Consider the following 55,423-nt stretch of genomic DNA (forward strand, 5'->3'; position numbering starts at 1 on the left):
CCGTTTCCAGATAGGTCAGCAACGCCACCTGCGGTTCCGGCGCGCGCAGCCGTCCTGCTTCGGTCCTGATCCGCTGGCGCGCATCTGCCGTCAAATGCGCAAAGGGCCGCATCCGTCGGCCCGATTGGGTCCCCTGCGCATAGTCTTGCAGGATTGCCAGCACCTCAGCACGCGGAAATGTACCACCGGCCCGAAACGACAACAGCGTGAGATCCGGTGGCGTCTTGCTCAGCCCGATGATCCCCGCACCACCGCCGCCGCGCTTGTCCGCGCCGTGGCAGACCGCGCAGTGATCTGCGTAAAGGGCAGCCCCGCGCGTGACGGCGCGGTCCTCGCTACAGGCAGCCAGGGCAAGGCTAATCAAAACCAGAATGCGCCAACGGGATCGCATGGCATCGTCCTCCCTCAGGTTCGATAGCCCCATGTTACCCGAATAGTCTTGCTGATCTCGTAACAGCCCGCCATGGTGCGCAAGATGCTCACCCAGACAGGAAACGGACATGGCACAATACGCACTCATCATGTTGCTGGCGGGCATCGGCATACCGGTCCTGGCGGCCCTCAACGCGGCCCTCGGCGTGCGGATCGGATCACCGGCCGCGGCCGCCACTGTGCTCTTTGTCGTGGCCTTCCTGTGTTGTGCCGCCGTCCTGCTGGTGACGGGGCCATCTGCGCTTACCCGTCTGGCAGGGACACCGAAATACCTCTTTCTTGCCGGGGCGCTGATCGCCTTTTACGTCCTGACAATCACCTTTGTCGCCCCGACGTTCGGCGTCGGGAATGCGGTATTCTTTGTGCTGTTAGGACAGCTTATCAGTGCCGCTGCGATCGATCACTTTGGCCTTTTTGGCGCACGTATCAGCCCGCTGAGTACAACCCGTGCCCTTGGTATCGCCGTCATGGCAACAGGTGTCTTTATCACGCAGAAGGCCTAGGCCCCTGCGCCAACGCCTCAAGGCGTGCCCATACCTTTGGGGCGACCTCTACCGCATCGGCCATCCGGCGCGACTGGCCCGGTATTCTGACCCCCTCGTCAACAGTCGCATATCCGGCCAGAGCCGACACCCGGTTGGCAAAGGCCTCTGACGTGGCGGGATCAATCAGAATATAGAACTGCCCAAGATCATGCGGGCCGCCCTGGGGCGACTTCAGAGGTTTGACGTCATGCGACAAAGCCGACCCGGTCATGCCAGCGGCCAGAATCTCCGCCATCAGGCCAAAGCCCCACCCTTTGTAGCCCCCCATCGACACCAGCGAGCCCTGCAGTGCCGCCTCCGGGTCGGTGGTGGGGTCCCCGGCGGCATCCAGCGCCCAGCCCAGGGGAATGTCCTGCCCCGTCGCCTTGGCCATCGTGATCTTGCCAAGAGCCACGGTGGTGGTGGATTGATCAAGGTGCATCGCCACGCCGCCCCTGCCATCAGGCACGGTCAAGGCGATCGGATTTGTGCCGATCACCCGCGTCTTGCCGCCCGGTGCCGCCACAATCGGCGAGGCGTTGGTAAACCCGATGCCGATCAACCCCTCTGCCACGATCTGCTCTGTAAAATATCCCAGCGAGGTGCAGGTATGCGCATGCCCGACAGCCAGTGTGGCCGTCCCCAGACGGCGGGCCGCGTCCAAGGCTGGAACCAGCCCATGCGTGAAGGCAGGCTGGGCAAAGCCATAGCCCGCATCAACGTGGATCGCCCCCGGACGCGGCACGCTCACAACCGGGTTGACGGTTCCGTTCACACGACCGGTCTCAAGTTGCAGGCAATAGCTCTCGACATAATAAAGACCGCAGATCTTGTTGCCATGCCCCTCCGCGATCCGCACCGCGCGGGCGACCTCTGCCGCCACAAAGGGTGCTGCCCCATAGGCAACCAATGCCTGGCGCGTCAGGGCTTCGATCTGATCCAGACTGTAAAGCGGCATGGCCGTCCTTTCGTCAAAAGGCTTGCCGCATATCTTGGTCGCCTGCCCGCCCGTCGTCTCATTGTCATACGGGAACAATCAGCCCCGCGTCGAGTCGGATTTGACGGTCCATACGCGCGGCAAGATCGAGGTTATGAGTGGCAATCAACGCCGAAAGCCCGGTGGATCTTACCAGCGCCATCAACGCCTCAAAAACCTGATCGGATGTCGCCGGATCAAGATTGCCTGTCGGCTCATCGGCCAGAAGAAGCTTGGGCGCATTGGCCAGTGCCCGGCAGAATGCCACACGCTGCTGCTCTCCCCCCGACAGCGCTGCAGGGCGGTGAGACGCCCGTTCCGCAATGCCGACCTCTGCCAGCAAGGCCTGTGCGCGGGTCTCGGCAGCAGCGCGAGCCGTCCCCTTGGCCAGTTGTGGCAGCACGATGTTCTCTGCAGCCGTGAACTCCGGCAAGAGATGGTGGAACTGGTAGATGAAGCCCACATCTTCCCGGCGCGCGGCAGTGCGGCGCGCATCGCTCAGACCGGTCATGTCTTCGCCCGCAATGACAACGGCCCCGGCATCCGGCAGATCGAGCAGGCCCGCAATGTGCAACAAGGTGGATTTTCCAGCCCCTGAGGGCGCCACAAGGGCCACGACCTCGCCCACGGCCAGCGTGACATCAATGCCGCGCAGGACGCTCACCTCGTTCGGCTGGCCTGCGTTGTAGGATTTGGTAACCCCTTTAAGGTTCAGAACCGGATCACTCATATCGCAGGGCCTCGACAGGGTTCATCCGGGCCGCGCGCCGGGCCGGAAAAATCGTGACCACAAAGGAGAGCCCCAGCGACAGGGCCACCGCCGACAGCACATCGCGCAGATGGAGTTCCGCCGGCAGCGCATAGATGCCCCGGATCGACGGGTCCCAAACCCCGCCGCCCATCATGACATTGACGAAGGAGAAAATCGGATCGATGTAGATTGCAAAGAGCGCGCCCAGAATGACGCCCGCCGCTGTCCCGATCACGCCGGTGAAGGCGCCACAGATAAAGAAGACCCGCAGCACCGACCCTTCGCTCAATCCCATTGTGCGCAGGATGCCGATGTCACGCCCCTTGTTCTTGACCAGCATGATAAGGCCTGAAACGATGTTCATCGCCGCGATCAGCACAAGGATCGACAGGATGATGAACATCACGTTATCCTCTACTTCGAGCGCTCGCAGAAATCCGCCCGAGGCGTCCTGCCAAGTCCAGATCTGCCCCCGGTCGCCCGCCGCGCGCAAGAGCTCAGGTCGCAGCTGGTCAATGCGTTCGGGGGCCTCAACCATCACTTCAAGTTCGTCTGCTATGCCCTCTCTGTTAAAGAATATTTGCGCCTCTTCAAAAGGAAGATACGCGCGAACACGGTCGATATCGTAGCGTCCGGCGGTAAAGATATAGGTGACCTCATAGGCGTTGACCCGCGGCGAGGTGCCGAAGGCCGTTCTGACGCCGTCGGGTGAGATCAGCCGCACCCGGTCGCCCACGCGCACGCCAAGCTCGCGGGCCACCCCGGACCCAAGGGCGATGCCCTCGCTGAAACGTGCGATGTCGCCCCGCGACGTGTCGGGATCAGCGATCCGCGGCAATGTGGCGAGGTCCTGCGGCGCGATGCCAAAGACCTCGACGCCCGCGTTGCGCCCCTGATGGGCTGTCATGACCTGTCCTCGGATCAAGGGTGCCACACGTGTCACGCCCGGCACCTGCGCCACCTCGGCGGCCATCTCAGCGTAGTTGGGGATTGTGCGGTCGATACGGCCGGTTTCGGAGACCGTACCGATCGAATAGACCGTCACATGCGCATTCGCCCCCAGGATCGTATCGACAAATTCGGCCCGAAACCCCGACCGGACAGACAGCGTGGCGATCAGCGCAAAAACCGCCAGCGTGATCCCGATGAGGCTGATCCATGTCATCGTACTCACCCCGCCTTCGGAGCGGCGCGCGCGCAGATAGCGCCAGGCGATCATCCATTCGAAAGCGGCAAACGGGGGGGGAGATTTGGCCATTCAGCCTCCTTTGGCTCACAGTCCGCGCAACCTGCGGCACCCAGCCCAGAGGGTCAAGCAGCCATTGGACGCTTGCGGCGGCCCGGCCGCAGCATGCCCAAAAGCGCGCCACCGCCCAGGGCTGAAACACAAAACCCGAAAGCCGCAAAAGCCAGACTTGCAAAGCTCATCGGCAAGGCGGGCTCAAACGCCTCCCAAGCCCCTTGCGCCACCTCCCGGTCGGTCAGACGCGTTGCGTGATAGGCACGCATGAAAGGCCCCAGATCCTGCAAAACCTCCAGATCTTCTCTCAGGACGTCGAAACGGGTGAAGGTCTGCTCCATGTCGTGACGGCGCGCCTCGACAAAGGCCGTGCCCTGCATCTGCGCCAGCGCCTGATGCCGGGTCAGCCCGAGGGCCGCAGCAGAGGCGTCAAAATCCGCAACCACCTGCGCCAGCGCATCCACAGCGCCCCCAAGGCGTTGCATGTACTGTTGCGAATAGGCGGGAAACTGGGCGGCCCCGAGGCCACCCGCCAGCCCAAGGGCCAGCACAACACTGCGAAGGATCATGTCCTGCTCCTGCTCTCCCCCAGGAGGCGGGTGCAGGATAGCAGAGTGAGCGGGCAAGGCAAAGCCTCAGATATAGGTGTGAAACGACCGGGTTTTCATCATTTCCACATGTTCGGCCGGGTGAGCGCCGCGATAAATCTCGGCAATCTTTTTCACCGCCGCCTCGGGGGGCAGCTCCTCGCTCTCGCCGGTGCGGCGGCTGGTCAGTTCGACCACACCGTTTTTGAGGCCCCGCGGGCCCACAGTGATCCGCCAGGGCAGGCCAATCAGGTCCATGGTGGCAAATTTACCCCCGGCCCGTTCATTGCGGTCATCATAAAGCGGCTCCAGTCCCAGCGCGGTCAGCGATGTGTAGAGCGTATCACAGGCCGCATCTGCCGCTGCATCGCCTTGCTTGAGGTTGACGATCCCACAGTGGAAGGGTGCCACGCCTTCGGGCCAGATGATCCCCTTGTCGTCGTGGCTGGCCTCGATGATGGCCCCCACCAATCGGCTGACACCAATCCCGTGGCTGCCCATGTGAACGGGTGTGGGTTTGCCGTCCGGCCCCTGCACGGTGGCCCCCATGGCCTCGGAATACTTGGTGCCGAAATAGAATATCTGTCCCACCTCGATGCCCCGCGCCACTTTGCGACGCTCTTCGGGGATCTGGTTGAAAAGCGCTTCGTCGTGGGTCTCATCCGTACGGGCGTATTTCGAGGTGAACTCCTCCAGCACACCGGCGCATTGCGCGACATTGTCGTAGTCGATCGCGCGGTCGCCAAAGGTCAGATCGGTGACTGCACTGTCGTAAAAAACCTCGGATTCGCCGGTCTCGGCCAGGACCAGAAACTCATGTGTGTCATCGCCGCCGATGGGGCCTGAATCCGCCCGCATCGGGATCGCCTGCAGACCCATCCGCTCATAGGTGCGCAGGTAGCTGACCAGGTGGCGGTTGTAGGCGTGCAGCGCGTCTTCCTTTGTCAGATCAAAGTTGTAGCCGTCTTTCATATAGAACTCCCGGCCCCGCATTACCCCAAACCGAGGCCGAATCTCGTCGCGGAATTTCCACTGGATATGATAGAGCGTCAGCGGCAGATCCTTGTAGCTGCCCACGTGGCTGCGAAAGATGTCGGTGATCATTTCCTCATTGGTGGGACCATAGAGCATATCGCGGTCCTGCCGGTCGCGCACGCGCAGCATCTCGGGTCCGTAGGCGTCATAGCGCCCGCTCTCGCGCCACAGATCGGCAGGTTGCAGCGTCGGCATCAGCATGGGGATGTGGCCCGCCCGCATCTGTTCTTCATGCACGATTCTTTCGATCTTGCGCAGCACCTTGAACCCCAGCGGCAACCAAGAATAGATCCCCGCCGCGTTTTGCTTGATCATGCCCGCCCGCAGCATCAACCGGTGGCTGACGATCTGCGCCTCGGCAGGGTTTTCGCGCAGCACTGGCATAAAATATCGGGTCAGGCGCATTGGGGATCCTCTCAGCTCAGATATTTCCATTGATTAGGCGAAAGCGCCCTGCCCCGCAATCGCGAAACAGGCCTCCCCGGGCAGGCGCAAGGCGCTGGCGGAGCCGGAAAACATCGCAAAGACCGGTCTATACCCCATCTTCTGGGCAAATGCTGCCGCACGCCGCATGGCATGCCCTTCACCGGGCGGATTTGACCCCGAAAAAGCATGAGCGCGGGGGCGAGGCCTTTTGTCTTGCAAACCGCGATGCGCGGAGCCCGGACGGGTTTTTCGCCGCTGCCCCTTGCAACGCGCTGCCCGATGCGCGATGTGAACGCCAGTCAGAACCGGAGAGCGTGAATGGCCCTGCCCGTGCGCGAACAAGTGACCTACTGGGGGATCGCGACAGCGGTCTTTCTTGTGGCGCTCTGGTCTCTGGGTCATGTGCTTTTGCCGTTTGTGCTGGGCGGCGCCATCGCCTATTTTCTCGACCCGGTTGCCGACCGGATGGAGCGGATGGGGTTGAGTCGCGTCGCCGCGACTGCCATGATCACGCTGGCAGGTGTCTTGTTGTTTGTGGTTCTGGCCCTGCTGGTCATCCCCACCTTGGTGGATCAGGCCTTGCAACTGGTCAATGTGGCGCCCGAATACGCCAGAAACATCGCCAACTTTCTGACGGAGCGCTTCCCCACCCTGCTCGACGAAGGCTCGGCCCTGCGTCAATCGATCCAGTCCATCGGCGAGACGATCCAGAGCCGCGGAGCGGCGCTGCTTGAAACCGCGCTGACCTCGGCGCTGTCGCTGGTGAACGTGCTGGTCCTGCTGGTGATCGCCCCCGTCGTGGCAGTCTATCTACTGCTCGACTGGGACAATATGATCGCCAAGATCGACACGCTGCTGCCGCGCGACCATGCCCCGACGATCCGTCAGCTTGCCCGCGAAGTGGACGAAACCCTGGCCTCGTTCATCCGCGGGATGGGCACCGTCTGTCTGATCCTGGGCTCGTATTACGCCATCGCCCTGATGATTGCAGGCCTTCAATTCGGGCTGGTCGTGGGGTTTGTCGCAGGTCTAGTCACCTTCATCCCATATCTCGGGGCGCTGATCGGCGGCGCCTTGGCCATTGGTCTGGCGCTCTTTCAATTCTGGGGCGATTGGGTGTCCATCGGCATCGTGGCCGGTATTTTTGCGGTGGGACAGGTGCTGGAAGGCAATGTCATCACCCCCAAGCTTGTCGGCAACTCCGTGGGTCTGCATCCGGTCTGGCTCTTGCTGGCGCTGTCGGTCTTCGGAGCGCTCTTTGGGTTCGTGGGCATGTTGGTGGCTGTGCCTGTTGCGGCCGCACTCGGTGTGATAACCCGCTTTGCGGTGTCGCAATACAAGAGCTCTCTGCTCTACCGGGGACGCGGCGACGGCGAGGACGCGCCTTAACATGCCGCGACAGCTGGGGTTGGATCTGCCAGGCATCACTGCCCTGGGGCGCGCCGATTTTCTGGTGGCTGCGTCCAATGCGCTGGCCGTGACGCTGATCGAAGACTGGCAGACCTGGGCCGGGCGCAAGCTGGTGCTGACAGGGCCCGAAGGATCAGGCAAAACCCATCTGACCCATGTATGGGCCAGCCTCAGCGGCGCGCAAATCTGTGCCGCTGCCGACCTGTCCGACCTGGATATCCCAACGCTGGCCCAAGGTCAGGTCGCTGTCGAGGACGTCCCGCAGATCGCAGGCGACGCAGAGGCGCAAACCGCCCTCTTTCATCTGCACAATCTGGTGCTGGCAGAAGGCCACGCGCTCCTTCTGACCGGTGAAGGCGCCGCCACCCATTGGGCGCTGGATCTGCCGGATCTGGCCAGCCGCATTGCCGGAACACATGCTGTCGCCCTGAAAACGCCCGACGATGCGCTGCTGTCGGCGGTTCTGGCCAAGCTCTTTTCCGATCGGCAGATCACGCCCAAACCAGATCTGATCCCCTATCTGATCCGGCGGATTGATCGTTCCTTTGCGGCGGCGCGTGACATCGTGGCGGCACTCGATGCGGCGTCTCTCGCCGAAAAACGGCCTATTACCCGCAGCTTCGCGGCGGCAGTGCTGGACAACCGCGTGCCGCCTGCGCGATAACTGTCATTCAGCCGTTACACTCTCCGCCAAAAAGGCCGCCATGACACAATCAGATTTCCTGTCCGCCGATTTCCCGGACGCCGTCGACATTCCTGATCTTGATATCTCGGGCCCGGAGCGGTTTTTCAACCGCGAACTGAGCTGGCTTGGCTTTAACTGGCGCGTGCTGGAAGAAGCCGAAAACCCGCGCGTCCCCCTACTGGAACGTCTGCGCTTTTTGTCGATCTCCGCCACCAACCTTGACGAATTCTACACCGTGCGCGTGGCGGGCCTGCGTGAACTGGCGATGGCCGGCAACACCACGCCGGCGGCCGACGGGCTCAGCCCGACAGAGCAACTGGTCCTGATCGACAACAACGCCCGCAAACTGATGGAAACGCAGCAACGGGTGCTGATGGCGCTCCTGTCCGAACTGGAAGACCAGAACATTGCGGTGCTGCGCCGCGACAACCTGACGGCGGCGGATAAGAAACACCTAGACGAAGTTTTTCTGACCCAGGTCTTTGCGGTGCTGTCGCCGCTTGCGATTGACCCGGCACACCCGTTTCCCTTCATCCCCAACACGGGCTACGCACTGGCGTTGCAGTTGGAACGCACCCAAGACAAGCGCCCGCTGCAAGCGCTTTTGCCGATCCCGGCGCAGATCGACCGCTTTGTGCCGCTGCCCGCCGAGAGCGGAACCCACAGGTTCTTGCCGCTTGAAGAACTGCTGGTGATAAACATCACGCAGCTTTTCCCAGGCTATAAACTGAAGGACTATTTCGAGTTTCGCGTTCTGCGCGACAGCGATCTGGAGGTCGAAGAAGAAGCTGAAGACCTCGTGCGCGAATTCGAAGTGGCGCTGAAACGACGCCGGCGCGGTGAAGTTGTCCGGCTCACCCACTCCGCCGGAGCTCCGGCCAAGCTGAAATCGGTCATCATGGAGGAGCTGGGCGTTGATCAGAATGAGGTGATCGAACTGAATGGCATGGTCGGCATGTCCGACCTCAAGGAACTCGTGCTGGATGCCCGACCCGATCTGCTCTGGCCCAATTTCACGCCCCGGGTGCCTGAAAGGGTGAGCGATCACGATGGCGATATGCTGGCGGCGATCCATAACAAGGACATGTTGCTGCACCACCCCTACGAGACTTTCGACATGGTGGTGCGCTTCCTCCAGCAGGCAGCACGTGACCCGAATGTCGTGGCGATCAAACAGACGCTCTACCGCACATCGCGCGACAGCCCCATTGTCGAAGCACTCTGCGAGGCCGCGGAAGACGGCAAATCCGTGACAGCCCTCGTTGAGCTCAAGGCCCGCTTTGACGAAGCCGCCAACATCCGCCAGTCGCGGCGCCTGGAACGGGCGGGCGCCCATGTGGTCTACGGCTTTCTGGATCTCAAAACGCACGCCAAGATTTCGACCATCGTGCGGCGCGAGGGCGATCAGCTGGTGACCTATACGCATTATGGCACCGGCAACTACCATCCGATTACAGCGCGGGTCTACACGGACCTGTCCTTTTTTACCTGCGATACGGCCCTTGGACGCGATGCAACCAAGGTGTTCAATTACCTGTCGGGCTATGCACAGCCCGAAAAGCTCGACAATCTGGCAATCTCGCCCACCACGCTCAAGCCACGCCTGCTGGAGCTGATTGCAGCCGAAGCCGGGCATGCCCATGCGGGCAAGCCTGCCGTGATCTGGGCCAAGATGAACTCGCTCATCGACAGCGAAGTGATCGATGCGCTTTATGCGGCCAGTCAGGCAGGCGTCAAAATCAGTCTGGTTATTCGCGGGATCTGCGGTCTGCGCCCCGGCGTCAAAGGGCTCAGCGACAATATTCGCGTGAAATCCATCGTCGGTCGGTTTCTGGAACACTCCCGCATCGTGTGCTTTGGCAATGGCGCCGGGCTGCCGCATAAGAAGGCCCGTGTGTTTATTTCTTCGGCGGATTGGATGGGGCGCAACCTCAACCGTCGCGTTGAAACTCTGGTGGAGATCGAGAACCCCACTGTCAAAGCGCAAATCGTCAGTCAGATCCTCGCCGCCAATCTGGCCGATGTGGCGCAAAGCTGGGTCATGGGACCCGATGGTGTCTTTGAACGCCCGCCCCTGCCTGAGGGGACTTTTGCCTTTAACTGTCACCGCTTTTTCATGGAGAATCCGTCGCTGTCGGGGCGCGGATCGGCGGGTGCCTCGGATGTCCCGAAGCTGACCCATACCGAAGACTGACCCCCTTCGGGGTCAAAATCGGACGAACCGCATCAACTATCTTGCCATCTGTGCATTGACCCGGCAGTGTTTTTTGAACAGGCTGCACCGGAACAATATCCGAATGCCTATGAACCAGACGCTGCAAAAGCCCCGACCCGCAGACATCGGCCATCCGGACGCTGGTCTTTTCGGGCAGGCTTTGTTTCAGGATCCGAGCGCACGCGCCCTGTCGCGAGTGGGTGTTGTGGATGTGGGCTCGAACTCGGTCCGGCTGGTGGTTTTTGACGGGGCTGCGCGCAGCCCGGCATATTTCTACAACGAAAAGATCATGTGCGCCCTCGGCGCCGGGCTGTCGCAATCCGGTGTGCTGAACCCCGAAGGCCGGGTGCGCGCGCTCAATGCGCTGCGGCGCTTTCAGCATCTGGCGCAGGGCATGGGATTGCCGACCCTGACCGTCGTGGCGACAGCGGCGATACGTGATGCCAGCGATGGCGCGGACTTCTGCGAAGAGGTCCGGCGCACAACGGGGCTGCGCATCTGGGTCATTGACGGCGAGGAGGAGGCGCGCCTCTCTGCGCAGGGGGTCCTGCTGGGTTGGCCGGGATCTTACGGCCTGGTCTGCGATATCGGCGGCTCTTCGATGGAGCTGGCCGAAATCGCCGAAGGCCGCGTCGGGCGGCGCGTGACCTCGTCTCTCGGGCCGCTGAAGCTGCGCGAGATCAAGGGCGGCAAGAAAGGCCGCGCCATCCATATCAAGGACACAATGGCAAAGCTCGAAGAGGCCATGGGCCTCCAGCGCGACAGGTTGTTTCTGGTGGGGGGGTCTTGGCGTGCCATTGCGCGGATCGATATGCACCGGCGCGGCTACCCGCTACAGGTGTTGCATGAATACCGGATGACGGCCCGCTCGGTCAGCGCCACGGTGAAATACATCGACGCCTCCGATCTGGATGCGCTGCGCAGCGCCTGCGGGATCTCTAACGCGCGCATGAACCTTGTTCCGCTGGCGGCGGAGGTGCTCAGCCGTCTGATCACAACGTTCAAACCCAAGGATATCGCAATCTCCTCTTACGGCATCCGTGAGGGGATGCTTTATGAGCAGATGCCCCAGCGTCTGCGCGACCGGGACCCGCTGATCGAGTCCTGTCGCTTTGCCGAGGCCAAAGACGCGCGTATGCCGGGGTTTGGCAAATCGCTCTACGGCTTCATCCACCCGCTGTTCAAGTCCGCACCGCCTGCACGGCGCAGACTTATCAAAGCCGCCTGCCTTTTGCATGACGTCAGTTGGCGCGCCCATCCCGACTACCGCGCAGAGACCTGTTTTGACAACGCGACCCGCGCCAATCTGGGCGGGCTGAAGCATTCAGAGCGGGTGTTTCTCGGGCTTGCCCTCTTGCATCGCTACTCCAACAAACGCGAGGGCACCCGCTTTGCCGAGCTTTACGACCTGATCGATGAACGCGATCAGCGCGATGCGGAAATCCTGGGAAAAGCCATGCGCTTTGGGTCAATGCTGTGGATGACCCAAGATGCAGAACGCGGTACATTCCGCTGGTTTCCAAAGAAAAAACATCTGCAACTGCGCCTGACACAGGATATGGTCCCGCTCTTTGGTGAGGTCGCCGAGGCCCGGCTGATGTCGCTCGCGGCCTCGATGGAAGCCAGCGTCGAGGTCAAGCAAGTCCGTTAGAGCTCGATTTGCGGCGTAAGCTCAGGCGCGGGGTCGCGTTCAGGATCAGGTATGGGGCGGTTTTCGGGATCGGGTTTGCGACGGATGATGATATCGCCATTGTCTAGTATCTCGGGCGGGTCGTAGACGGACCAGTCCTTGACCTCTTCCATCAGCTCGATCATCGCCGGACCCATCGCATCCATGAACCCCTGCATTTCGGTCCAGGCGGGTTCTATCTCTTGCAAAAGCCCCTCGAGAAACTGTTGCGCGCCGCGCTCCATCAAGGAGGTGCCGTCGTCGTCCTGCGCGGCCAGCGGGCCGAGCGGCAAGGTCAGCGCAACAAAAATGGCAAAAATCTTTTTCATAGCCAATATGATACCGCAGGTTTTGCGATTCTGACAGGTCAGACGGCCAAGTCAATCGAGACTGGAAAATGGTCCGATGCGGTGACCAATGCCTGCCGCAGCGCCTCATCCGCCCAGCAGGCCGGATCGTCTAGCGGGTGCCAGATGCGCCAACTTGGCCCCAGACTGCGCAGATCAGGGGAGACCATGATGTAATCCAAGAGCGCCTGGAGATAGCTTTTTTCGGTCTTGATCCAGAACCGCGCGGTGGTCGGCGCCGGCCCGAACCGATGCGTCAGCGCGCGTTCGGCATGCGGATCATAGAGCTGGCGGCCCGCCCCGCGCCCCAAGACGATTTCAACGGAGGAGTGGCCAAAAAGATCCTCAAAGATATCGAGCCCCGGCCCGTCGTTCATGTCCCCCATCACGATCAGCGGCAGCGCTTCGTCCAGCACTTGGTCGATGCGGGCGCGCAGCCATATCGCCTGCGCCAACTGTTTGCGGCGATTGGCGATTGCCACAGGTTTAATGTCATCGGGGGATTTGGCGGCGTGGGGTGCTTTGGATTTCAGATGCACACCGATCATGTGAAATTCAAACCCCGATGCCGTCAGAGCCGAGAGTTCCAGCGGTGGTTTGGAGAAGCGCACAGCGTCCTTGGTCGCATCCACGTCCAGATCAATGGAAAACACCCCATCAAAACGGGGGATGTCCAGATGGCCCGCCCGGGGCGTATGCTGCAACGTCAGCACATCCGGGTCATAGAGCATTGCAATCTCCTGATGGGTATCATTGGCAAATCCCAGAATGGCCGCGCGGGTGCGCAGGCCATAGACTTGCGCAAAATCTTCAAGCGCGCTGATTGTGTCCCGCTTGCTGCCCGAATCCGGGGCCTCGATCACCATGACCGCATCGGCATCCATCGCCGCAAAGACATGACCCAAAGCATCGGCCTGTGCCTGCCGCGTGACCTTGTAGCGCGCCGACCACGTCTGGTCGCGCTGCAGCCTGTTGTCATCGTCAAAGAGCGTATTGAACCACTCAACATTGTAAGTGGCCAGCCGCATCAGGCGTCTTGTGCCTCGATCTCGTCCCAGGCGCGGTTGATATCTGCGATCCGTTTTTGCGCCAGTTGCAGCGCCTCTTCGGGCACGCCGCGCGCGATCATCGCATCAGGATGATTCTCGCGCACCAACCGCCGATAAGCCCGGCGGATCTGCTCGCCCGACATGTCGGGGGTCACCCCCAGAACCGTGTAGGGATCCTTTGGCGCATTCGGTGCAAAACGCATCCGCAACGCCTTGAATTCAGCCTCGGGCAGACCGAAGATCCGGGTTACCTCCTCCAAAAACGCATTCTCGTTTGGGTGATAGAACCCGTCCGCCATCGCGATGTGAAACAACCCCTCCAGCAAGTCGCGCAGCGTCCCTGTTTCGCCCTGAAACATCACGCTGATCCGCTGGGCATATTCCTCAAAGCCCGCCGCATCCTGCCGCGCAAGATTAAAGACCTTGGCGGCCCCGGCCTCATCCTGTGCCGCGATGTGAAACACCTCGCGAAAGGCGGTCACCTCATCGCGGGTCACCTGGCCGTCCGCCTTGGCCATCTTTGCCCCGAGCGCGATGACAGCAATGGTAAAGGCGACGGAGCGTTCGGGCGGGCTGCGCAACCGATCAAAAACAGCCGACAGCCCTTCGCCCGCCGCCAGGGCGGACAGGGCGTCAGATATGCGGGACCAAATGGACATGGTCAAGATCATAGCCGCTGCCCGTCAGCATGTCAGGCCATCATCGGTCTGTCATTAGGTTTTTCTGCATCAGGATCAGATCAAGCCGCTGACCTGCTTTCTGGCCCACCTCGGGCAGATGCCCGACCGTGGTGAACCCATGCGCAGTGTGAAAATCAACCGCCTGCAGGTTCGCACCGCTGATTGCCGCCACCATCACGTGATAGCCGCCCGCACGCGCGGCGGTCTCGGCCTGATGCATCAACCGGCGACCGATCTGCTGACCTTGGGCGGCAGGTGCGACCACAATGCTGTGTTCGCAGGTCTCAGCGTAACCGGGTCCGGACCTGAAGGGGCCAAAGGTCACAAACCCGGTCAGGGCATTGCCCGCCGTGGCCACAAGAAACTGGCCCTCACGTTCCGCAATCAGATCTTCGATCTCCTTTGCAGACTTTTCCTGGGTTGTGAAGGTTGCCAGAGTGTCCCGGATCATCCAGTTCCACAACTCTGCGATCTGAAGCGCATCGTTGACGGTCGCCGCGCGGATCACCCCTCAATCACCCGCACGCCATGGGGCGTTGCAAACGCCGCCTGCAGGCCAGCGGGGCCGGTTTCAAAACGGATCCTGTCATCGGACAAAAGCCCCGACAGCGCAGCGTGCAGCTCGGACACCTCTGGATGCCGCACAACAAGCTGGCGGAGCCGCACGCCAGAGGCGTTCAACATATCACAGGGATGGGTTTCCGTCCGCCATTCGATCAACGCCGGGGCACAGTTGTCATAGGGCAGTATCCCGCTTTCCGGCACGCCCATCCGCCACCGCATCGCGCCGCGTTGCAGGTCAACCGGCACGCCGAGATCGTCCGGCAGCTGCGCAAGCGTTTGCTCCAGGTCATCGGTCCGGCAAATCCAGTTCGTCAACCGTGCGGGGCCGGAAAACCGGTCCAGATCAAACCAGCGCGGACGGGTAGGCGTGGGCGCCTCCGGATTGATGGCAATCGCCTCCAGATAGAGCCCGTCTTCCAACCCCAACAGCGCGTTATGCGTGAAAAACACATCATGCGTGCCCCCCGGTTGCAGGGCGACAGCCAGCGCCTCTTCGACATGGGCTTGCGCTGCCGCAAGAGTTTCACCCGCAACCGCGATATGATCGAAAGCGATCACGCCCGTGCTGCTGCGATCAGCTTGAGGATGTCCTGCGCAGCCTCGGGAATATTGGTGCCCGGACCAAAGATCGCCTTGACGCCGGCATCATAGAGGAACTGGTAGTCCTGCTGCGGGATCACCCCGCCGCAGATGACCAGAATGTCCTCGGCCCCTGCCTCTTTCAGCGTCGCAACCAACTGGGGTGCGAGGGTCTTGTGCCCGGCGGCCTGCGAGCTGATCCCAATCACATGGACATCGTTGTCCACTGCATCCTGGGCCGCCTCCGCCGGGGTCTGGAACAGCGGGCCGACATCGACATCAAACCCGATATCGGCAAAGGCCGTCGCGATAACCTTGGCCCCCCGATCATGCCCGTCCTGTCCCATCTTGACGACCAGCATCCGGGGGCGGCGCCCCTCGGCCTCGGCAAAATCCTCAACCGATTTCTGGATGGCCGCAAAGCCCGCGTCGCCCTCATAGGCCGCCCCGTAGACACCGGCGAGGGTTTTGACCTCGGCGCGGTGCCTGCCGAATATCTTTTCCATCGCCATGCTGATCTCTCCTACTGTGGCCCGGGCGCGGGCCGCTTCAACCGCCGCTTCGAGCAGATTTCCACCCTCTTCCGCGCGGCGGCTCACTTCGGCCAGAGCCGCGTCGCAGGCCTCGGCGTCGCGTGTGCTGCGCACGGCCTCAAGCCGCGCAATCTGGCTTTGGCGCACGGCGGCATTGTCAATATCGAGGATATCAATGGGGTCTTCTTTGTCGCGACGGTACTTATTCACCCCCACGATGACTTCGGTGCCGCGGTCGATGTTCGCCTGCCGGGTTGCCGCGGCCTCTTCGATCCGCAGCTTGGGCATGCCGGTGGCCACGGCCTTGGTCATGCCGCCCATCTCTTCAACCTCTTCGATCAGCGCCCAGGCGGCCTCTGCCAGATCGGCGGTCAGCTTTTCGACATAGTAGGAGCCCGCCAGTGGATCAACCACATTGGTCACACCGGTTTCTTCCTGCAGGATCAGCTGCGTATTGCGCGCGATGCGGCTGGAGAACTCGGTGGGCAAAGCAATCGCCTCGTCCAGCGCATTGGTGTGCAGCGACTGCGTGCCGCCCAGCACCGCACTCATCGCCTCATAGGCGGTGCGGACGACATTGTTATAGGGGTCTTGCTCCTGAAGGCTGACACCGGATGTCTGACAATGGGTCCGCAACATGGAGGATTTGGGATTCTTGGGCTCAAACTCCGCCATGATCCGCGACCAGAGCAGACGGGCGGCGCGCAGTTTCGCGGCCTCCATGAAGAAGTTCATGCCGATGGCAAAGAAAAAGCTGAGCCGGCCCGCGAATTTATCCACATCCATGCCCCGGTCGATGGCCGCGCGCACATATTCGCGCCCGTCCGCCAGGGTAAAGGCCAGCTCCTGCACCAGGTTCGCCCCCGCCTCCTGCATGTGGTAGCCGGAGATCGAGATCGAGTTGAACTTCGGCATCTCGGCCGAGGTGTATTCGATGATATCCGCAATGATCCGCATTGAGGGTTCGGGCGGATAGACATAGGTGTTGCGCACCATGAATTCCTTGAGGATGTCATTCTGTATGGTCCCGGACAGAACCGCCCGATCATGACCCTGTTCCTCGCCTGCCACGATGAAATTCGCCAGGATCGGGATCACAGCGCCGTTCATCGTCATCGAAACCGACACCTTGTCGAGCGGGATGCCGTCAAACAGGATTTTCATGTCCTCAATGCTGTCGATGGCGACCCCGGCCTTGCCCACATCGCCCTCAACACGCGGGTGGTCGCTGTCGTATCCGCGGTGCGTGGCCAGGTCGAAGGCGACCGACACACCCTGCTGACCGTTGGCCAGGGCCTGGCGGTAAAAGGCATTTGATTCCTCGGCAGTGGAGAACCCGGCGTACTGGCGGATCGTCCAGGGACGGCCTGCATACATGGTCGCCTTGACGCCGCGCGTGTAGGGTGCCTGGCCCGGTGTGGAGCCCAGATGTTCCAGCCCTTCAAGGTCTTCCTCTGTGTAGATCGGCTGGACGTCGATCCCTTCAAGCGTATGCCATGTCAGGTCTTCAACCGGCCTGCCGCGCAGTTCAGCTTCAGCCAGGTCGCGCCATATGTCTTTCTTCGAGCTCATCGAATTGTCCTTTTCTGTGTGTCACCGACGGCTGGGTTTTTCCCGCTCTGCTCTGGTGACTTTCCTCTATCAGTGTGGCCAGGCCCTCTGCGCCCGCTGTCAGCCACATCATATCATCCGCGTAGAGTTCCCGCAGCGCCGCATGCTCTTCGGTTGTAAAGGGGTTCCAGCGGCCCATCCCAAAGGGCAGCTCAGCACCGTCCACCCCCTGCCCGGCCACCGCGCGCCGCAGATCGGGGAGCTGGGGGGACCGGTTCAGGCAATATCGCTGCGCACTGCGCGGTGCGTCGATCTCTACGGCACGCGCCGCGAAAAGCTCAGGCTGTCCGCGATAGGCCTCAAAGGGATGCACTGAAATCCGCGCCTGCGGGGCCGCCGCTGCAACATCAGCGATCACGTCGCGCCATCCCCGAGGGGCCAGCGCCAGCTCTCTGAGCGCAGAACGCTCCGGCACCGGGTGTCCGCAAGAGACCCCATGGGCCAGCGCCGAACACCAGTAGAGCTCAAGACTGCGGATACTGAGCACAACCGACGTCACATGCCCCTCAAACGCGCGCATCAGCCGCGCAATCCGGGGACCTGCGTCCGCATAGAGCCTGCCCGACGACAGGTTTGAGCGAACGGTTCCCATCATATCCGCATCACTGACAACAAGCGTTTCGATCCCCTGCCGCGCCAGTTGGCTGAGGTGACGCTGCATGCGCTGCTGGCCCGCATCGGTCATGGTGCCGCCGTCGATCTGCACGTTCTGATCGACAAGGCCGTCATAGAGGCATCGGCGGGTCCGCTTGGGTCCCCAGAATCCGATCTTTCGCGCGGTCAGCGCCTCGGACTGGCTGCGCATATACGCCTGAAAGCTGGCCGTACCAGTGCGGTGTGCCCCGATATGCAAGATCACGTCCATGACGCGGGTCGCCCATTTTTCCAAAGCCGCCCCGGTCGGCAGAGATATCGGGGAATACGCGTGCATTACACCAAATCTCTTGCTGCGGATTTAATGGTAAATTTGCCGCCAATACCCATCGCAACTTGTGAAAAGTAACCTATATTACGCTCGACAGGAGAAATGATGAAACCATTGCTATCCCTTGTAATCGCGTGCTTTTTTGCAAATCCACTGGCTGCACAAGACCTTGAGGCCGCGGCCGATACAGCCTTGTTTTTTTCGATGGATGAAGTCGATTTAGAACAATTTAAATGGAAAAAGCGCCCCGTGGTGGTGTTTGCTGAATCGGATCTGGACCCCGCCTTCGTCGAACAAATGGCGCTTTTGGAGGCGCGGACGGCAGAATTGCAGGCCCGCGACGTGGTTGTCATCACTGACACCGAGCCCGGAACCCTGTCGGAACTGAGGCGCAAGCTCCGTCCGCGCGGGTTCATGTTGGTGCTGATAAACAAGGAAGGCACGGTCAACGTCCGCAAACCCTTCCCCTGGAACGTACGCGAAATCAGCCGCAGCATCGACAAGATGCCGATCCGGCAACGCGAGATTCGCGAGAACGGCACACGGGCCGGCGCAGGATAACCACAGCGCCCGCCCCTGTCAGCGATGCCCGTACGCGTTCTCATCGCTCTATTCGAACTCCATGATGATATCATCCACGGCCAGGCTGTCGCCAGCGGTGGCATTTACCTTGGTCACGGTGCCGCGACGCTCGGCGCGCAGGATGTTCTCCATCTTCATCGCCTCGATGGTGCAGAGCGCCTGTCCCTCCTGAACCTCATCGCCCACTGCAACGTCCAGCTTCACCACCAGTCCCGGCATCGGGCACAGCAGCATCTTTGACGTATCGGGCGGCAGTTTCTCGGGCATCTTGCGGGCAAGTTCCGCCTGACGCGGCGTGCGCACATGTACCTTGATGTCAGCCCCCCGGGTTCGGATGCGAAAGCCGCCCGAGATTTTGCCGACCTTCAGCACCAGCGGGGCATCCCCGACCCTCATCTCGGCCAGCTGATCGCCCGGCGTCCAGTCACCGGTGACCCTCAGATTTTCTCCCTCGCCCAGATGCACCGTAGCCCCGGACGGGTCTGCGTCGATGCTCAGATCGTAAGATGCGCCCTGCAGATGCACGTTCCACTCACGGCCTACCTTTCGCGCGTGGTTGTCCATCCGCCCCGAAACACGGGCCCGCCGGATCTCGGCCACGCGATGCATGGCGGCACAGGCCGCTGCAATCCGGCGCAGCTCTGGCTCCGGCAACACGACCCCCTCGAAACCCTCGGGATATTCCTCGGCAATGAAGGCGGTGGTCATATCGCCCGAGACGAACTTCGGATGGTCCATCACCGCCGACAGAAACGGCAGGTTATGCCCGATCCCTTCCACCTCAAAGCTGTCGAGCGCCACGCGCATCCGCTCAATCGCCTCCGCCCGCGTCGGGGCCCAGGTGCAGAGTTTGGCGATCATCGGGTCGTAATACATGCTGATCTCGCCGCCCTCATAGACCCCGGTATCATTGCGTACCGCCGTATCACCTGCCGGGGCCTCCCCCTGCCAGGTGCCCTGATCCAGGAGCGGCCCTGCCGCCACCTCCGCCGGGGGGCGGTAGCGCGTCAGGCGCCCGATCGAGGGCAGAAAGCCGCGGTAGGGATCCTCGGCATAAAGACGGTTTTCGATGGCCCAACCGGTCAGCGTCACATCATCTTGTGTGATCGTCAGTTTCTCACCATTGGCCACCCGGATCATCTGCTCGACCAGATCGACGCCGGTGATAAGCTCCGTCACCGGGTGCTCCACCTGCAAGCGGGTGTTCATCTCCAGAAAGTAGAAGTTCTTGTCGCCATCGACGATGAATTCGACCGTCCCGGCACTGGCATAGCCCACCGCTTGTGCAAGGGCCACGGCCTGCTCCCCCATGGCCTTGCGGGTGGCCTCGTCGAGGAACGGGCTCGGAGCTTCTTCGACCACCTTCTGGTTGCGGCGCTGGATCGAGCATTCACGCTCCCCCAGATAGATGCCGTTGCCGTGGCTGTCACAGAGCACCTGGATTTCGATGTGACGCGGCTGGGTGACGAATTTCTCGATAAAGATGCGATCATCGCCAAAGGAGTTCGCCGCCTCGTTCTTGGAGGATTGAAACCCCTCGCGGGCTTCATCATCGTTCCACGCGATCCGCATGCCCTTGCCACCCCCGCCCGCAGAAGCCTTGAGCATCACCGGGTAGCCGATCTCGGCCGAGATCTTGACCGCCTCCTCCGCATCCGCAATCAAGCCCATATGGCCAGGTACGGTGCTGACACCGGCCTCCTGCGCGATCTTCTTGGAGGTGATCTTGTCGCCCATCTTTTCGATGGCCCCCTTGGGCGGTCCGACAAAGGCCACACCTGCGGCCTCAAGCGCTTCGGCGAACCGGGCATTTTCCGAGAGGAACCCGTAGCCGGGGTGCACCGCCTGCGCGCCTGAGCTTTTGATCGCCTCCATCACCTTGTCGATGACGATATAGGACTGATTGGCAGGCGGCGGTCCGATGTGGACGGCTTCATCCGCCATCTGAACGTGCAGGGCCTGTTTATCAGCATCAGAATAAACCGCAACCGTGGTGATTCCCATTTTGCGGGCCGTCTTGATGACACGGCAGGCAATTTCACCACGGTTGGCAATGAGGATCTTATTGAACATGTGAGGTCTTTCCTTGGCAGGTCTGAAAATTGAGAAGCGCGCGCGCATGACGCAAAAAACCGTGCAGGCGAGGCCCGCACGGTTTGCTTTGCTGATGCTGTCTGGTGAGACGAGTGTCAGTTACACTGTGATGGATAAAGCTGACAGTAGGCCACATTACCTGCGGCGCCGACGGCCGCCCCTTTGGCAAGGCTGTTGTCGGTAACGACTGCAGCTCCTGCGCCGATTGCAGCGCCCCCCAGAGCCTGTTCGCCCAGAGTGTCACCACAGGCGGCAAGCCCGGCAAAAGCCACAAGTGCCAGTGCAGATTTCTTGAAAAGCATCGCTCAGTACCTCCGTTTTCATGTACGTCTTGGTAAAACGCGCCCGAGCCGACTTTATTCCCCTCAGACAAAGTTTTTCTGCTGAAAAAATTTTGCCCAAAAAAGACGGGCAACAAAAACGCGTTAACGCCATGTTGCCCGTCAGGGGAAGGGGTACGAATAGTGTACTCAGACGTAGTGCGGGGATATTCGCGTACGCCTGTAAGATCGACAATACCCGTTTTAGTTGAATTACGAAGCGAAAAATGCAGGAAGGGCCTTAAATCAGCCAAGCCTTGCCATTTCTGGAGGCAGTCGAGCAAAAACACGCCGATCACTCCTCGAAGGCTTCGGGGAAAGAGGCCCGCGCGACGCGCTCGTCGATGACAAGAAGCGACTCGTAGCTGGCCGGATCAAAGGGATCGGTGGCCGGGAGAACCTCGCGGCCAAAGAGCCAGGACAGGCGACCGGCATCAAGGTTACCACGCTCGAACGGCTGATCGCCAAAATGCTCCCAGAGCGCTTTGACAAAGGCCAGATCAGCCCGGCGGTCCGCAGGCTTGCGGTCCCGGAACCTTTCCCGCCGGGTCAGGGCGGTCACCCCGCGCGGATTAAAACGCCGCAGGGTAAAATGGTAATCCGTACCCGCCAGACGGCCGGGAAACCCGCGGTGTTTCAGCATGATACACCGCGATCCTGATGAGGAACGCCCCCCCGGTGCCTGCCAAGGCTGCGCGATCTGGAGGGTCTAGTTATACTTTCCGACAAAGCCGCCATCAGAAGCCCGGGGGGCCGGATCAACGACGACAAACTCCTCGGAGGTGTTCGTGCAGGCCGCGATGGCCGCCATGAACGCGACGGCTGCCAGTGATCTGAGGGGCTTTGACATGAAGGTCTCTCCTTGTTGGGTGCCAGATCGGGACCGGGCAACGCCTGAATCGATAAACCAACGGCACTCCGGCCCGCTATCGGGCCGCTTCCGGTGCTGCAGGTCAGCGTCTCATACTGCATCATGACGCCTCCCAGACACATGTGTTGTTGGTGACGCGGAACGCCTCAAAGTATTGCGTCGCATCAGGGTCAGAGGCGCCGAAAGTCACAGGGCGATCCGACAGCGACACCACAATCACATCCGCCTGCAACTCAAACTCCTTCAGATACGGCAAAGCAATGGCGGTGCAAAGATGCTGAAAATCGGCCTCAGCCTGCGCGTAGGACAGCGCCTCTCCGTCCCGCGCGATGGCGGGCGCAAGAAACCGGAAGCGTAACCACGTCTCCTCTCCCACGGTATCGACCAGAACCTCGAAAAGCTCCACCAACTGCCCGGAGGGCGCTGCAATATCCGCCAAGTGCAGGGCACTGATCGCGGAGGCTTGCACGGGAAAGGGCGCAATACGCATCAACGCCACCTTGGGCTGAGACAATCCGCGCCCGGGCGGGTAAACGGCAGATCTGCGCAGCGTGATCTCATGCGGCCGGACCTCGACGCGCCACACAATCGATTTCAACCAGAGCCCCGACAGCAAGGGCCGTCACGCCGACGGTGGTGCGCGCGGGCAGTCGGCCGGGGGCAAAGAAGCTCTTATATGTTTTGTTGAAGGCCGCGTAGTCGCGCTCAAAATCCGTCAGGAAACAGCGGCACTGCATCACGTTGCCCAGCGTCAAATCAAGCCCGTGCAGCACGGTTTTGAGATTTTCCATCACCTGACGGGTCTGCGCGGCCACGCCTTTGGCCAGCGGCGCATCCGGCGCGCCGGGCACCGTGGGCATCTGACCGGTGAGAATGATCCAGCCATCCGCCTCAACCGCATGCGAAAAGGGGGCCACAGGCTCAGGCGCCTCCGCGATGTTGTGAAACACCGTCACGCCGCGGACCCCGGTGGCATCAGGCCTTGCGCAATGCCGCGATCAGGGCAGCCTTCGTCATATCTGAACGCCCCTCGATCTCCAACTCTTGCGCGCGCTGGTAGAGCGCCTTTCTGGTCCAGTCTTCGTAAGGTGGCTGCGCGCCCCCCTTCTTTGACGGCTCCATGTCGTCGCGAGCCTGCGCGTTTGCAATGGCCGCTGCCTTTTGTTTCGATGCACCCTTCCCGCGCAGCGCCTCGTAGGTATCGCTGTTCTTGATGCTGTTGCCATGAGACTCTGACATATCGAACTCCTTTCGGAGCGAACGCACCTAGCGGCATCCAGGTTCCTTTCCGGCTCACAACGGAATATTGTCGTGCTTTTTCCACGGCAATTGTACCGATTTGTTGCGCAGCGATGCAAAAGCGCGGGCCACCCGTTTGCGGGTGCTGCGCGGCTGGATCACCTCGTCCACGAAGCCGCGCTCCGACGCGACAAAAGGGTTTGCGAACCGTTCCTCGTAATCAGCGGTGTGTTTCGCCAGCTTCTCGGGATCGCCCAGATCGGCGCGGTGGATGATCTCGGTGGCCCCTTTGGCCCCCATCACAGCCACCTCGGCAGAGGGCCAGGCATAGTTGAAATCCGCCCGCAGATGTTTCGAGGACATCACGACATAGGCCCCGCCATAGGCCTTGCGGGTGATCACCGTCACCATGGGCACCGTGGCCTCGCCAAAAGCGTAAAGCAGTTTGGCCCCGTGTTTGATCACACCGCCATATTCCTGGCTGGTGCCGGGCAGGAAACCGGGCACGTCAATCAGCGTCAGGATCGGGATTTCAAAGGCGTCGCAAAAGCGCACGAAACGTGCCGCTTTGCGTGAGCTGTCGATATCCAGACAGCCCGCCAGCACCAAGGGCTGGTTCGCGACAACACCGACGGTGCGACCTTCCAGCCGGATGAACCCGGTGATGATGTTCTTGGCGAACTCTGCCTGTATTTCGTAGAAATCACCTTCGTCGGCGAGTTTCAGGATCAGCTCTTTCATGTCATAAGGCGTGTTGGGATTGGCGGGCACCAGCGTATCCAGCGAGGGCTCGATCCGGTCGGGATCGTCAAAGAAAGGCCGCACGGGAGGCTTTTCACGGTTGTTGGCAGGCAGGAAATCCACCAGACGCCGCACTTCGGCGAGCGCTTCGACATCGTTTTCAAACGCCCCGTCCGCGACCGAGGATTTGCGCGTGTGGGTCGTGGCCCCGCCCAGCTCCTCTGCCGAGACATGCTCGTTGGTGACCGTTTTCACCACGTCGGGACCGGTGACAAACATGTAAGAGCTGTCTTTCACCATAAAGATGAAATCCGTCATCGCCGGGGAATAGACGGCCCCCCCCGCACAAGGCCCCATGATCATGCTGATCTGAGGCACAACCCCGGAAGCCGTGATATTTCGCTTGAAGACATCACCGTATCCCGCAAGCGAATCCACCCCCTCCTGAATACGCGCCCCGCCGGAATCGTTGATCCCGATGACGGGGGCACCATTCTGCACGGCCATATCCATGATCTTGCAGATCTTCTTGGCGTGGGTCTCTGATACGGACCCCCCCAAAACCGTGAAATCCTGGCTGAAAACATAGACAAGACGGCCGTTGATCGTCCCCCACCCGGTGACCACGCCGTCCCCTGCAGGCTTTTGAGCCTCCATCCCGAAGTCAGTGCACCGGTGCGTGACAAACATGTCGAACTCTTCGAAGCTGTCTTCGTCAAGCAACAGATCAACCCTTTCACGGGCGGTCAGCTTGCCGCGCCCATGCTGTGCGTCGATCCGCTTTTGCCCCCCCCCCAGACGCGCTGCTGCGCGCCGGTCTTCGAGTTGCTCCAGGATGTCTTTCATACCGAACCCCATTTTCCGATTTTTTCCGTTCTATCGGAGGTTACAGTCAAAACGAAGATCAATTGAGCAAATTTGCAAATATTATTCATCCGCATTTCTGCGAACTGCAAATCCGCAAACTCACCCCAGGCGGCACTGGCTGCCGCAAGGGTCGTGGACAAGGTCGGGAGGCTGGCCTAAACAACCGGTATGAAGCAACCGCCGGTGATCCGCTTTCTGGATCGGACGACCCCCCCGCATATCGCGACTTTGATCCTGCTGGCAGGTATGTCGGCTGTTGTGATGAACATGTTTCTGCCAAGCCTGCCCAAAATGACATCCCATTTCGACACGGAATACAAGATCATGCAGCTTTCCGTGGCGCTCTATCTGGGAGTCAGCGGGGTGTTGCAGGTTTTTATGGGCCCCATTTCGGACAAATACGGTCGCCGTCCTGTGATCCTCTTTGGATTGACTGTTTTCCTGCTGGCCACGCTGGGCTGCATCTATGCCCCCACCGCGGAAGCATTCCTCTTTTTCCGCATGTGCCAGGCTGCTGTTGCCGTTGCAATGGTGCTCAGCCGTGCGGCCGTGCGCGACATGTTCGAACAGGATCAGGCGGCCTCGATGATTGGCTATGTCACGATGGGCATGGCAATCGTGCCGATGATCAGCCCGATGTTCGGCGGCATTCTGGACGAATTGTTCGGCTGGCAGGCGAATTTCTGGGCCCTCTTCCTTCTCGGCGCCCTGACCCTTTGGCTGGCGTGGGCCGATATGGGGGAAACGGCCGTGAAAAGTGGCAAAACCCTGACACAGCAGTTTGGCGAATATCCGGAGCTTTTGACCTCGCCGCGCTTCTGGGGCTATTCGCTGGCGGCCGGATTCTGTTCGGGGGCGTTCTTTGCCTATCTGGGTGGGGGTCCGTTTGTGGGGTCCGTGGTTTTTGGACTATCGCCTTTCTGGGTCGGCATATTCTTTGGCGCCCCGGCGATCGGATATTTCTTTGGCAATATGTTCACCGGCATGCTGGCCCAGCGGGTGGGCGTGAACAGGCTGGTGCTGACAGGCTCCCTCATCAATGCCGGGGGCGTCAGCCTGTCGCTGGCCATATTTCTGGCGGGCTATGGCACACCGCTCAGCTTTTTCGGCCTGATGACATTTGTCGGGCTCGGCAATGGCCTGGTCATCCCCAATGCCACAGCCGGCTTGCTGTCGGTCAGGCCCCATCTGGCGGGGACGGCGTCCGGGCTGGGCGGGGCCATCATGATCGGTGGCGGTGCTGCTCTCAGCGCGCTGGCCGGGGCCACATTGGATGAGAGCACCGGGGCCTTTCCCCTCCTCTACATCATGCTTGCAACCGCGCTCGCTGCGGTTGTCAGCATCTTGCTGGTCCTCCGGCGCGAACGCCGTATCACGGGATCGATCTGAGGGTCTTTTTCGGGCCTGTTAGCCTCCTGTTAACCCTGTTGAGACACCTTGTGCTTTAAGGTTTGCAAAGCTACGCTTTTCCTGCCGGGCAAATTTGCAAAGTCGTCAGGGAAGGCATTTTAATGGCCACACAGAAACTATACGCAGGTGCCAAGCTGCGGGAGCTGCGCACACGCATGGGTCATACCCAAAAGGACTTTGCCGAAAAACTCGGCGTGTCGCTGCCCTACCTCAACCAGATGGAAAACAACAACAGGCCGGTGTCGACCACCGTGGTTCTCGCCCTGGCGCAGGAGTTCGGCCTGGATGTCACCGAGCTCAGCGAAGGCGACAGCGAACGGCTGGTCAGCGACATGCGCGAGGCCTTCGCAGACCCGGTCTTTGCCGAGACGCTGCCCCCTGTCGCGGATCTGCGGCTTGCGGCCTCGAACGCGCCCACCTTTGCCCATGCCTTTCTCGAACTGCACCGCAGTTACCGGCAGATGCAGGAACGTCTGGCCTCGCTTGACGAAGCGCTGGGGCGCGAAGACGCCCGCAGCACGCCAAGCCCCTGGGAAGAGGTCCGCGACTTTTTCCATTACTGCGACAATTACATCGATGCGGTGGACCGGGCCGCCGAGCATTTCGCGGACAGGCAAGGCAGCCACCGCAACATCCGCGTGGCCGCGGTCTCAACACTTGGCAACAGCGGTGTCACGGTGGAATTTGGCGCAACGGATCAGCTCAGGCACTACGACGACGAAACCAAGGTCCTGACCCTGTCGCGCCGCGCGCCCCCCGAGACGCAAACCTTCCAGCTGCTCTTGCAGGTGGCGCTGGTCAAGCAGGATGCGCTGTTGGAGGCGACCCTTGATCTGGCCCGGTTCCATACCGTTGAGGCCCGCGCCATCGCCAAGATCGGGTTGGCCAATTACTTTGCCGGGGCCGCCTTGATGCCCTATGCGGCGTTCCAGCGTGTCGCGGCGGACTGCCGCCATGATCTGGAGGTGCTTGCGGGCCATTTCGGGGCCTCAATCGAACAGGTGGCGCACCGGCTCTCGACCCTGCAGCGGCCCGGCGCAAAGGGCATTCCGTTCTTCTTCGTGCGTGTCGATCAGGCGGGCACGATCACCAAACGCCATTCGGCCACGCGGCTGCAATTTGCGCGGTTTGGCGGGGCGTGCCCCCTGTGGAACGTGCATCGCGCCTTTGAGGTGCCGGGGCAGTTCCTGCGGCAGCTGGCGGAAACGCCGGACGGGGTTCGCTACATCAGCCTGGCGCGGGACGTGACCAAACCGGCGGGCCGCTTTGGGGCGCCGCTGCGCCGGTATGCCATTGCTCTGGGATGCGAGGTGCGCCATGCACGCGACCTCGTCTATGCCGACGGGATGGATCTGACGGGCGATCATGCCTTTGAGCCGATCGGCATTTCCTGCCGCATCTGCGAGCGGACAAATTGCCATCAACGCGCGGTGCCGCCACTGGAACGCAAGCTGACCGTCGACCCGAACCGGCGCGATATACTGCCCTATTACGTGGTCTAGGTCCTACCGCCGGGCGGCCCGCCAGCCTGCCGCCTCTGCCTCGGCGGCGTTGCAAAACCACCGCTCATCCTTGTCAGGGCGGATCACCGTGCGGTTGTAGTCGCGCTGTCCCGGCGCATGATAGATATGAACCCCGGCGGCGGAGATATTGCCTTTGATCCGACAGCTGCTGTCCGGCGGGCGCAGCCCTACCGCGCGTGCCTTCCGAAACTGTGTCGGCGCCTGCACACGACTGGCGTGCAAACCCGCATCCTGCCGGGCGGCTTCCAGCTCCAACGTGTGGTAATCCAAAGAATATCTGCGGTAGGCAAACGCCGCCCCGCGGGACACCAGATAGGCGCCCACATCCTCCCCCTCGACCTCACAGCGCGCCACGGCACGCCCGTAACGGTCTGTATCGCGGGGCTGGCAGCGCGCCATCTTGCCGGCGTAGCGCTCTCTGACAATCTCGTTGACCCAGGTGCCGCAGGCCCAGGCAACGGCACGTTCCGTCACACAGGTCTGATCGGATTCCGGGGCATCGATCCCATGAAGCCGGACGCGCGTACCGCCGATATCAAAAGTGTCGCCATCGATGACCGTCACCGGCCCGCCGATCTCGGGTGGGGCGGCCTGGGCAACACCACTCAGCGCCAAAAAAACGGCAAATACGGGCACAACGACATACATATCCCTGCCATGAGATATACCTCCGCAAGGCGCAAGGAATTTCGTTAACCAAGGTTAAAAAACCATTACCGCTGCGCGTTTTCCCAATCCGGATGGGTCCAGGGCAGGTCATTCGCGCGCGGCAGCGGATCGCGCCCGAGCAGGTGGTCGGAGACTTTCTCACCGACCATGATCGAGGGCGCGTTCAGGTTGCCATTGGTGATGCGCGGAAAGACACTGCTGTCCGCGACCCGCAAGCCCTCCACGCCGATGACGCGGGCCTGCGCATCCACGACCGCCTGCCGGTCCTCGGCCCGGCCCATACGGCAGGTCCCGCAGGGGTGATAGGCGCTTTCGGCATGCTCGGCGATAAACGCGTCGAGTTCCGCGTCGGACTGGACAACCGCCCCCGGCTGTATCTCGTGCCGGACATAGGGTTTGAAGGCGTCCTGGGCAAAGATTTCGCGGGTCAGCCGGATACAGCGCCGGAAATCCTCCCAGTCGTCGGGATGCGACATGTAGTTGAAAAGGATATTCGGGGCCTCGACCGGATCGGGCGAGGCCAGGGTCACCGCGCCGCGTGATTTCGACCGCATCGGACCCACATGGGCCTGAAACCCGTGGCCTTCGGCAGCGACCTTGCCATCGTAGCGCACGGCAATCGGAAGAAAGTGGTACTGGATATCGGGGTACGGCACCCCGGCCCGCGACCGGATGAAGGCCGCGCTTTCGAACTGGTTGGAGGCCCCCATTCCCTTTTTGGTAAAGAGCCATTGCGCCCCGATCACGGCCTTGGAGAGCAGGTTCCAGTGTTTATAGAGCGTGATCGGCTGGCGCGACGCCATCTGCAGATAGAGTTCCAGATGATCCTGAAGGTTCTGACCCACGCCCGGCCTGTCAGCCAGCGGCACGATGCCGTGCTCTGCCAGATGCGCAGCAGGTCCAACACCCGACAGCATCAACAGTTTGGGCGAGTTGATCGAGGAGGCGGCCAACACCACCTCGCGGGTGGCACGGATCACCTCGAGGCCCGACCCGCGTTTGATCTCAACGCCGCAGGCGCGTTTGCCCTCGAACACAACACGCTGCGCCAGCCCCTGCACCAGCGTGCAGTTGGCGCGCTTTAAAGCGGGCCGCAGATAGGCGTTGGCCGCAGACCACCGCCGGCCCTGCCAGACCGTCTGCTCCATCGGGCCAAAGCCTTCCTGTTTTTGCCCGTTGTAGTCTTCTGTCGCCTCGTATCCGGCTTGCCTGCCGGCCTCCACGAAAGCATCAAAAAGCGGGTTGGCGCGGGGCCCCCGGCTGACATGCAAGGGCCCGTCGGTGCCGCGCCATGTCCGGTCCCCGCCATGCCCGCCGTCATGCCAGGTCTCCATGCGTTTGTAATAGGGCAGCACATCGGCATAGGCCCATCCATCGGCCCCCTGCTCGGCCCAGTGGTCGAAATCCATGGCATGGCCGCGCACGTAAACCATGCCGTTGATGCTGGAGGAGCCACCGATCACCTTGCCGCGCGGACAGGCCAGCCGCCGACCGCCCAGATGCGGTTCGGGCTGGGACTGAAAGCCCCAGTCGTAGCGCTTCATGTTCATCGGGTAGGACAAGGCCGCAGGCATCTGGATCAGCGGCCCCACATCGGTGCCGCCATGTTCGATCACAATGACGGAGGCGCCGGCTTCTGACAGCCGGTAAGCCATGGCGCACCCGGCGGAACCGGCACCCACGATAACAAAATCAGCTTGCATTTCAATGATCCTCAGGCGTTCAGATATCCGACCAACAGCGAGATAAAGGCCCCCAGATGGACAACCATAATGGCGCGATCCTTCCACATGATGCCGACGGCAAACCACAGGATGATCCCGGCGAAAAAGGCAAAGACGTTCCAGGGCACGATGTTCATTACTGTCAGACCATAGCCGACAAGCTGCACAAGCGTGGCAACCCACTTAACGATATCGACAGGCCGAAAGCCCTGCGGTTCACGGGCAATGGCGTTCATCAGAACGGGGCCTCCAGATCGCCCATGCGCACATAGACCGATTTGATCTGGCTGTAGTGCTCGATCGCCGCCTTGGAATTCTCGCGCCCCACCCCGGAGGCTTTGACCCCGCCAAAGGGCGCTTCGACAGGGGCATCGTTGTAGGTGTTGATATAGCAGGTCCCCGCCTCGAAACCTGCGGCCACCCGATGCGCGCGGGCCAGATCGCGGGTGAAGACGCCAGCGGCCAACCCGAACTCGGTGGCATTGGCGCGCGCCAGCACGTCCTGTTCGTCGTCAAAATCGAGCACGGCCATCACCGGGCCAAAGATTTCCTCCCGCGCGATGGTCATCTCGTCGGTGACATCGGCAAAGACAGTGGGCGCCAGATAGAACCCAGCGCGGTCGACACGGGTGCCCCCGCAGACCAGCCGCGCGCCTTCGTCCTGGCCTTTGGCAATATAGCTCAGCACGATCTGCATCTGGCGCTCGGACACCATGGGACCAAAGCTTGTCGCCGGATCGAGCGGGTCCCCGATGACTGCGGTGGCCAGCCGGTCCGCAAGGCGCGTCAGGAAGGCCTCCTTGATGTCCTTGTGCACAAACACCCGCGTGCCATTGGAACAGACCTGCCCCGAGGAGTAGAAATTGCCCAGGATCGCCCCGCTGACCGCGTTCTCCAGATCCGCGTCATCGAAAACGATGAGGGGTGATTTGCCTCCCAGCTCCATTGTGACGTGTTTCAGGCCTGCCGCTGCGGCGGCGTAGACCTTGCGCCCGGTCGGGACCGACCCGGTCAGCGACACCTTGTCGACGCGGGCATCCTCAAGCAGAGCCGCGCCCACATCACCAAGGCCCTGCACCACATTGTAGATCCCGGCAGGCAGGCCCGCCTCATGCAGGATTTCCGCAACCTTCAGAGCACAAAGCGGTGTGGTCTCGGACGGTTTGAAGACCATCGCATTGCCGCAGGCCAGCGCCGGTGCACCCTTCCAGCAGGCAATCTGCGTGGGGTAATTCCAGGCCCCGATGCCAACACAGACCCCCAGGGCTTCACGCCGGGTATAGACCCAATCCTCGCCCAGCTGGATATGCTCACCAGTCAGCGTGGCCGCCATCCCGCCGAAATATTCCAGCGCATCCGCCCCGCTGGTCGCATCCGCCACGGAGGTTTCCTGATAGGGTTTGCCGGTGTCATGGGTTTCCAGCACCGACAGATCGTGGTTGCGGTCCCGCATCATATCTGCGGCGCGGCGCAGAATGCGGCCCCGCTCTGTCCCGGTCATCGCAGCCCAGGCCGCCTGTGCAGCACGCGCAGATGTCAGGGCTTGCTCTATGATTGCAGGGGTCGCGGAATGCACGGTGGCAATCACCTCCCCTGTCGCGGGGTAAATCACATCAATCGGCGTGCCATCGGTATCTTCGACATAGGCACCATTTATGAAATGGCTCGCCGTTGGCTGGGTCGGGTAGGGCATCGGGGTGGGTCTCCAACAGGGTAAGACAGGGTAAGACAGGGTGCGGATTATTCGCCGCGCGGAAAGCGTTTGCGTTCTTCCAGCGTGTTGAGGTCCATGTGATTGCGCATGTATTGCTCTGACGCATCGCGCAGCGGCTGGTGGTCCCAAGGGTAGTAGCCGCCCTGCCGCAGCGCCTCGTAGACCACCCAGCGACGCGCCTGGCTTTGACGCACATCCGCGTCATAGGCGGCAAGATCCCAGCGCGCCTCGGATTTCGCGCGCAGCTGGGTCAGTGTCCCCTGATGGGCCGGGACGTCAGCCAGATTGGTCAGCTCATAGGGGTCCGCCTCCAGATCAAAGAGCTGATCGGGGTCGAGCGCACAGCGGTTGTATTTCCACTTGCCATAGCGCAGCGAGACCATCGGCGCATAGGACGCCTCAGCGGCATATTCCATCGCAACAGGCTCCGTGCGGCAGGCCCCCTGCCCCATGGGCATCAATGACTGACCCGTCGTCCAGGGCATCACCTCCTCCATCGACACACCCGCCAGCTCGCAGAGTGTCGGGCAGACATCGATGTTGGACACCGGCGCGGTCTGCAAACCCGGCGTCATCTGCGGGGCAGAGATCATCAGCGGAACGCGCGCAGCCCCCTCAAAGAAGGACATCTTGAACCACAAGCCCCGCTCGCCCAGCATGTCGCCGTGGTCCGAGACAAAGAGGATGATCGCCTCTTGTCGGATGTCGTCGAGGGTTTGCAAAATCTCCCCGATCTTGTCGTCGAGATAGCTGATGTTGGCGAAATAGGCGCGACGGGACCGGCGGATGTTCTCTTCGGTGATGTCGAAACTGCGCCAGTCGTTGGCATCGAAAATACGCTGGCTGTGCGGATCCTGATCGACATGGTCAAAGGCGGGCACCTCGGGCAGCAGGTGCTCGCAATCGGCATAGAGGTCCCAGTATTTTTTCCGCGCGACGTAAGGGTCATGCGGGTGGGTAAAGCTGACCGTCAGGCACCAGGGCCGCGCATCCGTGCCCCGCGACAGATCATAAAGCTTGCGGGTGGCATTATACGCCACATCATCATCATATTCCATCTGGTTGGAGGTTTCCGCAACCCCCGCGCCCGTCACCGACCCCATGTTGTGATACCACCAGTCGATCCGTTCACCCGGCTTGCGGTAATCCGGTGTCCAGCCGAAATCGGCGGGGTAGATGTCGGTGGTCAGGCGTTCCTCGAACCCGTGCAACTGATCCGGCCCGACGAAATGCATCTTGCCCGACAGACAGGTCTGATAGCCCGCGCGGCGCAGGTGATGCGCATAGGTCGGGATCGAGGAGCAGAACTCCGCCGCGTTATCATAGACCCCGGTGGCCGAGGGCAATTGCCCCGACATGAAGGCCGCACGCCCCGGCGCACAGAGCGGACTGGCGGTGTAGCTGTTGCGAAACCGGGTCGAACGGGCGGCCAGTTTTTTGAGGTTGGGCGCATGCAGCCACTCTGCCGGCCCATCGGGGAAGAGCGTGCCATTGAGCTGATCAACCATCAGGATGAGGATATTGGGCTGCGTCACCGGGGGATCTCCAGCAAGGTCGACAGGGTCTTTTGCGCGGTATCGCGCGCGGCCTGCGCCGTTTTGGACCGCGACAGCGCCGCGCGCAGGTAGAGCCCGTCGATCAACGCGGCGATGATCTCGGCATGGCTTTCCGGCTGGCGCGAAATCGGGCGCAGCGCGTGGATCAGATTGGACCGCAGCCGCGCCTGGTAGAGCCGCAAGAGCCGCATGGTGTCAGGGTTGGTCTGGGCAGAAGCATAAAGCGTCATCCACGCACTGATCGTCGCCGGGGCGAAGCAGGCGGGGGCAAAGCAAGCCTCGATCAAGGCCACAGCCCGGGCATGCGGCGTGGGGGCGACGCGCAGGGCGCGGCGGACCTCCCCCCCGAAATCCCGCAGGATCTGCCGCATGGCCGCCAGGAAAATCTGGTCTTTGCCGCCAAAGTAGTGATGCGCCAGGGCCGTGGACATGCCCGCGCGTTTGGCGATCTGGCCAACCGTCACATCCAGCGACCCGCGCGCCCCGATCTCGGCGATTGTCGCCTCCACCAAGGCGGTGCGGCGAATGGGCTCCATTCCGATTTTGGGCATGCGGGCTCCCCTGAAAACGATGCGCATTCCATTAGGGGATTTTTGATTGACTCGTCAATCAATAAAAACCGGCCTCAAACCTTGGTCTCATTGGCGGTCGGTGTCCAGTATCTGCGTTTCAGCACCGCCTCACGCCATGTGATGAAGGTGACCGACGCAAGGATCAGCACGCCGCCGACCACCACCCAGAAATCAACCGCCTCGCCAAACACGAAATACCCCAGCAGGACCGCCCAGATCAGTTGAGTAAAAGTGACGGGCTGGGTGACCGTCACCGGGGCTGCTGCAAAGGCCAGTGTCATGGTGTAATGACCGCCCACGGCAAAACAGGCCACAAAGAACAGCAAAACCAGATCCCGAAAACTCGGCGTCACCCAGTCGGCCAAAGCAAACGGCAACAGCACCAGGGTCACGAAGATCGAGAGCATCGCGACCACCACGGCAGGCTTGAGCTCATCCGCCATCACCTTGGCCGTCAGATAGGATCCGCCAAAGGCGATCGCGGTAAAGACCATGGCCAGATGGCCGCTGCTGATCTCCCGAAAACCGGGGCGCAGAATGATAAGCGCACCGATCAGTGCAACCCCGACAGCCACGATCCGGCGAAACGCCAGCTTTTCCCCCAGAAACAGCGCGGCTCCGATGGTCACGTAGATGGGGGCCAGGTAGTTCATCGCGGTCACATCCGCGATCGGAATGCGGGTCATGGCGTAGAACCAGCTGATGACCCCCAAGCCATGCACTACCCCGCGAAAGCCAAAGAGCCGCCACTGGCGCGGGGTCAGCCGCGCGGCCCGCAAGGCACCGATGGCGGGCAGCAGGAACACAAGCCCCAGCAGATACCTCAGAAACGCCATCTGCGCCGGTGGCAGGCCGGTCCCCATGTATTTTACCAGCGCCGTGACCGAGATAAAGCAGAGCCCCGTGACGAGCATCCAGAAGATACCCGCAACCGGGTGCGAAGGGGGTGTAGCGGCCATGGGTCATAGACACCTGCTTTGCAGGGCGCTGCAAGGGGTGCGTCGCTGATTTCAAGCTGCTGCAAGAATGTGGCAGCAGGCGCGCGCGCTGACCTTGTGCCGGTCGAAGCCGCAGGTTAGACCGGTGGTCCGATCACGAAACCTTTATCCGTATTCGTCTCATCACATAAATCTGATGAAGGATGATTGGCGTATTAGAATTTGTTGCCCATATCATGGGATAAGTGAAGAGGATGTAGCGACCATGTTGGATAGCCTGAACAGACTGGACCTGACGGTCAAAGATATCGAATTGATCGAGGCCGCCTTACATACGCAGAAAAAGATTCTGTCCGTTCAGAGCGAGGCAGGCGGCACGGGGTCGCGCCAAAAGCTCTCGGACCTCACACATCTGATGAAGCGTATCGGACGCGCGCGGCCCGCGTCAGATGACATGCCCGCCGTGACATGGTCCCAGATGGCACGGGGTTTCTTTTCCTTGGGCGGAAGCTGCTCTCAGCTTCGTTAAGCAGCGGAAACGGCCTGTCAGACATGAAAAAGCCGCCCTCGGGGCGGCTTTTGTTGTTTTCCCGAAAAACCCCGGCGGTCAGAGTTGCGACATCACCTCGTCGGAGGCCTCGAAATTCGATGTCACCCGTTGCACATCGTCGTCATCTTCCAAAGCATCAATCAGCTTCATCAGCTTTTGCATGCCATCGAAATCCATCTCCGTGGTGGTGGTCGGCTTCCAGACGAGTTTGGTGGACTCGGATTCGCCCAATGCCGCCTCAAGCGCCGTTGCAACCTCATTGAGGTCAGTATCGGCACACCAGATCACATGCCCGTCCTCAGAGCTTTCCACATCCTCGGCACCCGCTTCGATCGCGGCCATCATCACGGTGTCCGCATCTCCGACCTCTGCCGGGTAGGTGACTTCGCCCTTGCGGTCGAACATGAACCCGACGCTGCCGGTTTCCCCCAGATTGCCGCCGTTCTTGGTGAAGGTCGACCGCACGGTGGAGGCCGTCCGGTTGCGATTGTCGGTCATCGCCTCGACGATCACCGCTACCCCATTGGGCCCGTAGCCTTCGTAGCGGATTTCCTCATAGTCATCGCCCTCCCCGGCCTGGCTCTTTTTGATCGCCCGGTCGATGTTGTCCTTGGGCATCGACTGTGACTTGGCTTCTTTCACGGCCAGCCGCAGACGCGGGTTCTTTTCAGGATCGGGATCGCCCATTTTGGCCGCAACCGTGATTTCCTTGCTGAGTTTGGAAAACAGTTTCGCCCGCACGGCGTCCTGTCGCCCTTTGCGATGCTGGATATTTGCCCATTTTGAGTGGCCTGCCATTGTGACGTCCGTTGGTAAGTTCAGCTTGAGTGCATTCTATAAAACAGGTGTATCCACCGGGGCAAGGGCACAGCCGACCGCTTAAATGCCGAGCGCCAGCATTCTCCCTTTCCCCGACCGGGCGGTTGTGTCTAGATGCAGGGCAATGACGACAGAGCAGATCATCCTCTTCACGCTCTTTGGCACTGTCTTTGCTTTGCTTTTGTGGGGCCGGTTCCGCTACGATATTGTGGCTTTCTCGGCGCTCATGGTCGCGGTCGTGCTTGGCGTCGTCCCGACGCAAGATGCGTTTTCAGGTTTTGGCCACCCCGCGACACTGGTGGTGGCACTTGTGCTGGTGGTCTCGGCCGGGCTGGTGCGGTCGGGCGCCGTGTTTCTGATCACACGCACCCTGGTGGATGCCTCCCGCAGCCTTAGGGCTCACATCGCGCTGATGGGGGCCGTCGGGGGCATACTGTCGGCTTTCATGAACAACGTGGCCGCACTGGCCCTGCTGATGCCCGTCGATATGCAGACGGCACGCAAGGCCGGGCGGGCGCCCGGTCTCAGCCTGATGCCGTTGAGCTTTGCCACCATCCTGGGCGGCATGGTGACCCTGATCGGGACACCGCCCAACATCATTATTGCCGCCATCCGAGAGGACAGCCTTGGTGCCCCTTTTGCGATGTTTGACTTTGCGCCCGTCGGCGGGGCCGCAGCCCTGGCGGGACTGGCCTTTGTATCGCTCTTTGGCTGGCGTCTGATCCCGCAACGCGGCGGTGACACGACCCAAAGCAATGATGTCTCGGCCTATATCGCCGAACTGACGATCCCCCCGGACAACAAGCAGATCGGCAAGCGGTTGGCGGAGCTGACCGAGGCCGCCGACAAGGCGGATGTTGCCATCCTCGGGCTCATTCGCGACGGCAAGCGCCGCTACGGCCAGGCCCGCAATTCGGTCCTGCAGGCAGATGACACGCTGGTTCTGGAAGCCACGCCCGAGGCGCTCGACGAGTTTCGCTCCAGCCTTGATCTCGCGGTTGCCGATTCCAAACGCGAAGAAGCACTGAACGCCGCGGGTGATGGGGTCGAAATCATCGAGGTCGTGGTGCCCGAAGACGCGCGGATCACCGGCAAGACCGCCCAGAGCATCGGCCTCGCCTGGCGGCAGCGCACGGTGCTGCTGGGGATTTCGCGGCGCGGCACACGTCTCATCAAACACCTGCGCCAGACCCCGATTGAAACTGGCGATATCCTGTTACTGCTGGTCCCGCGGGACACCGGTAACGATGTGGCGGACTGGCTGGGGTGTCTGCCTCTGGCAGATCGCGGACTGGCCGTCACAACCAACAGAAAGGTCTGGCTGGCCATCGGTCTTTTCGCGGCGGCAGTGATGGCCGCCAGCGTCGGGTTGCTCTATCTGCCGATTGCCTTGGGACTGGTCGTGGTGGCCTATGTGCTGGCCCAGATCGTGCCTCTGAATGAGCTTTACGACCATATCAACTGGCCGGTTGTTGTGTTGCTCGGCTCCATGATCCCGCTTGGGGCCGCCCTTGAGGCCTCCGGCGGAACGGAGTTGATTGCCGGTGCCCTGCTGTCCTGGACCGGCACGTTGCCGGCCTGGGCTGTTCTGACCGTGCTGATGATCGTGACCATGACGCTGTCGGATGTGCTCAACAACACGGCAACCACGATTGTCGCGGCCCCTGTCGGCATTCAAATGGCGCAGAGCATGCAGGTCTCTCCCGATCCCTTCTTGATGGCGGTGGCCGTTGCCGCCTCTAGCGCCTTTCTCACGCCGATTGGACACAAGAACAACACCTTGATCCTCGGTCCGGGCGGGTATGGGTTCGGAGATTACTGGCGCATGGGACTGCCGCTGGAGATCATCGTGGTTGCGGTATCCATACCGGCCATTCTGACCTTCTGGCCTCTTTAGATTTCAGGCCCAGCAGCAGTATGCGGTTTCCGGCTGATGCGCTCAGCGTCCGTAGACCGAGGCGTAGGCCACTTCGTAGGCGTCTTCGGGGAACAGGCCCAGATCGATCGCCGTGTTGCGCGGCATGTAGCGCAGCTCCAGATAGGTGCGGTTGAATTCCGCACGCTTGCGTGCAGCGCTTTTGAGGTCTTCGATTATGCGTGTCATGATATCATCCTTTCACGGGGACACGGGTTACTGATAGCGCAAACATGGAGGCGAACGCACTGAACGACAACGTACAATACCGACTGCCAGCGTTGCAAATCCTGCATGGCGTAGAATTTGCACGGAAGGTCAATTTTTAAAGGCTTTGCAACGTTTCTTTAAGAGGTCGTCCGCTATGTCTTATGCTTGCATTAGCGCGGGTCCCGACCATGTATTCATATTCCAGACGTGAAACGCATTATTCTCGCAAACAAGCATCCGAGGTCACGGCCGCCTATGAGGATGCCGGTCTCTTCAAGACGGCCATTTGCGACCTGATGATCGAGCTCATTCCGCTCATGCGGCATAATGATCGGCAGGATCTGATCGTACGCGGCTTTGTGGATCGAAAGACCGAGGTCGACATCTTCTTTGCCGGCCGTCGCGCCGCGGAGGTTGGCCCGCTTGAAGCTCAGTTGAAGGCGCTGATGACGCGCGCACGAAAGCTTGCCTCCGAAGCAGGTGCGCGCCCACCACAGGTGGAGAAAATCCGGCTGCCGGTCCGCGTCGAAGGGGCCTGGCGGCGCAGCTTGAAACGAGATGACAGCGGATGGGAAACCGGAACGTATCATTTTGTTGTCGCCCGGTGGTCCTTGCTGGACAAGGCCGGCAACACCGTCTCGTTCGGCGAATCGCCAGCGATCTGACGCCAGAGACCCCCAAAGCCTTCCGTGAAAGAAGCGATCAGAGCGGCCAGATCAACGGAATGATGGTCGACACAATGACCGCCATGCTCAGGTTGAGCGGCAGTCCGACGCGGGTGAAATCGGTGAAACGATAGCCCCCTGGCCCATAAACCAGGGTATTTGTCTGGTAGCCGATGGGGGTGGCAAAGGCACAGGAGGCCGCAATCATCACCGCAATCACCAAGGGACGCGGATCCAGCCCCAGAGCCGTGCCCAGCCCGATGGCCAGCGGCGTCATGATGACAGCCACGGCGTTGTTGGACACGATCTCGGTAAAGGTCGATGTCAGGACAAAGACCACCAGAACGACCAAGGCAGGCGGCAAGTTCAGCAAGGCAGGCGCGACACCTTCAACCACCAGCGCGATGGCACCAGAGTTCTGCAGCGCCACACCCACCGCCAGCATTGAGATAATCAGCGCCAGCAACCTGCCATCGACAAAGGAAAACGCCTCATCCGCGTCAATGCAGCCGGTCACCAGCACCAGCGCCACAGCCACCACCGCCAAAAGCAGAATAGGCGCGACGTTAAAGGCCGCCAGTGCCACGATCCCCACTAGCGCCGCAATGGCGATGGGCGCATGGCTGCGCCTGTACGCCCGCTCCGACGGGTGCGAGACATCCACCATGTCCATGTCGCTGGCAAGGCGCTGGATATCCTCCGGGGTGCCCTCCAACAACAAGGTATCGCCGACTTTTACAACCAGCTCGTCAAGTTGGCGCCCGATATTCTGGTTTCGACGATGCACCGCCAGCGGATAAACCCCGTAGCGCCGCCGAAGACGCATCGCCCCCAGCGACCGTCCCACCATGCGGCAACCGGGCGTGATCAGAACCTCGACAGTGGTGGTTTCCACCGCTGAAACCTGATCGACGCGTTTGAGTTCCTTGGTGGCCTGAAGGCTCAGCAGTTCGGTCATCTGGGTCCGCAAAACCACCCGGTCGCCGACCTGCAAGGCCACCCCTGCCAGATTGCGCCGCAACGAACTGTCGCCCCGGATCACATCGATCAGCCGGACGCCCTCGCGCTTGAAAAGCTGTACCCCCAGCACGTCCCGGCCGATCAGGTTGGAGTCCGGTGGGATCACCGCTTCGGTAAAGAACTTCATCTTGGAGCGGTCAGAAAGCATATTCGCCATGCTGTCGCGATCCGGCAAAAGCCGCGGCGCAATGACGGCAAGGTAAAACAGTCCCCAAAGACAGACCACGAGACCAATGGGCATGATCTCAAAGATGGTGAAGGGTGCCAGCCCTTCGGCGCGCGCCACCCCATCGACCAGCAGGTTGGTCGATGTCCCCAGCAGGGTAAGGGAGCCGCCCATGATTGCCGCATAGCTCAGCGGGATCAGCAGTTTGGAGGCCTTCACGCCGAGGGTCTGGCTGAGCTGCACGACCACCGGGATCATGACCACGACCACCGGCGTGTTGTTCATGATCGCAGAGGCCCCCATCACCGACAGAATGACACCGACCACAGCGGCGCGGGGCCGTGTTTTGGCCTGCCTTTCGGCCATGCGCGTCAGAACGTCCAGCGCGCCCGTCCGCACCAGGGCGCCCATGACGATGAACATGGCCGCAATCGTCCAGGGGGCCGGGTTGCTCAGCACCGCCAGCGCGTTGTCATAGGGCAACACGCCCATCACCAGCATCAGCGCTGCCCCGGTGAGGGCGACCACCTCTGTCGGATAGGTTTCGCGCACAAAAAGGATGAACATCACCCCGACAACGACAAGCGTCAACAGAGGAGCGGCAAGGGGCGGAAGCGCAAAGAGTGAAATCACAACAGCATGACCTGTCCACATGAAGGGCTGAAGCTGAGTTTCGCTGATCGGTCAGGAAGGTACAAGCACAGCCTTTGGACGCGGCTGCACCAGATACATTCCGACAAACATGAGGGCGAGGGCTGCCCAAACCGCAGGCGGATAGGCTTCATCCAGAATGAGTTTCGCCCATAAAATGCCAAAGCCCGTGACCAGATAGCTGACCTGCACGGTAAACACCGGTCCTGCCCGGCCCACCAGCCAGACATAGCCTGCGTAGACCAGCGTGTGGGCCACCGCCGCCATCATCAGCGCCTGCCCCGGAGGACCGGTCAGGTCTTGGGGTGGAATGAACTGGCCTGAGGCGAGGGTCACGGGCAGAATGGCAATCGCCCCCAACACCGAGGCGCCAAAGAGCACCTGAATGGCATCAAGCCCCGCCGTGCCCCATTTGGCGACCACATTGCCCTCCAACGCGTAGCAAACCCCTGCAACAAGCGCGACCAGCACCCAGAAGGTGGGCGCGTTCATCGCCGACGTGGCACCCGGCATCACAATGACCAGAACCCCAAGCAATCCGACGCCCAAACCCGCCAACCTGCGCCCTGAAAAACGATCCAGTCTCAGGACAAGCGCCACCGGGAAGGCAAACATCGGGATCATCGAGAGCAGGATCGCCAAGATGCCGGCGGGCACATGGATCGCTGCCTGAAAGGAGGCAGTATTTGGTATCAGGGTTCCGATCAGTGCAATGACCGCAAAGACCCGCAGCGTAAATCGATTGACCGGCAGCCCCTTGCCGCGCAACGCAGACAGCCCCGCCATGAGGACAGAGCCGATCACCAGCTGCCAGAAAATCAGCCCGAAATGGCCAAATCCGGTGGAGACGGCAATCTTGGTCAAAGGCACGGTGACCCCCCACCCTGCCCCCAACAAGGTAAGCACCAAGGTGAAAAAGAGGACCTCTCGCCGGGTCACGGGGCCGCCGTTTGCAAAAGCCCTCCGTCCCGCACCATCGCGATGCGGACCGTCTTGCCGGTGCGGTCGTCCGTCTCGACATAGACGCCGGACAGGGTGGCTTCGCCGGTTGCGGGGGTGAACCGCTCTTTCGGCATGCCGGTGATAAAGCGTCTGAGCGGCTCGTCCTTCTGCATACCGATGACCGAGTGATAGTCGCCGCACATGCCCGCATCGGTCAGATAGCCGGTGCCCTTGGGCAAGACCATCGCATCGGCGGTGGGGACATGGGTATGCGTGCCCACGACAAGGCTGGCGCGCCCGTCGCAGTAATGCCCGAGGGCCATCTTTTCGGAGGTAGCCTCGCAATGCACATCCACCAGAACAGCAGCGGCCTGACCGCCCAGCGGATGAGTCTTGAGCACCGGCTCAATCGCGGAGAACGGATCATCGAAGGGCCGTTTCATGAACACCTGCCCCAGCACTTGTGTCACAAGCACCTTGCGGCCGTTCCGGGCCGCAAAGAGCCGCGCGCCCTTGCCCGGTGCCGCCTTGGAGAAATTCAGAGGCCGGATCACGCGCGGTTCCTGTTCGATGAACTGCAGCATATCTTTCTGGTCAAAGGCATGATCGCCAAGCGTGATGCAATCGGCCCCGGCGTCCAGCAGTGTCTTGGCATGCGCACCGGAAAGCCCCATGCCGGAGGTTGCATTTTCCCCATTTATGACAATGAAATCGAGCCGCCATTCGGTGCGAAGCCGAGGCAGGTTTTCGCAAATCGCGCGCCGCCCGGCCCGGCCCATCACATCGCCCAGAAACATAATCTTCATGCAAGATGGGTAGGGCTACGCGCCCATCAGGGCAAGAGGCCGCCGGAATTTATTCCTCCCGATCAGCCCCGCATCCCGGTGCGGTTCCAGGCGCGAGCCGTTTTGGCCCGGATGGGCTCTCACGTCAGCTCAGGCGCGTTGCGGGCGCAGATCGAGGACATGTGCCTCGGTCACGATCAGATCAAGCGGCTGGTCGGTCGGCTCCAGCGGGAGGGTTTCGGCCTCCTGGGCGGCATAGGCAAACCCGATGGCGAGCGTTGCCTGCCGGGCTCGCAGCCCCTCCAGCGTTCTGTCATAAAACCCGCCACCATATCCAAGCCGCCCGCCTTGTGCGTCGAAAGCCACCAGCGGGACGATCACGATCTCGGGATCGAAGAAATCCGGTTCCGCCGGGATCATCGCGCCGAAGGCCCCTGGCACCATCTGCATCTCAGGCTCCCATCGGGCAAAGCGCAAGGGCTGCCCCGCGTCCTCGATCACCGGCACGCCGACCGGGCCGTGCGCGCTCGCTTCTGCCATGGCGGGCAGCGGATCAATCTCTGTCCGGATCGGCATGTAGCCCGACAGAGGCACCCCGCGATAGCCTGCCAGCAAGCTCGACAGCATCCCCGCCGCGACCCCGCGATCCACTGCATGCGCGGTCTCGCGTCGGGCAAAACCGGCCTTGCGCGCGGCAGCTTTCGCCACTGCGAAGTTCTCGCTCACAAAAGCACCATGGCCGCCAGCCCCAGAAAGGCGAAAAAGCCGACAACATCTGTCACCGTGGTCACAAACGCCCCGGAGGCGAGCGCGGGGTCGATGCCGATGCGCTCCAAAATGACCGGGATCACCGTGCCCGCAAGCCCGGCCACCACCAGATTGATGATCATGGCCGCCGCGATCACATAGCCCAGCGCCGGCAAACCGAACCAGACGACCCCCACGATGCCCATGACAACCGCAAAAATCAGCCCGTTGATCAACCCCACGAGCACTTCGCGCCGGATCACTCGCCAGACATTCGCGCCGGTCAGGTCTTTGGTGGCAATGGCCCGCACGGCCACGGTCAGCGATTGCGTCCCGGCGTTGCCCCCCATGGAGGCCACGATGGGCATCAGCACCGCAAGGGCCACGATCTGCGCCAGAGCGGCTTCGAACTGGGCGATGACCAGCGAGGCGGCAATGGCGGTGACCAGATTGACTGCCAGCCAGGGCAAACGCTGTTTCGTGGTGTCAATCACCCGGTCCGACAGGGACCCCTCGCCCACACCGGCCAGGCGCAGAATGTCCTCTTCGTGCTCTTCATCCAGCACCGCCATGGCATCGTCAATGGTGATGACGCCGATGAGCCGCCCGTCCTCATTCACGACAGGTGCCGAGATCAGGTGGTACTGGTTAAAGGCATAAGCCACGTCGGATTCGTCTTGCGTAGCGGGAATGATCTGAAAGGTTTCCTCCAGCAGATCGGCCAAGGGTGTCTCGCGCCGAGACCGCATCAGCTTGCCCAGCGTGACATTGCCTACCGGATGCAGGCGCGGGTCGACGATCACGATATGATAAAACTGGTCCGGCAGTTCCGCTTCGGGGGTCGCGCGCAGCCGGTCGATGGCCTCGCCCACGGTCCAGTGCTCGGGGGCCATGACGACTTCACGCTGCATCAGGCGCCCGGCGGAATATTCCGGGTACCCCAGGGCCTGCTGCACGGCAGCGCGGTCCACGTCTTCGAGCGCGTCGAGAATGACCTCCTGCTGGTCGTCCTGCAGGTCCTCGACCAGATCGACCACATCGTCGCTGTCCATATCCCGCACAGCCTGCGTCAGCACCTGCGGCTCCAGAACCGCGATGACCTCCTCACGGAGGCCCTCGTCAAGCTCGGTCAGGATTTCGCCGTCGAATTCGCGGTCGTAAAGGCGGATCAGGCGGGAGCGGTCAAAGGCGTTGATCTGTTCCAGCAGATCGGCGATATCCGCCGCGTGCAGCGGCTCCATCAGCTCGGTGAGCTTGGCCTGATCCTCGATGTCCACGGCATAAAGGATCGCTGCAACGGCCTTGGGGCCCAGCACGTAAGCGTCGTCTTCGACGTCGCCCTGTGGTTGCTCAGTTTGATCAGACATCCGTGCTCTCCTGATGCGTGATCGGACCATAGGCGGCGCATGATGGGGATACAATGGCGCGGCAGATCAGCATTGTCCTAAGATGCCACAGCACTTAAGAATTTTTCATGAACACAAAACATCTCCTGCTGGGGCAAACCTTTGAAGTCACGGGTGACCCGTTCACCGCCCCCTGGAAAGACACGGTGCGGGTCAACAGCGCCGGCGCGGTCCTGCTGGTCGGAGGGCACATCGCAGCGGTGGGACAGGCCGAAACCCTGCGCGCCGCACATCCCGACGCCGAGGTCGCAGACTACGGCCAGCACATGATCTGCCCCGGTTTCATCGATGCCCATGTCCACTACCCGCAGACCGCGATTATCGCCAGCTGGGGCAAGCAGCTGATCGACTGGCTGAACACCTATACATTTCCCGAAGAGATGCGGTTTGGCGACCCCGACTACGCGCGCGCCATCGCGGATCGCTACCTGGAGCTGACGCTGGCGCAGGGCACGACGACCGTCTGCTCCTTCACGACGATCCACCCTGCCAGCGTTGACGCGTTCTTTGCCGCGGCCGCCGCCCGCGGACTGCGCACCGTTGCGGGCAAGACCTGCATGGACCGCAACGCCCCTGAGGGACTGCGCGATACCGCGCAAACGGCCTATGATGACAGCAAAGCACTGCTGAATCGCTGGCAGGGCCGGGAACGGGCAAGCTACGCGATTACGCCAAGGTTCTCGCCCACCTCCACGCCAGAGCAGCTGGCCGCCCTCGGAGCCCTCTGGGCCGAGCATCCCGACTGCCTGATGCAGACCCATCTGAGCGAGCAGGTGCCCGAGATCGCCTGGATGCGCAGCCTCTATCCGCAGGCGCGCGATTACCTCGAGACCTATGAGGCGCATGGGCTGCTGGGTCCGCGTGCGATCTATGGCCATGCCATCCATCTTGAGCCGCGCGAGATCGACCGCATCACCGACTGCGGTGCCGCCCTGGCACATTGCCCGACATCCAACAGTTTTATCGGCTCTGGCCTGATGGATGTGGCGGGGCTCGCCGCGCGGGGCATCCCGCTGGGTCTTGCCAGCGATACCGGCGGCGGGTCGTCGTTTTCGATGCTCCGGACAATGGCCGCGGCCTATGAGATTGCGCAGCTTCGCGGTACGGCGCTGCATCCTGCGCAGCTGATGTATCTGGCCACCGCAGGTGCCGCCCGCAGCCTTTACCTGCACGACCGGATCGGCAGGCTCGCCCCGGGGATCGAGGCTGACCTCACTATCCTTGATCTGGCCTCAACGCCTGCGATTGCGCAGCGTAGTGCCGAAGCGAAGGATATCTGGGAAGCGCTCTTTCCGACCCTCATGATGGGGGATGATCGCGCAATTGCAGACGTCTGGATCGGTGGGGAAAGACGGCCCAAGACCGCCTAACCAGGCGCCAAGCCGTCGATCCAGCCCGTCTCACCCTCAGCAGCCCGGTGCGCCCAAGACCATCACCCAAGTGTGTCCCTCCGCCTCTATCAGGGCAAATTCCGTCACCTCCGGGGAGAGCAGATTTGCGCGGTGCCCCGGCGAAGCCTCCCAGGCAGCCATCACCTCGGCCAGGGTACGCTGGCCTTTGGCGATATTCTCAGCCACAGCGCACCAGCCGTAGCCCGTGCGGCTGACGCGGTCTGCCAGATCCGACCCGTCACTGCCGGTGTGCGAAAAGCGCCCGCTCTCGGCCATATCGGCTGCGTGGGCCTGGGCTGCACGCTCCAACACGGAGGAGTAGCCTAATGCGGGCAGGCCTTGCGCCAGACGGAGCTCATTGATCGCGCCGGTCGCCTGCGGATTGGCCCCGGCGCCACTTGCCATGACCGCAAACACGGTTGCCAGATGCATCTTACGTTTCATGTTGCCTCCCTAAGGTTGCGGGCCATCTGGTTCTGGCGCGCCACGAGGGCCGGCAGATCAAGGGTTTGAAGCTGCCCATCACGCACGATCTCGCGCCCCTCGACAATCAGATCCCGTACGGTGGTGGGCCCGGACAGCAACAGCGCCGCGGGATCCCAACTGCCCGCCGCCTCGATACCGGAGACATCCCAGATCGCGATATCGGCGCGCATGCCCGGCGCGATGCGCCCGCATTCCGACCGCCCCAGCACATCGGCCCCGCCGCGGGTCGCGATCTCAAGGGCTTCGCGGGCGCTCATCGCATCCGCGCCATTTGCCACGCGTTGCAGCAGCATCGCCTGACGCGCCTCGGCCACGAGATTGCCCGCATCGTTGCTGGCTGACCCATCCACCCCGAGCCCGACCGGAACACCCGCGTCGCGCAGGGCGCGGACCGGTGCGATGCCACTGCCCAACCGACAGTTCGAGCAGGGGCAATGCGCCACCCCGGTGCCGGTCCGGGCAAAAAGCGCGATCTCTGCGGCATCAAGCTTGACACAATGGGCGTGCCAGACATCTGGCCCGACCCAGCCCAGACTTTCCGCGTACTCGCCGGGACGGCAGCCAAAGACCTCCTGCGAATAGGCGATGTCTTCTTCGTTTTCGGCAAGGTGGGTGTGCATCATCACCCCCTTGTCGCGCGCGAGCTGCGCTGCATCGCGCATCAGCTCACGGCTGACCGAGAAGGGCGAACAGGGGGCCACCCCGACCCGGCACATTGATCCGGGATCAGGGTCGTGAAAGGCGTCGATCACCCGGATGCAATCATCCAGAATATCCGCTTCGTGCTCGACCAGCGCATCGGGGGGCAAACCGCCTTGCGAGACACCGATGCTCATCGCCCCCCGCGTGGGCTGGAACCGCAACCCAACCTCTGCCGCCGCATGGATCGTATCCTCCAGCCGGCACCCCTGAGGATAGAGATAGAGGTGATCGCTGCTGAGCGTACACCCGGAAAGCGCCAGTTCCGCCAACCCCACCTGCGCAGAGGTAAACATATGCTCGGGTGTAAAGCGGGCCCAGATCGGGTAGAGCGTCTGCAACCAGCCAAAGAGCAGCGCATCCTGCCCGCCGGGGACCGCACGTGTGAGCGACTGGTACAGGTGATGGTGCGTGTTCACCAGACCCGGCGTCACCACACAGCCAGCCGCATCGATGCCCGGCAGATCCCCGGCGATGCCCTTGCCAACCGCCGCGACCGCGCCTGCGTCGATGATGACATCCGCGTCCAAAAGCTCGCGGCGCGCCTCATCCATGGTGATAAGATATGCCGCCTGTCGTATGGCCCAGCGGCTCACGCCATCATCTCTTGCAAAATCCCAACCGCCTGTGCATGGATCTGCGGGTTCGCCGCCGCGACGGCACGCCCGCCTTTGTGGGCGGGTGCCCCCTCCCAGTTGGTGACGATGCCACCAGCAGCCTCGATCAGGGCAATCGGGGCCTGAATATCATAGGATTGCAGACCTGCTTCGATCACCAGATCAATCTGGCCCGCAGCCAAAAGCGCATAGGCATAGCAATCCATCCCGTAGCGCGTCAGCTTTGCCTGCCCGGCGACCTTGTGAAAGGCGTCATGCTCGCGCGCAGAGCCCACTTCGGGAAAGGTGGTAAAAACCGTCGCTTCCGAAAGCGGGCGCGGCGGGCGGGTGGTGATCTTCTGGTCGCCCTGCGGGCCGACCATATGCGCGCGGTCCATCGCCCCGATAAAACGCTCACCAATGTAGGGTTGATCGATCAGACCGTAGCACGGCCCGGTCTGGTCCTCGACCGCGATCAGCACCCCCCAGGTGGGCGTGCCGCTTATAAAGCCACGCGTCCCGTCGATCGGGTCCAGCACCCAGGTGAGACCGCTGCTGCCGGATTTGTGCCCGTATTCCTCGCCCAATATCGCATCCTCTGCGCGATGCTCGGCGAGGATCGCACGCATGGCGCGTTCTGCCGCCCGGTCCGCTTCGGTCACCGGGTCAAACCCGTTGGCGTCCTTGTTATCTTCCACCAAGGTAGTGGTACGAAAAAGCGGCAATATGACCCTGCGCGCCGCATCCGCCATCAGATTGGCAACCGTATCGATCACCTCAACATCAAAAGATCGCTGTTTCATGGGTCAGGACGTGCCAGTTTGCGCCGCCCCTCGCAAGAGGCAGCAGCACTGGTGGCATTTCTTTTTCAAGGCACCTTATCAGGCGACGTCGCTGAGGACCCGCGCCAGTTCAAACAAACGACGGCGCTGATTTTCCGGGATCGCGTAGTAAGAGCGTACCAGATCCATCGCCTCTTTGTCGCCCATCATATCGACCGGGATAGAGCCTGTTTCAGCTTCTTCGCCTTTTTCAACATCTTCCCGCAGACCTTCAAAGAAAAATGCCACATCGACGTCAAGTGCGTCCGCAATGTCCCAAAGACGCGACGCGCTGACCCGGTTCGCCCCGGTCTCGTACTTCTGGATTTGCTGAAACTTTATGCCCACGCTTTCAGCGAGCTTCTGTTGTGTCATCCCAACCAGCCACCGCCGTTGCCGGATGCGCTTACCTACGTGGACGTCAACTAAATGTGCCATTCTACATTCCTTACTCTTACCCGTGCTTACCACAAGGCATCCCCCACGTACTGCCGACCAAAAAAGCGTACATTTCGTGATGCTAAAAACTTGTTACACCAAGAAACAATACGAAAAATGCCGTTTCAATCAATACCAATCACTGCACGAGTGCGTGTGCTGGAGAGCACATAAAACAATTTAGACGTGTTTTTTTAGAACCTTCAGAGGCTTAATCCGTCAAGATTCTCGATCTGGAATTTCGTTAAAATTTTATTATTTCGCGAAAAACAAGACAGTTAAGCCACACTTTTTGGTTGTAACGACGAAAAGCAGAGACCGTTATGGGATTCTCGCAATACGGGAAACCAGGCCTGACTCTGACCTGCTTTACGTAAGGGAATACCTACGTCATTGCCTCAGAAAACGCATAGAGCATCAGCGTAAACCCGCCGATGCCAAGGCGCCGTTGCGGCAAGATGCCGCCATGATGCACCCTTTTGAGGCCCGGAAAGCCCGCCTAACCCGCCTTGAGCCGTGCGTGATCAATGCCCCCAAAGGCGCGGCGCAAGAAATCTGCCAAGGTGTCGTGAACAAGCCCCTTGCCAGACTGCGCGCCATAAAGGTTGATCTGCTGCATCGGCAGCTCCGGCAAGGCACCACCATGATCAATGCGCTCCAGATGCGGCGGCTCGGTGCCTTCGATCATGGTGTGAACGGCAAGATCGGCACTGACGGTTGCTTCGATGGTGCGGTCGCTTTCGGTCTCCACGATCACATCCCATGCAATCCCTGCCGCATCCAGCGCTTCGACGACGCGTGGCCGAAAGGTGCACAGTCGCCCGAACGCAAGCCTGAGCGGCGTTTGCCGCCAGGCCGCCCCCCCCGGCGCGCCGACCCACCGCAACGGTTTGCGGCAGAGCGTTTCGGCACCGGGGTCCAACGACGTTTCCGTGGTCAGGATCAAATCGCAGGCCCCGCGGCCAAACTGCTCTTTCAGACCGCGGGTATAGGACGACACCAATTGGACTTTGACGCGGGGAAACGCCGTATGAAACTGCTTCAGTACCTGCGGGATCGCGGGATAGACGATGTCATGCGGCACACCGAGGACAATCTCGCCTTCATAGGCCTGATCTGTCAGCCGCTCCACCACCTCGTCATTCAGCGCCACCATCCGCCGGGCGTAGACCAGCAATTGCTCTCCTGACGCGGTCAGCGCGATTGTGCGCCCGGACCGATCCAGCAGATCAACGCCCAACAGCTCTTCAAGCCGTTTGAGCTGCATGGAAACGGCAGATTGCGTGAGGTGCAGAAACCCCGCTGCGCGGGTCACCCCGCCGGAATCGGCAACAGCAACAAAAGAGCGCAGGGTTGTCACGTCAAGGTTTCTCATATCATAAATCCTGATGCTTCATTTCACAAACATTCGTTTTCAATATCATACACGCAGTGCAATATACATCAAGTAGATTGATGGATTACCAAAAAAACATCACGAATGGTGAAAAGGAAAACGAAATGACACTCATAGACACCCTCGGCCTGCGACGTCCCCGCTCCCTGTCGGTCAAGAAACCGTCCCTCATGGCGCGACTGGCCCTTTGGCGGTCTCGTCGGACGCTGGCGCATCTGGACGCCCGTGCGCTCAAGGATGTGGGCATAAGCCCTGATGCCGCACGACGTGAAGCGCAACTGGGTTTATGGGATGTGCCACCGAGCTGGACACAGCGCTGAAAAAGGCAGTTCGGCCCAATGTGACAAACTGTTAACCAAGAAGGCCCGTTTTCGCGCAAATCGCTAAATTCCCGAGCGAAAAGCCTTGAAATAAACACAAGAGAGCACGATATTCTTACGCGAGAGCGCGCAGAACGGCTGACGCGCCACCTATTTGAATTTGGAGGTCTTAATAAATGGCTGACGTGAATACAATCCGGACCGCAGCCGGATCCCGCGCCGCCCAAATCGACGAGGGTCTGCGCGCCCACATGAACAAAGTCTACGCGACGATGTCCGTAGGCATGCTGCTCACCTTCGCGGTTGCCTGGGCTGTTGGCACGGCGCCGCAATTGATGGCGGTGTTCCGTGACCCAGTTACCTTGTCCCCGAATATCCTCGGCTGGATCGTGATGTTTGCGCCTCTGGCGATGGTATTTGCCTTTGGCGCGGCGATTAACAAGCTGTCTGCAGCGGGTGCGCAGTTGTTCTTCTACGCCTTCGCAGGTGTGATGGGTCTGTCGATCTCTTGGATTTTTGTCGCCTTTACCGGCATGTCGATCGCACAGATTTTCCTGATCACATCCATCGCCTTTGCGGGTCTGTCGCTCTGGGGGTACACCACCAAGAAAGACATATCAGGCTGGGGTAGCTTCCTCATCATGGGTGTGATCGGCCTTGTGGTTGCGTCCATCGTAAACATTTTCCTGGGCTCCCCAGCGATCATGTTCGCGATTTCCGCCCTGGGTGTGCTGATCTTTGCAGGCCTGACGGCCTATGACACGCAGAACATCAAGAACACCTATCTGGCCCACGCCCATCACGGCGACCAGGAGTGGATGCAGAAGTCCGGTATCATGGGCGCATTGAGCCTTTACCTGAACTTCATCAACATGTTCATGATGTTGCTGTCGCTGTTCGGAAATCGCGAATAACCGATCTCTGATATCGAAACGAAAGCCGGTCCCTCCGAGGGGCCGGCTTTTTTAATGAGATGGCCTGCCTTAAGAGGTTTCTGACACGTTCCGCATGAACCCGGCCACCTCTGCGCGGGATGTCAAATGATGCACATCGAGATGCGGATGCCCGGCGATCAGGTTTTGAAACCGCACCCGGTGGGTCTGGCGAGTGTTCCAGATCCAGCGGTAAAAAGGCCAGGTTTCGCCGTGAATACCTTCGGTACAGCCAACCGCCATATCGGGCCGCTCTTGACCGTAATACCGCAGCAAGCGCCACGTCACGCGCCACAAACGCAAACCGACCGGCAGATCCAGCCAAACCAGCGTATCCGCCCGCGCGGCCCGATGTTCAACGGTGGAGCTGAAATTTCCCTCGAATATCCACGCCGCCCCGCGCTCCACCGCATGTGCCATTTCAATGCGCTCAGATCGCGGGCGTGACACCCATCCCGGCAGCCATTGGATTTGATCCATATGGCGCACGGGCAGTCCGGTCTGCTGCCCCAAAAAACGCGCGAGCGTGCTCTTTCCCGATCCTGAGCCCCCCACTATCATGACGCGCTGCATGATGCCTCCAAAAACGCAAAAGGCCGCGCACATGGCACGGCCCGAACTGTCAGAAATCGGCAGACGATCCTACTTGATCTTGCCTTCTTTGTATTCGACGTGCTTGCGCGCCACCGGGTCGTACTTACGCACCACCATCTTTTCTGTCATGGTGCGGGCGTTTTTCTTTGTGACATAGAAATGGCCTGTCCCCGCCGAGGAGTTCAGACGAATCTTGATCGTGGTTGGCTTTGCCATGTGTAGCTCTCCTGCTGCGGGGCGTCCCTGAAGAGCGCCCGCGAAAAATCCTGAAGCCCGGCTTTTACCCGGATGCTCTGCTGAGTCAACCGCAAAAGAGCGCGCACCCGGCACAACGGCAGTCCGGATTTCCGCGCGGCTTCATGCCCCAAAAAGCGGCTCAGGTCACGCCCATGGCCTGTCCCCGCGATCAGACGTCGCCATCGATCTGCCGGGTGCAGGCCCACAGGATATCATCCCGGCAACCGGTCTCGAAATGCCCCTTGCCGGGCAAGACATTCAGCTCGACGTCGGGCGGTGCCGCAGCGAGGTAGTCCCCGATGGAAGCGGGAACAAAACCATCCTCGTCGCCCAACCAGATATATGTGGGGACCCGGCACACCGGTCAGATCAAAACCCCAGCCCTGATAGGCAATCAGCGCTTCATGTGCCGCCCTGCGGCTGCCTTGCCGGAAGGCTTCGCGCTGCATCTGACCCAAAACGGTCCTGAACGCCGGGTTCCTCATCCTCTGCCGGTCAGTCGGCGACACCGAAGCGGATGATACCAAAGTGGCCGGCCGACGCTAACACATCTGCGGGCCCATCCGCAAACCTGCGGTCCGACTGAAAATCCGAACGCGCAAAACCGGGGCGGTCAATGAAGATCCGTCGCAAACACCGGCCGATGTCCGCCATACTGGCATTTTGTCACACGGCAGCCGGGGTGGGAATCCCGAACCGGTGTGAAGCGCGCGGAGGGCCTGTAAGCCGGATTCTGTTCCCCAGGGCACGCGCCCCGGTTCGATGACCATTCCTCTTACCGCCCGGTTACCCGGACAGCTCTAGCTGCCAACCCGGACCTGCTGGGGCAAAAGCGGCCCCGCCTGTTGTTGCCAGCAGGCACGCGGTCCCTATTTGGCATTGCTCCCGGTGGGGCTTGCCATGCCGCCCCTGTTGCCAGCGGCGCGGTGGGCTCTTACCCCACCTTTTCATCCTTACCTGCCGCCGGTTTCGGTTGCCCGACCTGACGGCTGGCGGTCTGTTTTCTGTGGCGCTTTCCGTCGGGTTCCCGGCGGGTTACCCCGCCGATCCCCGCCCGGGCGTTACCCGGCACCGTTGCTTTTTGGAGTCCGGACTTTCCTCTCCCGCAGGGTCGCCCCCACAGCAGCGGCCATCCGGCCCTCCGCGCGATCTGCGTCATGCGCGCAAACGCGCGCGGCGTCAATGGGCGAGGCCACAACGGACCAGTCCGTCGCAAGGCCGGGTGACCGTCAGATCGGATGATAAAGCTTGAGGTCGTCCGCGCATTGCGGTCCCCTGCGCCACGGCGCAAACCGGAGCCGGGTCGTCTCAAGCAGGACCTCGGATGCGACATCGGCGGTAAATCCCGCCGCCCGCGCGGCAGTTGTAAAACACGTCTGATCCTGCGGGGGGCGGGTTGGGCCCGCAAGGCCGCGCCGCGCCAACCGCGCCCAGTCAAAGCGCGGACCGGGATCAGATTTTCGCCCCGGTGCCATGTCGGAATGGCCAATGATGTTCTCCGGCGGGATGGGCCAGCGGCTGCGGATATCCTCCAGCAATACCTCCAATGCGATCATCTGCGGGTCGGGGAACGGGTGATCCCCGGCGTTGTCGAGTTCAATGCCAATCGAGCGCGAGTTGATATCGTGCTGCCCGCACCACTCCCCCGTCCCGGCGTGCCATGCCCGCTCCGCCTCCGCCACAAGGCGCGTCACCACGCCGCTTTTTGCAATCAGGTAATGCGCTGAGACCTCCGCCGCCGGGTCACACAAGCGCTCAAGCGCTGCCTCCGCACTCGGCATCGCGGTGTAGTGCAGCACAATGATCGTCGGTGTCAGCCCATCGCGGCGCGGTCCAAAGTTCGGAGAGGGCCGATGCAGCAATGCGGTCAGCCTTGCGATGCCTTGCGGAAAGGTTCCGGGTTCCAGCTGCAGGCAAACCCGTCCCCATCCGGATCAAGACCCCGACGGTCCCGTTCCGGACCACCTCTGGCCAGGAAATCGATCTGTGCCTGGTCGGGTGAGGGATACTGTGCGCAGTTCCGCTCGGCACGGGCCGCGCCGTTCAGCCCCGCGCGGGCATAAATGCGTGTCCCCACCGGATGGCTGGTGGAGAGCGCAAAGGCCACGATATTCGGCTGGCCGCTCTCTGAGCGTTCCGGCAAGGCTTCGGGTTGGATCACCTGATACTGTGCCCTGTTCTGCGCCATCAGCTCGGCATCGCTTTCAATCGACCGTTGCTCGGACACCGCATCGAAATTGTTCTCGTTTGAGATACCCGCGTCATTGACCACCGGGGCTCCCGGGGTGGGTTGCGCCGCTTCAGCCTCGGCGGCGCCTGCGGGCCGTGTTTCTGCCAGAACTCGCGCGGTTTCAGCCGCTGTCGCTTCGGCGGAGCCTGGCACAGGCGCCACCCCGCTGATCGGCGGTGGCGCACCGGTCCCCCCGACCGGCGGCAACACCGTGTCGGACGCCTGGATGGTGGAGCCGCGCAGGGCGGCCTCACGTGCTTGTACCGCTTCGATCGAGTCGAAGCCGACGCCACGCGCGCTGTCAGGGACCTGCGGCGCACAGGCCGCCAAGATCGCCAAGGTGGCACTT

The 55,423-nt window shown here is 61.4% G+C and carries 60 protein-coding genes and 1 other RNA gene (2 of these 61 cut by a window edge); 14 read left to right on the forward strand and 47 right to left on the reverse strand.

The genetic code is table 11. From position 1 onward, the window contains the following. Positions 1-502, reverse strand: partial view of a c-type cytochrome gene (locus H7847_RS16255; protein ID WP_227270536.1) — the 5' portion only. 14 nt of this gene lie to the left of the window's left edge; the window shows 502 of its 516 coding nt (coding positions 1-502); its start codon is at positions 500-502; its stop codon lies beyond the left edge, outside the window. On the opposite strand from H7847_RS16255, the gene H7847_RS16260 reads away from it, so the two are divergent. Then, positions 501-935, forward strand: a complete 435-nt coding sequence (locus H7847_RS16260) for a DMT family transporter (protein WP_227270537.1) — start codon at positions 501-503, stop codon at positions 933-935. The genes H7847_RS16255 and H7847_RS16260 overlap by 2 nt on opposite strands. On the opposite strand, the gene H7847_RS16265 is transcribed toward H7847_RS16260, so the two are convergent. The 6 genes from H7847_RS16265 to H7847_RS26795 all read right to left on the reverse strand — a co-directional run bounded on the left by H7847_RS16265 (position 919) and on the right by H7847_RS26795 (position 6,118). Then, on the reverse strand, positions 919-1,914 hold the full coding sequence (locus H7847_RS16265; RefSeq protein ID WP_227270538.1) for an Ldh family oxidoreductase: 996 nt from the start codon (positions 1,912-1,914) through the stop codon (positions 919-921). The two genes, H7847_RS16260 and H7847_RS16265, sit on opposite strands and share 17 nt — an antisense overlap. A gap of 64 nt (positions 1,915-1,978) precedes the next feature. Further along, a complete protein-coding gene (locus H7847_RS16270) occupies positions 1,979-2,662 on the reverse strand; it encodes an ABC transporter ATP-binding protein (RefSeq protein WP_227270539.1) in 684 nt (227 codons plus the stop codon). Beyond that, on the reverse strand, positions 2,655-3,941 hold the full coding sequence (locus H7847_RS16275) for a lipoprotein-releasing ABC transporter permease subunit (RefSeq protein ID WP_227270540.1): 1,287 nt from the start codon (positions 3,939-3,941) through the stop codon (positions 2,655-2,657). The genes H7847_RS16270 and H7847_RS16275 overlap by 8 nt, the downstream gene beginning before the upstream one ends. Positions 3,942-3,994: 53 nt before the next feature. Then, positions 3,995-4,492: a DUF2937 family protein gene (locus tag H7847_RS16280; RefSeq protein ID WP_227270541.1), complete on the reverse strand. Its 498-nt coding sequence runs from the start codon at positions 4,490-4,492 to the stop codon at positions 3,995-3,997. A 66-nt stretch (positions 4,493-4,558) separates the two neighbouring features. Next, complete coding sequence (gene proS, locus H7847_RS16285; protein WP_227270542.1) at positions 4,559-5,950, reverse strand: proline--tRNA ligase; 1,392 nt, start codon at positions 5,948-5,950, stop codon at positions 4,559-4,561. A gap of 33 nt (positions 5,951-5,983) precedes the next feature. Beyond that, positions 5,984-6,118 (reverse strand): hypothetical protein, encoded by a 135-nt coding sequence (locus H7847_RS26795; protein WP_264479603.1) that lies wholly within the window; start codon positions 6,116-6,118, stop codon positions 5,984-5,986. A gap of 171 nt (positions 6,119-6,289) precedes the next feature. On the opposite strand from H7847_RS26795, the gene H7847_RS16290 reads away from it, so the two are divergent. From H7847_RS16290 to H7847_RS16305, 4 genes are all read left to right on the forward strand, one after another. Continuing rightward, positions 6,290-7,360, forward strand: a complete 1,071-nt coding sequence (locus tag H7847_RS16290) for an AI-2E family transporter (protein ID WP_227270543.1) — start codon at positions 6,290-6,292, stop codon at positions 7,358-7,360. A gap of 1 nt (position 7,361) precedes the next feature. Further along, positions 7,362-8,045 carry an HdaA/DnaA family protein gene (locus tag H7847_RS16295; RefSeq protein ID WP_227270544.1) on the forward strand — a complete coding sequence of 228 codons (684 nt, stop codon included), beginning with the start codon at positions 7,362-7,364 and terminating at the stop codon, positions 8,043-8,045. Between the two features lie 40 nt (positions 8,046-8,085). Further along, on the forward strand, positions 8,086-10,260 hold the full coding sequence (locus H7847_RS16300) for an RNA degradosome polyphosphate kinase (protein WP_227270545.1): 2,175 nt from the start codon (positions 8,086-8,088) through the stop codon (positions 10,258-10,260). Between the two features lie 109 nt (positions 10,261-10,369). Continuing rightward, a complete protein-coding gene (locus H7847_RS16305; RefSeq protein ID WP_227270620.1) occupies positions 10,370-11,932 on the forward strand; it encodes a Ppx/GppA family phosphatase in 1,563 nt (520 codons plus the stop codon). On the opposite strand, the gene H7847_RS16310 is transcribed toward H7847_RS16305, so the two are convergent. From H7847_RS16310 to H7847_RS16340, 7 genes are read right to left on the reverse strand one after another with little or no spacing between them, the layout of a single operon-like run. Next, positions 11,929-12,279, reverse strand: a complete 351-nt coding sequence (locus H7847_RS16310) for a hypothetical protein (protein WP_227270546.1) — start codon at positions 12,277-12,279, stop codon at positions 11,929-11,931. The genes H7847_RS16305 and H7847_RS16310 overlap by 4 nt on opposite strands. Positions 12,280-12,317: 38 nt before the next feature. Then, a complete protein-coding gene (locus H7847_RS16315) occupies positions 12,318-13,325 on the reverse strand; it encodes an endonuclease/exonuclease/phosphatase family protein (protein WP_227270547.1) in 1,008 nt (335 codons plus the stop codon). Further along, a complete protein-coding gene (locus H7847_RS16320; protein WP_227270548.1) occupies positions 13,325-14,005 on the reverse strand; it encodes a molecular chaperone DjiA in 681 nt (226 codons plus the stop codon). Before H7847_RS16320 ends, H7847_RS16315 begins: the two co-directional genes overlap by 1 nt. Positions 14,006-14,045: 40 nt before the next feature. Beyond that, a complete protein-coding gene (locus H7847_RS16325) occupies positions 14,046-14,534 on the reverse strand; it encodes a GNAT family N-acetyltransferase (RefSeq protein WP_227270549.1) in 489 nt (162 codons plus the stop codon). Next, positions 14,531-15,148, reverse strand: a complete 618-nt coding sequence (locus tag H7847_RS16330; protein WP_227270550.1) for a VOC family protein — start codon at positions 15,146-15,148, stop codon at positions 14,531-14,533. Before H7847_RS16330 ends, H7847_RS16325 begins: the two co-directional genes overlap by 4 nt. Then, on the reverse strand, positions 15,145-17,274 hold the full coding sequence (gene scpA, locus H7847_RS16335; protein ID WP_227270551.1) for a methylmalonyl-CoA mutase: 2,130 nt from the start codon (positions 17,272-17,274) through the stop codon (positions 15,145-15,147). Before scpA ends, H7847_RS16330 begins: the two co-directional genes overlap by 4 nt. Then, positions 17,237-18,244 carry a hypothetical protein gene (locus tag H7847_RS16340; RefSeq protein ID WP_227270552.1) on the reverse strand — a complete coding sequence of 336 codons (1,008 nt, stop codon included), beginning with the start codon at positions 18,242-18,244 and terminating at the stop codon, positions 17,237-17,239. Before H7847_RS16340 ends, scpA begins: the two co-directional genes overlap by 38 nt. A 99-nt stretch (positions 18,245-18,343) precedes the next feature. Here H7847_RS16340 and H7847_RS16345 point away from each other — a divergent pair, with 99 nt between their 5' ends. Then, on the forward strand, positions 18,344-18,799 hold the full coding sequence (locus H7847_RS16345; protein WP_227270553.1) for a DUF4174 domain-containing protein: 456 nt from the start codon (positions 18,344-18,346) through the stop codon (positions 18,797-18,799). A 48-nt stretch (positions 18,800-18,847) separates the two neighbouring features. On the opposite strand, the gene H7847_RS16350 is transcribed toward H7847_RS16345, so the two are convergent. The 8 genes from H7847_RS16350 to H7847_RS16385 all read right to left on the reverse strand — a co-directional run bounded on the left by H7847_RS16350 (position 18,848) and on the right by H7847_RS16385 (position 24,931). Next, on the reverse strand, positions 18,848-20,893 hold the full coding sequence (locus tag H7847_RS16350) for an acetyl-CoA carboxylase biotin carboxylase subunit (protein WP_227270554.1): 2,046 nt from the start codon (positions 20,891-20,893) through the stop codon (positions 18,848-18,850). A gap of 116 nt (positions 20,894-21,009) precedes the next feature. After that, a complete protein-coding gene (locus H7847_RS16355) occupies positions 21,010-21,216 on the reverse strand; it encodes a hypothetical protein (protein ID WP_227270555.1) in 207 nt (68 codons plus the stop codon). A gap of 313 nt (positions 21,217-21,529) precedes the next feature. Continuing rightward, positions 21,530-21,877: a hypothetical protein gene (locus tag H7847_RS16360; RefSeq protein ID WP_227270556.1), complete on the reverse strand. Its 348-nt coding sequence runs from the start codon at positions 21,875-21,877 to the stop codon at positions 21,530-21,532. A gap of 66 nt (positions 21,878-21,943) precedes the next feature. Continuing rightward, positions 21,944-22,084, reverse strand: coding sequence for a hypothetical protein (locus tag H7847_RS16365; RefSeq protein WP_227270557.1), 141 nt, complete (start codon positions 22,082-22,084; stop codon positions 21,944-21,946). 121 nt (positions 22,085-22,205) lie between these two features. Beyond that, the gene (locus tag H7847_RS16370; protein WP_227270558.1) at positions 22,206-22,703 is read right to left on the reverse strand and encodes a DUF6497 family protein; all 498 of its coding nucleotides are present in this window, start codon (positions 22,701-22,703) and stop codon (positions 22,206-22,208) included. Next, on the reverse strand, positions 22,663-23,061 hold the full coding sequence (locus tag H7847_RS16375; protein WP_227270559.1) for a RidA family protein: 399 nt from the start codon (positions 23,059-23,061) through the stop codon (positions 22,663-22,665). The genes H7847_RS16370 and H7847_RS16375 overlap by 41 nt, the downstream gene beginning before the upstream one ends. Positions 23,062-23,080: 19 nt before the next feature. Beyond that, entirely contained in the window at positions 23,081-23,344 is a 264-nt protein-coding gene (locus H7847_RS16380; RefSeq protein WP_227270560.1) for a DUF7218 family protein, read from the reverse strand. A gap of 54 nt (positions 23,345-23,398) precedes the next feature. Further along, positions 23,399-24,931 (reverse strand): acyl-CoA carboxylase subunit beta, encoded by a 1,533-nt coding sequence (locus H7847_RS16385; RefSeq protein ID WP_227270561.1) that lies wholly within the window; start codon positions 24,929-24,931, stop codon positions 23,399-23,401. 189 nt (positions 24,932-25,120) lie between these two features. On the opposite strand from H7847_RS16385, the gene H7847_RS16390 reads away from it, so the two are divergent. Next, positions 25,121-26,341 (forward strand): multidrug effflux MFS transporter, encoded by a 1,221-nt coding sequence (locus H7847_RS16390; protein ID WP_227270562.1) that lies wholly within the window; start codon positions 25,121-25,123, stop codon positions 26,339-26,341. 122 nt (positions 26,342-26,463) lie between these two features. Continuing rightward, positions 26,464-27,864 (forward strand): helix-turn-helix domain-containing protein, encoded by a 1,401-nt coding sequence (locus tag H7847_RS16395; protein ID WP_227270563.1) that lies wholly within the window; start codon positions 26,464-26,466, stop codon positions 27,862-27,864. Positions 27,865-27,867: 3 nt separating this feature from the next. Here H7847_RS16395 and H7847_RS16400 read toward each other — a convergent pair whose 3' ends face one another. The 7 genes from H7847_RS16400 to H7847_RS16430 form a co-directional block, all read right to left on the reverse strand. Continuing rightward, a complete protein-coding gene (locus tag H7847_RS16400; RefSeq protein WP_227270564.1) occupies positions 27,868-28,533 on the reverse strand; it encodes a thermonuclease family protein in 666 nt (221 codons plus the stop codon). A 65-nt stretch (positions 28,534-28,598) separates the two neighbouring features. Further along, entirely contained in the window at positions 28,599-30,257 is a 1,659-nt protein-coding gene (betA, locus tag H7847_RS16405) for a choline dehydrogenase (protein WP_227270565.1), read from the reverse strand. An 11-nt stretch (positions 30,258-30,268) separates the two neighbouring features. After that, complete coding sequence (locus tag H7847_RS16410; protein WP_227270566.1) at positions 30,269-30,514, reverse strand: DUF6552 family protein; 246 nt, start codon at positions 30,512-30,514, stop codon at positions 30,269-30,271. Next, positions 30,514-31,971 (reverse strand): betaine-aldehyde dehydrogenase, encoded by a 1,458-nt coding sequence (betB, locus tag H7847_RS16415; RefSeq protein WP_227270567.1) that lies wholly within the window; start codon positions 31,969-31,971, stop codon positions 30,514-30,516. Before betB ends, H7847_RS16410 begins: the two co-directional genes overlap by 1 nt. A 47-nt stretch (positions 31,972-32,018) precedes the next feature. Next, complete coding sequence (betC, locus tag H7847_RS16420; protein ID WP_227270568.1) at positions 32,019-33,527, reverse strand: choline-sulfatase; 1,509 nt, start codon at positions 33,525-33,527, stop codon at positions 32,019-32,021. Continuing rightward, the gene (gene betI / locus H7847_RS16425; protein WP_227270569.1) at positions 33,524-34,099 is read right to left on the reverse strand and encodes a choline-binding transcriptional repressor BetI; all 576 of its coding nucleotides are present in this window, start codon (positions 34,097-34,099) and stop codon (positions 33,524-33,526) included. Before betI ends, betC begins: the two co-directional genes overlap by 4 nt. Positions 34,100-34,173: 74 nt before the next feature. Further along, entirely contained in the window at positions 34,174-35,079 is a 906-nt protein-coding gene (locus H7847_RS16430) for a DMT family transporter (protein ID WP_227270570.1), read from the reverse strand. Between the two features lie 244 nt (positions 35,080-35,323). On the opposite strand from H7847_RS16430, the gene H7847_RS16435 reads away from it, so the two are divergent. Further along, a complete protein-coding gene (locus H7847_RS16435; RefSeq protein WP_227270571.1) occupies positions 35,324-35,587 on the forward strand; it encodes a hypothetical protein in 264 nt (87 codons plus the stop codon). A gap of 78 nt (positions 35,588-35,665) precedes the next feature. On the opposite strand, the gene H7847_RS16440 is transcribed toward H7847_RS16435, so the two are convergent. Next, positions 35,666-36,406 carry a YebC/PmpR family DNA-binding transcriptional regulator gene (locus H7847_RS16440; RefSeq protein WP_227270572.1) on the reverse strand — a complete coding sequence of 247 codons (741 nt, stop codon included), beginning with the start codon at positions 36,404-36,406 and terminating at the stop codon, positions 35,666-35,668. Positions 36,407-36,551: 145 nt separating this feature from the next. Here H7847_RS16440 and H7847_RS16445 point away from each other — a divergent pair, with 145 nt between their 5' ends. Then, positions 36,552-38,324 (forward strand): SLC13 family permease, encoded by a 1,773-nt coding sequence (locus H7847_RS16445; RefSeq protein ID WP_227270573.1) that lies wholly within the window; start codon positions 36,552-36,554, stop codon positions 38,322-38,324. 42 nt (positions 38,325-38,366) lie between these two features. Here H7847_RS16445 and H7847_RS16450 read toward each other — a convergent pair whose 3' ends face one another. Next, positions 38,367-38,531 (reverse strand): hypothetical protein, encoded by a 165-nt coding sequence (locus H7847_RS16450; protein WP_227270574.1) that lies wholly within the window; start codon positions 38,529-38,531, stop codon positions 38,367-38,369. Positions 38,532-38,740: 209 nt separating this feature from the next. Between H7847_RS16450 and H7847_RS16455 the strand changes: the two genes are divergently transcribed. After that, positions 38,741-39,217 carry a hypothetical protein gene (locus H7847_RS16455; protein WP_227270575.1) on the forward strand — a complete coding sequence of 159 codons (477 nt, stop codon included), beginning with the start codon at positions 38,741-38,743 and terminating at the stop codon, positions 39,215-39,217. 37 nt (positions 39,218-39,254) lie between these two features. On the opposite strand, the gene H7847_RS16460 is transcribed toward H7847_RS16455, so the two are convergent. The 5 genes from H7847_RS16460 to mgtE form a co-directional block, all read right to left on the reverse strand. After that, positions 39,255-41,036: an SLC13 family permease gene (locus H7847_RS16460; RefSeq protein ID WP_227270576.1), complete on the reverse strand. Its 1,782-nt coding sequence runs from the start codon at positions 41,034-41,036 to the stop codon at positions 39,255-39,257. A 51-nt stretch (positions 41,037-41,087) separates the two neighbouring features. Next, positions 41,088-41,993 carry a DMT family transporter gene (locus tag H7847_RS16465; RefSeq protein ID WP_227270577.1) on the reverse strand — a complete coding sequence of 302 codons (906 nt, stop codon included), beginning with the start codon at positions 41,991-41,993 and terminating at the stop codon, positions 41,088-41,090. Then, the gene (locus H7847_RS16470) at positions 41,990-42,802 is read right to left on the reverse strand and encodes a TIGR00282 family metallophosphoesterase (protein ID WP_227270578.1); all 813 of its coding nucleotides are present in this window, start codon (positions 42,800-42,802) and stop codon (positions 41,990-41,992) included. The genes H7847_RS16465 and H7847_RS16470 overlap by 4 nt, the downstream gene beginning before the upstream one ends. Positions 42,803-42,931: 129 nt before the next feature. Further along, on the reverse strand, positions 42,932-43,507 hold the full coding sequence (locus H7847_RS16475; protein ID WP_227270579.1) for a 5-formyltetrahydrofolate cyclo-ligase: 576 nt from the start codon (positions 43,505-43,507) through the stop codon (positions 42,932-42,934). Next, positions 43,504-44,895, reverse strand: a complete 1,392-nt coding sequence (mgtE, locus tag H7847_RS16480; protein WP_227270580.1) for a magnesium transporter — start codon at positions 44,893-44,895, stop codon at positions 43,504-43,506. Before mgtE ends, H7847_RS16475 begins: the two co-directional genes overlap by 4 nt. 107 nt (positions 44,896-45,002) lie before the next feature. Here mgtE and guaD point away from each other — a divergent pair, with 107 nt between their 5' ends. Beyond that, a complete protein-coding gene (gene guaD / locus H7847_RS16485; protein WP_227270581.1) occupies positions 45,003-46,304 on the forward strand; it encodes a guanine deaminase in 1,302 nt (433 codons plus the stop codon). A 36-nt stretch (positions 46,305-46,340) separates the two neighbouring features. On the opposite strand, the gene H7847_RS16490 is transcribed toward guaD, so the two are convergent. The 5 genes from H7847_RS16490 to H7847_RS16510 form a co-directional block, all read right to left on the reverse strand. Further along, a complete protein-coding gene (locus H7847_RS16490; protein ID WP_227270582.1) occupies positions 46,341-46,769 on the reverse strand; it encodes a CAP domain-containing protein in 429 nt (142 codons plus the stop codon). Next, positions 46,766-48,106, reverse strand: coding sequence for an 8-oxoguanine deaminase (locus H7847_RS16495; protein ID WP_227270583.1), 1,341 nt, complete (start codon positions 48,104-48,106; stop codon positions 46,766-46,768). The genes H7847_RS16490 and H7847_RS16495 overlap by 4 nt, the downstream gene beginning before the upstream one ends. Further along, complete coding sequence (gene hisN / locus H7847_RS16500) at positions 48,103-48,909, reverse strand: histidinol-phosphatase (RefSeq protein ID WP_227270584.1); 807 nt, start codon at positions 48,907-48,909, stop codon at positions 48,103-48,105. The genes H7847_RS16495 and hisN overlap by 4 nt, the downstream gene beginning before the upstream one ends. 78 nt (positions 48,910-48,987) lie before the next feature. After that, positions 48,988-49,365: a helix-turn-helix domain-containing protein gene (locus tag H7847_RS16505; RefSeq protein WP_227270585.1), complete on the reverse strand. Its 378-nt coding sequence runs from the start codon at positions 49,363-49,365 to the stop codon at positions 48,988-48,990. 499 nt (positions 49,366-49,864) lie between these two features. Then, a complete protein-coding gene (locus H7847_RS16510; protein ID WP_227270586.1) occupies positions 49,865-50,740 on the reverse strand; it encodes a LysR family transcriptional regulator in 876 nt (291 codons plus the stop codon). A gap of 125 nt (positions 50,741-50,865) precedes the next feature. Here H7847_RS16510 and H7847_RS16515 point away from each other — a divergent pair, with 125 nt between their 5' ends. Together H7847_RS16515 and H7847_RS16520 are read left to right on the forward strand one after the other, a co-directional pair. Then, the gene (locus H7847_RS16515; protein WP_227270587.1) at positions 50,866-51,081 is read left to right on the forward strand and encodes a DUF1127 domain-containing protein; all 216 of its coding nucleotides are present in this window, start codon (positions 50,866-50,868) and stop codon (positions 51,079-51,081) included. A 176-nt stretch (positions 51,082-51,257) separates the two neighbouring features. Further along, complete coding sequence (locus tag H7847_RS16520; RefSeq protein WP_227270588.1) at positions 51,258-51,995, forward strand: Bax inhibitor-1/YccA family protein; 738 nt, start codon at positions 51,258-51,260, stop codon at positions 51,993-51,995. A 69-nt stretch (positions 51,996-52,064) separates the two neighbouring features. Here H7847_RS16520 and H7847_RS16525 read toward each other — a convergent pair whose 3' ends face one another. The 6 genes from H7847_RS16525 to H7847_RS16550 all read right to left on the reverse strand — a co-directional run. Further along, complete coding sequence (locus H7847_RS16525) at positions 52,065-52,586, reverse strand: P-loop NTPase family protein (protein ID WP_227270589.1); 522 nt, start codon at positions 52,584-52,586, stop codon at positions 52,065-52,067. 69 nt (positions 52,587-52,655) lie between these two features. Continuing rightward, positions 52,656-52,823 (reverse strand): 50S ribosomal protein L33, encoded by a 168-nt coding sequence (gene rpmG, locus H7847_RS16530; RefSeq protein WP_011454349.1) that lies wholly within the window; start codon positions 52,821-52,823, stop codon positions 52,656-52,658. A 190-nt stretch (positions 52,824-53,013) separates the two neighbouring features. Further along, positions 53,014-53,205: an alpha/beta fold hydrolase gene (locus tag H7847_RS16535; protein ID WP_227270590.1), complete on the reverse strand. Its 192-nt coding sequence runs from the start codon at positions 53,203-53,205 to the stop codon at positions 53,014-53,016. A 345-nt stretch (positions 53,206-53,550) separates the two neighbouring features. Beyond that, an RNA gene (rnpB, locus tag H7847_RS16540) (RNase P RNA component class A) lies at positions 53,551-53,989 on the reverse strand. A gap of 84 nt (positions 53,990-54,073) precedes the next feature. Next, a complete protein-coding gene (locus tag H7847_RS16545) occupies positions 54,074-54,706 on the reverse strand; it encodes an N-acetylmuramoyl-L-alanine amidase (protein WP_227270591.1) in 633 nt (210 codons plus the stop codon). Positions 54,707-54,711: 5 nt separating this feature from the next. Beyond that, a protein-coding gene (locus H7847_RS16550; RefSeq protein WP_227270592.1) for a hypothetical protein crosses the window boundary here: on the reverse strand, positions 54,712-55,423 show its 3' portion. The gene runs 23 nt beyond the window's last position; the window shows 712 of its 735 coding nt (coding positions 24-735); the start codon falls outside the window, past its right edge; it ends in the stop codon at positions 54,712-54,714.

Origin of the sequence: Roseobacter weihaiensis (assembly GCF_020622345.1) — a bacterium.
Taxonomy (GTDB): domain Bacteria; phylum Pseudomonadota; class Alphaproteobacteria; order Rhodobacterales; family Rhodobacteraceae; genus Roseobacter; species Roseobacter weihaiensis.

Bases quoted from the DNA above. Each gene is read 5' to 3' on its own strand.
- H7847_RS16260 (WP_227270537.1), top strand. From the start codon at position 501: ATGGCACAATACGCACTCATCATGTTGCTGGCGGGCATCGGCATACCG.
- H7847_RS16265 (WP_227270538.1), bottom strand. From the start codon at position 1,914: ATGCCGCTTTACAGTCTGGATCAGATCGAAGCCCTGACGCGCCAGGCA.
- H7847_RS16270 (WP_227270539.1), bottom strand. From the start codon at position 2,662: ATGAGTGATCCGGTTCTGAACCTTAAAGGGGTTACCAAATCCTACAAC.
- H7847_RS16275 (WP_227270540.1), bottom strand. From the start codon at position 3,941: ATGGCCAAATCTCCCCCCCCGTTTGCCGCTTTCGAATGGATGATCGCC.
- H7847_RS16280 (WP_227270541.1), bottom strand. From the start codon at position 4,492: ATGATCCTTCGCAGTGTTGTGCTGGCCCTTGGGCTGGCGGGTGGCCTC.
- proS (WP_227270542.1), bottom strand. From the start codon at position 5,950: ATGCGCCTGACCCGATATTTTATGCCAGTGCTGCGCGAAAACCCTGCC.
- H7847_RS26795 (WP_264479603.1), bottom strand. From the start codon at position 6,118: ATGCGGCGTGCGGCAGCATTTGCCCAGAAGATGGGGTATAGACCGGTC.
- H7847_RS16290 (WP_227270543.1), top strand. From the start codon at position 6,290: ATGGCCCTGCCCGTGCGCGAACAAGTGACCTACTGGGGGATCGCGACA.
- H7847_RS16295 (WP_227270544.1), top strand. From the start codon at position 7,362: ATGCCGCGACAGCTGGGGTTGGATCTGCCAGGCATCACTGCCCTGGGG.
- H7847_RS16300 (WP_227270545.1), top strand. From the start codon at position 8,086: ATGACACAATCAGATTTCCTGTCCGCCGATTTCCCGGACGCCGTCGAC.
- H7847_RS16305 (WP_227270620.1), top strand. From the start codon at position 10,370: ATGAACCAGACGCTGCAAAAGCCCCGACCCGCAGACATCGGCCATCCG.
- H7847_RS16310 (WP_227270546.1), bottom strand. From the start codon at position 12,279: ATGAAAAAGATTTTTGCCATTTTTGTTGCGCTGACCTTGCCGCTCGGC.
- H7847_RS16315 (WP_227270547.1), bottom strand. From the start codon at position 13,325: ATGCGGCTGGCCACTTACAATGTTGAGTGGTTCAATACGCTCTTTGAC.
- H7847_RS16320 (WP_227270548.1), bottom strand. From the start codon at position 14,005: ATGTCCATTTGGTCCCGCATATCTGACGCCCTGTCCGCCCTGGCGGCG.
- scpA (WP_227270551.1), bottom strand. From the start codon at position 17,274: ATGAGCTCGAAGAAAGACATATGGCGCGACCTGGCTGAAGCTGAACTG.
- H7847_RS16340 (WP_227270552.1), bottom strand. From the start codon at position 18,244: ATGCACGCGTATTCCCCGATATCTCTGCCGACCGGGGCGGCTTTGGAA.
- H7847_RS16345 (WP_227270553.1), top strand. From the start codon at position 18,344: ATGAAACCATTGCTATCCCTTGTAATCGCGTGCTTTTTTGCAAATCCA.
- H7847_RS16350 (WP_227270554.1), bottom strand. From the start codon at position 20,893: ATGTTCAATAAGATCCTCATTGCCAACCGTGGTGAAATTGCCTGCCGT.
- H7847_RS16355 (WP_227270555.1), bottom strand. From the start codon at position 21,216: ATGCTTTTCAAGAAATCTGCACTGGCACTTGTGGCTTTTGCCGGGCTT.
- H7847_RS16360 (WP_227270556.1), bottom strand. From the start codon at position 21,877: ATGCTGAAACACCGCGGGTTTCCCGGCCGTCTGGCGGGTACGGATTAC.
- H7847_RS16365 (WP_227270557.1), bottom strand. From the start codon at position 22,084: ATGTCAAAGCCCCTCAGATCACTGGCAGCCGTCGCGTTCATGGCGGCC.
- H7847_RS16380 (WP_227270560.1), bottom strand. From the start codon at position 23,344: ATGTCAGAGTCTCATGGCAACAGCATCAAGAACAGCGATACCTACGAG.
- H7847_RS16385 (WP_227270561.1), bottom strand. From the start codon at position 24,931: ATGAAAGACATCCTGGAGCAACTCGAAGACCGGCGCGCAGCAGCGCGT.
- H7847_RS16390 (WP_227270562.1), top strand. From the start codon at position 25,121: ATGAAGCAACCGCCGGTGATCCGCTTTCTGGATCGGACGACCCCCCCG.
- H7847_RS16395 (WP_227270563.1), top strand. From the start codon at position 26,464: ATGGCCACACAGAAACTATACGCAGGTGCCAAGCTGCGGGAGCTGCGC.
- H7847_RS16400 (WP_227270564.1), bottom strand. From the start codon at position 28,533: ATGTATGTCGTTGTGCCCGTATTTGCCGTTTTTTTGGCGCTGAGTGGT.
- betA (WP_227270565.1), bottom strand. From the start codon at position 30,257: ATGCAAGCTGATTTTGTTATCGTGGGTGCCGGTTCCGCCGGGTGCGCC.
- H7847_RS16410 (WP_227270566.1), bottom strand. From the start codon at position 30,514: ATGAACGCCATTGCCCGTGAACCGCAGGGCTTTCGGCCTGTCGATATC.
- betB (WP_227270567.1), bottom strand. From the start codon at position 31,971: ATGCCCTACCCGACCCAGCCAACGGCGAGCCATTTCATAAATGGTGCC.
- betI (WP_227270569.1), bottom strand. From the start codon at position 34,099: ATGCCCAAAATCGGAATGGAGCCCATTCGCCGCACCGCCTTGGTGGAG.
- H7847_RS16430 (WP_227270570.1), bottom strand. From the start codon at position 35,079: ATGGCCGCTACACCCCCTTCGCACCCGGTTGCGGGTATCTTCTGGATG.
- H7847_RS16435 (WP_227270571.1), top strand. From the start codon at position 35,324: ATGTTGGATAGCCTGAACAGACTGGACCTGACGGTCAAAGATATCGAA.
- H7847_RS16440 (WP_227270572.1), bottom strand. From the start codon at position 36,406: ATGGCAGGCCACTCAAAATGGGCAAATATCCAGCATCGCAAAGGGCGA.
- H7847_RS16445 (WP_227270573.1), top strand. From the start codon at position 36,552: ATGACGACAGAGCAGATCATCCTCTTCACGCTCTTTGGCACTGTCTTT.
- H7847_RS16450 (WP_227270574.1), bottom strand. From the start codon at position 38,531: ATGACACGCATAATCGAAGACCTCAAAAGCGCTGCACGCAAGCGTGCG.
- H7847_RS16455 (WP_227270575.1), top strand. From the start codon at position 38,741: ATGTATTCATATTCCAGACGTGAAACGCATTATTCTCGCAAACAAGCA.
- H7847_RS16470 (WP_227270578.1), bottom strand. From the start codon at position 42,802: ATGAAGATTATGTTTCTGGGCGATGTGATGGGCCGGGCCGGGCGGCGC.
- mgtE (WP_227270580.1), bottom strand. From the start codon at position 44,895: ATGTCTGATCAAACTGAGCAACCACAGGGCGACGTCGAAGACGACGCT.
- guaD (WP_227270581.1), top strand. From the start codon at position 45,003: ATGAACACAAAACATCTCCTGCTGGGGCAAACCTTTGAAGTCACGGGT.
- H7847_RS16490 (WP_227270582.1), bottom strand. From the start codon at position 46,769: ATGAAACGTAAGATGCATCTGGCAACCGTGTTTGCGGTCATGGCAAGT.
- hisN (WP_227270584.1), bottom strand. From the start codon at position 48,909: ATGAAACAGCGATCTTTTGATGTTGAGGTGATCGATACGGTTGCCAAT.
- H7847_RS16505 (WP_227270585.1), bottom strand. From the start codon at position 49,365: ATGGCACATTTAGTTGACGTCCACGTAGGTAAGCGCATCCGGCAACGG.
- H7847_RS16510 (WP_227270586.1), bottom strand. From the start codon at position 50,740: ATGAGAAACCTTGACGTGACAACCCTGCGCTCTTTTGTTGCTGTTGCC.
- H7847_RS16515 (WP_227270587.1), top strand. From the start codon at position 50,866: ATGACACTCATAGACACCCTCGGCCTGCGACGTCCCCGCTCCCTGTCG.
- H7847_RS16520 (WP_227270588.1), top strand. From the start codon at position 51,258: ATGGCTGACGTGAATACAATCCGGACCGCAGCCGGATCCCGCGCCGCC.
- H7847_RS16525 (WP_227270589.1), bottom strand. From the start codon at position 52,586: ATGCAGCGCGTCATGATAGTGGGGGGCTCAGGATCGGGAAAGAGCACG.
- rpmG (WP_011454349.1), bottom strand. From the start codon at position 52,823: ATGGCAAAGCCAACCACGATCAAGATTCGTCTGAACTCCTCGGCGGGG.